Annotated in this window: 46 protein-coding genes and 1 other annotated feature (2 of these 47 running past the window's edge); of the genes, 9 read left to right on the top strand and 37 right to left on the bottom strand. The window is 37.5% G+C overall.

The window, feature by feature from the left end; translation table 11 throughout:
- The 3 genes in view from IGJ11_RS10270 to IGJ11_RS10280 are tightly spaced (at most 22 nt apart) and all read left to right on the top strand, a layout consistent with a single transcriptional unit that may run on beyond the window.
- Positions 1-506 carry the 3' portion of an SPFH domain-containing protein gene (locus tag IGJ11_RS10270; RefSeq protein ID WP_010718693.1) on the top strand. 742 nt of this gene lie to the left of the window's left edge, so 506 of the gene's 1,248 nt are visible here — the last part of the coding sequence; the start codon falls outside the window, past its left edge; its stop codon occupies positions 504-506.
- Between the two features lie 22 nt (positions 507-528).
- On the top strand, positions 529-1,740 hold the full coding sequence (locus tag IGJ11_RS10275) for a TFIIB-type zinc ribbon-containing protein (protein ID WP_207431729.1): 1,212 nt from the start codon (positions 529-531) through the stop codon (positions 1,738-1,740).
- Complete coding sequence (locus IGJ11_RS10280; RefSeq protein WP_010738043.1) at positions 1,737-2,534, top strand: TPM domain-containing protein; 798 nt, start codon at positions 1,737-1,739, stop codon at positions 2,532-2,534. The genes IGJ11_RS10275 and IGJ11_RS10280 overlap by 4 nt, the downstream gene beginning before the upstream one ends.
- 116 nt (positions 2,535-2,650) lie before the next feature.
- On the opposite strand, the gene IGJ11_RS10285 is transcribed toward IGJ11_RS10280, so the two are convergent.
- On the bottom strand, positions 2,651-3,307 hold the full coding sequence (locus IGJ11_RS10285) for a Crp/Fnr family transcriptional regulator (protein ID WP_010738044.1): 657 nt from the start codon (positions 3,305-3,307) through the stop codon (positions 2,651-2,653).
- Between the two features lie 193 nt (positions 3,308-3,500).
- Here IGJ11_RS10285 and IGJ11_RS10290 point away from each other — a divergent pair, with 193 nt between their 5' ends.
- Complete coding sequence (locus IGJ11_RS10290) at positions 3,501-3,779, top strand: hypothetical protein (protein WP_010718697.1); 279 nt, start codon at positions 3,501-3,503, stop codon at positions 3,777-3,779.
- Between the two features lie 18 nt (positions 3,780-3,797).
- Complete coding sequence (locus IGJ11_RS10295; protein WP_010718698.1) at positions 3,798-4,985, top strand: MFS transporter; 1,188 nt, start codon at positions 3,798-3,800, stop codon at positions 4,983-4,985.
- A gap of 177 nt (positions 4,986-5,162) precedes the next feature.
- Here IGJ11_RS10295 and IGJ11_RS10300 read toward each other — a convergent pair whose 3' ends face one another.
- The 18 genes from IGJ11_RS10300 to IGJ11_RS10385 form a co-directional block, all read right to left on the bottom strand.
- The gene (locus IGJ11_RS10300) at positions 5,163-7,913 is read right to left on the bottom strand and encodes an endo-beta-N-acetylglucosaminidase (RefSeq protein ID WP_207431731.1); all 2,751 of its coding nucleotides are present in this window, start codon (positions 7,911-7,913) and stop codon (positions 5,163-5,165) included.
- Between the two features lie 206 nt (positions 7,914-8,119).
- Positions 8,120-8,890: a DeoR/GlpR family DNA-binding transcription regulator gene (locus IGJ11_RS10305; protein ID WP_010718700.1), complete on the bottom strand. Its 771-nt coding sequence runs from the start codon at positions 8,888-8,890 to the stop codon at positions 8,120-8,122.
- 270 nt (positions 8,891-9,160) lie between these two features.
- A complete protein-coding gene (locus tag IGJ11_RS10310) occupies positions 9,161-10,024 on the bottom strand; it encodes a ketose-bisphosphate aldolase (protein ID WP_063627449.1) in 864 nt (287 codons plus the stop codon).
- The gene (locus IGJ11_RS10315) at positions 10,024-11,451 is read right to left on the bottom strand and encodes a PTS fructose transporter subunit IIC (RefSeq protein ID WP_010738049.1); all 1,428 of its coding nucleotides are present in this window, start codon (positions 11,449-11,451) and stop codon (positions 10,024-10,026) included. Before IGJ11_RS10315 ends, IGJ11_RS10310 begins: the two co-directional genes overlap by 1 nt.
- Before the next feature lie 71 nt (positions 11,452-11,522).
- The gene (locus tag IGJ11_RS10320) at positions 11,523-11,987 is read right to left on the bottom strand and encodes a PTS sugar transporter subunit IIA (protein ID WP_010718703.1); all 465 of its coding nucleotides are present in this window, start codon (positions 11,985-11,987) and stop codon (positions 11,523-11,525) included.
- 249 nt (positions 11,988-12,236) lie between these two features.
- Complete coding sequence (locus IGJ11_RS10325; RefSeq protein ID WP_010718704.1) at positions 12,237-13,763, bottom strand: M60 family metallopeptidase; 1,527 nt, start codon at positions 13,761-13,763, stop codon at positions 12,237-12,239.
- A gap of 232 nt (positions 13,764-13,995) precedes the next feature.
- Positions 13,996-14,259, bottom strand: coding sequence for a type B 50S ribosomal protein L31 (locus tag IGJ11_RS10330; protein ID WP_010718705.1), 264 nt, complete (start codon positions 14,257-14,259; stop codon positions 13,996-13,998).
- Positions 14,260-14,356: 97 nt separating this feature from the next.
- A complete protein-coding gene (gene rho / locus IGJ11_RS10335; protein WP_178285734.1) occupies positions 14,357-15,652 on the bottom strand; it encodes a transcription termination factor Rho in 1,296 nt (431 codons plus the stop codon).
- On the bottom strand, positions 15,649-16,920 hold the full coding sequence (locus IGJ11_RS10340) for a UDP-N-acetylglucosamine 1-carboxyvinyltransferase (protein WP_053765738.1): 1,272 nt from the start codon (positions 16,918-16,920) through the stop codon (positions 15,649-15,651). Before IGJ11_RS10340 ends, rho begins: the two co-directional genes overlap by 4 nt.
- 221 nt (positions 16,921-17,141) lie before the next feature.
- Positions 17,142-18,011 (bottom strand): class II fructose-bisphosphate aldolase, encoded by an 870-nt coding sequence (locus IGJ11_RS10345; protein WP_010718708.1) that lies wholly within the window; start codon positions 18,009-18,011, stop codon positions 17,142-17,144.
- 269 nt (positions 18,012-18,280) lie between these two features.
- Positions 18,281-19,891 (bottom strand): CTP synthase, encoded by a 1,611-nt coding sequence (locus IGJ11_RS10350; RefSeq protein ID WP_010718709.1) that lies wholly within the window; start codon positions 19,889-19,891, stop codon positions 18,281-18,283.
- A 327-nt stretch (positions 19,892-20,218) separates the two neighbouring features.
- A complete protein-coding gene (locus tag IGJ11_RS10355) occupies positions 20,219-21,736 on the bottom strand; it encodes a hypothetical protein (RefSeq protein ID WP_242697134.1) in 1,518 nt (505 codons plus the stop codon).
- An 811-nt stretch (positions 21,737-22,547) separates the two neighbouring features.
- Entirely contained in the window at positions 22,548-23,888 is a 1,341-nt protein-coding gene (gene glnA, locus IGJ11_RS10360) for a type I glutamate--ammonia ligase (RefSeq protein ID WP_010718711.1), read from the bottom strand.
- Between the two features lie 30 nt (positions 23,889-23,918).
- Positions 23,919-24,311: a MerR family transcriptional regulator gene (locus IGJ11_RS10365; protein ID WP_010718712.1), complete on the bottom strand. Its 393-nt coding sequence runs from the start codon at positions 24,309-24,311 to the stop codon at positions 23,919-23,921.
- 203 nt (positions 24,312-24,514) lie between these two features.
- On the bottom strand, positions 24,515-25,747 hold the full coding sequence (gene hflX / locus IGJ11_RS10370) for a GTPase HflX (RefSeq protein WP_207431742.1): 1,233 nt from the start codon (positions 25,745-25,747) through the stop codon (positions 24,515-24,517).
- Positions 25,737-26,663: a tRNA (adenosine(37)-N6)-dimethylallyltransferase MiaA gene (miaA, locus tag IGJ11_RS10375; protein ID WP_251849680.1), complete on the bottom strand. Its 927-nt coding sequence runs from the start codon at positions 26,661-26,663 to the stop codon at positions 25,737-25,739. The genes hflX and miaA overlap by 11 nt, the downstream gene beginning before the upstream one ends.
- Positions 26,664-26,670: 7 nt before the next feature.
- A complete protein-coding gene (locus IGJ11_RS10380) occupies positions 26,671-27,405 on the bottom strand; it encodes a glycerophosphodiester phosphodiesterase (RefSeq protein ID WP_010738061.1) in 735 nt (244 codons plus the stop codon).
- A gap of 359 nt (positions 27,406-27,764) precedes the next feature.
- Entirely contained in the window at positions 27,765-28,292 is a 528-nt protein-coding gene (locus IGJ11_RS10385; protein WP_010718716.1) for a hypothetical protein, read from the bottom strand.
- A 178-nt stretch (positions 28,293-28,470) separates the two neighbouring features.
- On the opposite strand from IGJ11_RS10385, the gene clpP reads away from it, so the two are divergent.
- Entirely contained in the window at positions 28,471-29,064 is a 594-nt protein-coding gene (gene clpP / locus IGJ11_RS10390; protein WP_010718717.1) for an ATP-dependent Clp endopeptidase proteolytic subunit ClpP, read from the top strand.
- 87 nt (positions 29,065-29,151) lie between these two features.
- Here clpP and IGJ11_RS10395 read toward each other — a convergent pair whose 3' ends face one another.
- From IGJ11_RS10395 to efrA, 4 genes are all read right to left on the bottom strand, one after another.
- Entirely contained in the window at positions 29,152-29,640 is a 489-nt protein-coding gene (locus IGJ11_RS10395; RefSeq protein ID WP_010718718.1) for a gamma carbonic anhydrase family protein, read from the bottom strand.
- A gap of 422 nt (positions 29,641-30,062) precedes the next feature.
- Positions 30,063-31,535 (bottom strand): lectin-like domain-containing protein, encoded by a 1,473-nt coding sequence (locus tag IGJ11_RS10400; RefSeq protein WP_034698948.1) that lies wholly within the window; start codon positions 31,533-31,535, stop codon positions 30,063-30,065.
- Between the two features lie 642 nt (positions 31,536-32,177).
- Complete coding sequence (gene efrB / locus IGJ11_RS10405) at positions 32,178-33,944, bottom strand: multidrug efflux ABC transporter subunit EfrB (RefSeq protein WP_010718720.1); 1,767 nt, start codon at positions 33,942-33,944, stop codon at positions 32,178-32,180.
- Positions 33,941-35,671: a multidrug efflux ABC transporter subunit EfrA gene (gene efrA / locus IGJ11_RS10410; protein WP_010738063.1), complete on the bottom strand. Its 1,731-nt coding sequence runs from the start codon at positions 35,669-35,671 to the stop codon at positions 33,941-33,943. The genes efrB and efrA overlap by 4 nt, the downstream gene beginning before the upstream one ends.
- A 388-nt stretch (positions 35,672-36,059) precedes the next feature.
- Between efrA and IGJ11_RS10415 the strand changes: the two genes are divergently transcribed.
- The gene (locus IGJ11_RS10415) at positions 36,060-36,272 is read left to right on the top strand and encodes a DNA-directed RNA polymerase subunit epsilon (protein ID WP_010718722.1); all 213 of its coding nucleotides are present in this window, start codon (positions 36,060-36,062) and stop codon (positions 36,270-36,272) included.
- A 1-nt stretch (position 36,273) separates the two neighbouring features.
- On the top strand, positions 36,274-37,956 hold the full coding sequence (rnjA, locus tag IGJ11_RS10420; protein WP_010718723.1) for a ribonuclease J1: 1,683 nt from the start codon (positions 36,274-36,276) through the stop codon (positions 37,954-37,956).
- 165 nt (positions 37,957-38,121) lie between these two features.
- Here rnjA and IGJ11_RS10425 read toward each other — a convergent pair whose 3' ends face one another.
- The 13 genes from IGJ11_RS10425 to IGJ11_RS10485 all read right to left on the bottom strand — a co-directional run bounded on the left by IGJ11_RS10425 (position 38,122) and on the right by IGJ11_RS10485 (position 55,916).
- Positions 38,122-38,322, bottom strand: coding sequence for a cold-shock protein (locus tag IGJ11_RS10425; RefSeq protein ID WP_010718724.1), 201 nt, complete (start codon positions 38,320-38,322; stop codon positions 38,122-38,124).
- A 163-nt stretch (positions 38,323-38,485) separates the two neighbouring features.
- Entirely contained in the window at positions 38,486-39,178 is a 693-nt protein-coding gene (gene radC / locus IGJ11_RS10430) for a RadC family protein (protein ID WP_251850084.1), read from the bottom strand.
- A gap of 57 nt (positions 39,179-39,235) precedes the next feature.
- Positions 39,236-39,892, bottom strand: a complete 657-nt coding sequence (locus IGJ11_RS10435) for an HAD family hydrolase (RefSeq protein ID WP_010718726.1) — start codon at positions 39,890-39,892, stop codon at positions 39,236-39,238.
- The gene (locus IGJ11_RS10440; RefSeq protein WP_010738066.1) at positions 39,882-41,195 is read right to left on the bottom strand and encodes a bifunctional folylpolyglutamate synthase/dihydrofolate synthase; all 1,314 of its coding nucleotides are present in this window, start codon (positions 41,193-41,195) and stop codon (positions 39,882-39,884) included. Before IGJ11_RS10440 ends, IGJ11_RS10435 begins: the two co-directional genes overlap by 11 nt.
- Positions 41,196-41,407: 212 nt before the next feature.
- Positions 41,408-44,053: a valine--tRNA ligase gene (locus tag IGJ11_RS10445; protein ID WP_010718728.1), complete on the bottom strand. Its 2,646-nt coding sequence runs from the start codon at positions 44,051-44,053 to the stop codon at positions 41,408-41,410.
- Between the two features lie 47 nt (positions 44,054-44,100).
- Positions 44,101-44,341, bottom strand: a binding site (T-box leader).
- A gap of 137 nt (positions 44,342-44,478) precedes the next feature.
- A complete protein-coding gene (locus tag IGJ11_RS10450) occupies positions 44,479-47,862 on the bottom strand; it encodes a hypothetical protein (RefSeq protein ID WP_207431745.1) in 3,384 nt (1,127 codons plus the stop codon).
- Between the two features lie 424 nt (positions 47,863-48,286).
- A complete protein-coding gene (locus IGJ11_RS10455) occupies positions 48,287-48,934 on the bottom strand; it encodes a redox-sensing transcriptional repressor Rex (RefSeq protein WP_010718730.1) in 648 nt (215 codons plus the stop codon).
- A 226-nt stretch (positions 48,935-49,160) separates the two neighbouring features.
- Entirely contained in the window at positions 49,161-50,372 is a 1,212-nt protein-coding gene (gene thiI / locus IGJ11_RS10460; protein WP_010718731.1) for a tRNA uracil 4-sulfurtransferase ThiI, read from the bottom strand.
- 18 nt (positions 50,373-50,390) lie between these two features.
- Positions 50,391-51,533, bottom strand: coding sequence for a cysteine desulfurase family protein (locus tag IGJ11_RS10465; RefSeq protein ID WP_010738070.1), 1,143 nt, complete (start codon positions 51,531-51,533; stop codon positions 50,391-50,393).
- A gap of 156 nt (positions 51,534-51,689) precedes the next feature.
- Positions 51,690-53,411, bottom strand: a complete 1,722-nt coding sequence (locus tag IGJ11_RS10470) for a septation ring formation regulator EzrA (protein ID WP_010718733.1) — start codon at positions 53,409-53,411, stop codon at positions 51,690-51,692.
- 222 nt (positions 53,412-53,633) lie between these two features.
- Positions 53,634-54,164 (bottom strand): haloacid dehalogenase, encoded by a 531-nt coding sequence (locus IGJ11_RS10475; RefSeq protein ID WP_034698938.1) that lies wholly within the window; start codon positions 54,162-54,164, stop codon positions 53,634-53,636.
- 64 nt (positions 54,165-54,228) lie between these two features.
- A complete protein-coding gene (locus IGJ11_RS10480; RefSeq protein ID WP_251850082.1) occupies positions 54,229-55,068 on the bottom strand; it encodes a Cof-type HAD-IIB family hydrolase in 840 nt (279 codons plus the stop codon).
- Positions 55,069-55,082: 14 nt separating this feature from the next.
- Entirely contained in the window at positions 55,083-55,916 is an 834-nt protein-coding gene (locus IGJ11_RS10485) for a DUF72 domain-containing protein (RefSeq protein ID WP_207431747.1), read from the bottom strand.
- 155 nt (positions 55,917-56,071) lie between these two features.
- On the opposite strand from IGJ11_RS10485, the gene IGJ11_RS10490 reads away from it, so the two are divergent.
- Positions 56,072-57,040: an asparaginase gene (locus IGJ11_RS10490; RefSeq protein WP_010718737.1), complete on the top strand. Its 969-nt coding sequence runs from the start codon at positions 56,072-56,074 to the stop codon at positions 57,038-57,040.
- Positions 57,041-57,535: 495 nt separating this feature from the next.
- Here the strand turns inward: IGJ11_RS10490 and IGJ11_RS10495 are convergent, their stop codons facing one another.
- Positions 57,536-57,671 carry the final stretch of an acyl-ACP thioesterase domain-containing protein gene (locus IGJ11_RS10495; protein ID WP_128427371.1) on the bottom strand. Its footprint extends 602 nt past the window's final position, so the window shows 136 of its 738 coding nt (coding positions 603-738); the start codon falls outside the window, past its right edge — the gene reads right to left on this strand; its stop codon occupies positions 57,536-57,538.

Genomic DNA, 57,671 nt, shown 5'->3' on the forward strand with positions numbered 1-57,671 from the left:
TCGTTTCTGTCGCAGTAGCAAGTATTTCTTACACAGATGATTCAGTGAAATTGATCAATATGCGTAATGAAGGTGCGATGTTGGGAGATCCAAGTGTCCGTGAAGGCTATGTTCAAGGTTCGATTGCTCGTGGGATGGAAGCAGCTGGTAAAAATGATGCCGGCGCGATGACTGGCTTTATGGGCATGGGAATGGGAATGAATGCTAATGGTTCTTACCTTTCACAAGCAGCACAAAATAACCAGGAACAAATCAAACAACAAGCTGAAAAACAAAACCAACAAACCGCTCAAGGGAGCAATGATACTTGGACATGTCCAGTCTGCGGAACTGAAAATACGGGAAAATTCTGTTCTAACTGTGGGGCAGCCAAGCCAGTTGCAAATGTCCAACCAAAGTTACAAATGAAATGTAGTGAATGTAACGAAGTGGTCGATCTTTCAAATGGTATCCCTAAGTTTTGTCCAAATTGTGGAAAACCATTCAAAGGAATCCCACTCGACTAAGTTTTAGAAAGGTGTGGATAGAATGGACGTTCTTACACATAAATGCCCAAACTGTGGGGGTCCTCTCACGTTTGATCCAAAAGATCAAAAATTCCACTGTGACTATTGTTTAAATGTTTACACTGAGGAAGAAGTCAGTCAGTACGAACAAGAACAAAAAGCAGCCCGAGGGATTCACTCAGAAGATCAACCACCTTCCCAACAAGATTCTGAAAAAGATTTTACTTTTACTGCAGATGAACAGTTGGAGCAGATGGATGAAGCAGAACGAAAAGCGTTTGAAGAAGCTGGTGGTTTTTCTGATCCTAGCGATCAAGCAACACCAGCTGAATCAGCGGAAGAAGAAACAGAAGCAACGATGGAACTATTTCTTTGTCCAAGCTGTGGAGCAGAGATCGTGACCGATGCAACAACGGCTGCTACTTACTGCTACTATTGTCACAATCCAGTTGTTTTATCCGGACGGTTAAGTGGAAAATTACTGCCAAATAAAGTCTTACCATTTGCAGTCGAAAAAGAAGAGGCGGTCGAAAAATTCTTAGCTTGGACAAAGAAAAAATGGTTTGTACCCAAAGAATTTTTCAACAAAGACCAAATCGACAAACTAACTGGCGTTTATTTTCCTTATTGGACAACGGATGCAACCGTTGACGGCTCTATGCAAGCGACCGGAACAGTGATTCGTATTTGGCGAGTGGGTGACATCGAGTATACAGAAACCAAACAGTTTGCTGTTCATCGAGAAGGCTCACTTTCCTTTAAAGAACTAGTAAAAAATGCATTGTCCAAGAATACCCAACAAAAAATGGTGGAAGCAGTCCAACCGTTTCCATTGAACAAGGCAATTGACTTCAAAAGTCAGTATCTGGCAGGGTTTCAAGCAGAAAAACGAGATATCGAATATGAAGCAATCAAATCACAAGTGCAAGATGAACTGCAAGATTACTCCGAGAAATTGTTACGTGACACCGCAAATGGTTATACCACATTGACCAATGTTCGGACTTCGACAGATATCACTAGTGAGAATAATGAATATGTTCTTTTACCGGTATGGTTAGTCACTTATCGCAGTAGTGATGCCAATAAGAAAGTCTATTATTACGCCATGAATGGTCAAACAGGTAAAGTCAGCGGTGTTTTACCCATCAGTCATAAAAAACTGGGCTTGACGGCTTTTGGAATCTTTGCTGTATTGGCGATCCTCTTTATGATTGGAGGATACTTGATATGAAAAAAAGAATTTTACTTTTCTTTCTAGTCCTATTCGGTTTCTTTTGGAGTTCTTCCGTTGACGCTGCTACACCCGCAGTGAACGATGAAGCTGGTTTGTTCACGCAAGAGCAGATCCAATCTTTAGAGCAACAAATCCAGCCTATCAATGAGAAGATCAAAGGACAAATCTTTATCGTAACGACGACTTCCAACTCAGAAGAACCTCGAACGTTTGCAGATGATTACTTAAGAAATGCGATCGGTAATGATCAAAATGGGGCTGTTCTGTTGTTAGATATGGGACAACGTGAGATTTACATTTCAACTTCTGGTAATATGATCGATTATCTTGATGATGCTCGGATCAATGACACGTTAGATGATGTCTACGACCAAATGACGAATTCGGCTTATTTTGCAGCAGCTCAAGCCTATTTGACTAAAACTTCAGAATATGTAGAAGCTGGAGTTCCTGGAGGACATTATCAAATTGATGAAGAGACTGGTAAGATCACGCGGTATAAAGTGTTGACGACGACTGAAATAGTGATTTCTATCATCTTAGCCCTGGCATTGAGCCTCGTATTCTACTTTGTAACAGTTTCGAGGTATCAGTTGAAATCAGGAACTTATAAATACCCATTTAGAGAAAAATCAAACGTAAAATTAACGGATAAAACAGATCGCTTAACCAACTCCTTTGTCACTACACGCAGGATTCCAAAAAGCCCACCTCCTGGTAGCGGCGGTGGCGGAAGTACGACTCATTCCAGCGGTGGCGGGACTTTCGGTGGTGGTGGTCGAAGCTTTTAAAGCACCACAATAGGAACAATCATCCATAAATTAAGATGCTTCCTTCATGCATTGTCGTCAGCTAAAGCTGATACAACTACATGAAGGAAGCATCTTATGTTTTCCACTGATCCTATTTAAAAGATAATATTGTCTTCTAATAAATCCATATTGGTGATAATGATCCGATGATCTTTAACGGTGATTATCCCATTTTCTTTCAGTTGTTTTAAGATCCTACTCACACTACTAGCGGTAGAGATTCCGCAAAACTTGGCGATTTCTTCATTAGTGATCACAAAATCGATCATCATGCCTTCCTCTGTCCGAACCCCAAATAAATCATATAACTCGTAAAGTTGCGTACATACAGCACCTAATTTCCCATTTAAAAGCATTTGTTGCATTTTTTTCATGGAATACAGCAAACGATACCGATAATACTCTTTTACATAGTGTTGCATCTTTGGATCTTCGTTGATATGTTCCCAAAATTTCACTCGATTGATTCGATAAAATTCTGCATATTCAGATTCAATCCGAATATTGTACGGCGAATCAATAAACTGCGAATATTCATCTTTTAAAAGTGAAACAATCTCTAGATCTTTAATATACCTCAAGTTGAACTCACGACCATCATTTGAGATGACACTTGCTTTGACCGTGCCTTCTTTTAAAATATACGTGTAACAATCCTCCACTCCTTCAAAAGTTAGATACTTATGATATCTTTTTCGTACAATTGGAAATTGATTTTTCTCTAAATATTCCTTTAGCACTCTGCTGTCCAATCATGCTCCCCCATCCAAACATTTATCTAAAAAAATAATACAAGATTTCTAAGTATTTTAAAGCCCAAAGGTATTTTACTAATGATATTAACATTTGTTAAGTACCATTTTAAATTATGTCTGTGATTTTTTTCTTCTTTTCGTTTCGTTATACTGCGAATGTAAAAAAAAATGAAAGAATTGAGGAAAAAATATGAACTACTGGATGAAAACAATTATTAATCGACTTGAAACAGCTTATCAAACAAGATTTGACATGAAAGCTTCTTTGGTTTTCTTAAATGATGCTTACCAAAATTCGATTGAATTGATCAAAGCAGTCGATGAAAAACCATCGAACGAATTAGAAGAATTTTTAGAATTATTTATGACGACTCGAGACTTGTTCATTCGTCAATTGGTCGATCGCTATCCATCAAATTACCACGATGTTGAAGTACAAATCCAAAAATTAAAAGCTTATTCAGATTAAGGGGTAAACACAAAGCAAATGGAAAAAAAATTATTCAATAAACATTTTATCGGAATCACTCTTATTAATTTCATTGTCTATTTAATTTATTATTTACTGATGGTCATTATTGCCGTTATTGCTCAAGATGATTTACATGCTAGTATGAGCCAAGCAGGTTTTGCTTCTGGTATCTACATCATAGGTACACTTTTGGCTCGTTTATTTATGGGTAAACAACTTGAATTATTTGGGCGCAAGTTTACTTTGCGTGGTGGAGCGATTTTTTATTTACTCTCTACTTTAGCCTATCTTTTCACCCCAACGATCGGCGTATTATATCTGGTACGTTTTTTAAATGGGTTTGGCTACGGGACCGTTTCGACAGCAACCAATGCGATCGTCACTGCCTATATTCCTGAATCAAAAAAAGGAGAAGGGATCAATTATTATGGTTTAAGTACTAGTTTAGCCGCTGCTATCGGACCCTTTTTAGGAATGATCTTGCTTAATCTGACTGATTTTCATTTTATTATTTGGTTTTCTATCGTTTTAGTTTTTCTTGTAACGATTGCCTGTCTGATGTTCCCAGTCAAAAACATTGATTTATCTGATACTCAAAGAAAATCACTACAATCTTGGAGTATCCATGGATTCATTGAGAAAAAAGCATTGTTCATTACAGGAATCGCCTTTTTGATGGGTCTTTCTTATTCAAGTGTTTTGTCCTTCTTGTCTTCTTATACGAAAGTCATTCATTTAGTCGCTGCAGGCTCCTTTTTCTTTGTGGTCTATGCGTTAGTTATCACCTTCACTCGCCCATTGACGGGACGTATTTTTGATGCTAAAGGCGAACAGTATGTCATGTATCCTAGCTATTTGTTCTTGACTGCTGGCTTGTTTCTACTAAGTGCGACAACAAACAGCATCACCTTACTTATTTCAGGCGCACTCGTTGGTTTAGGTTACGGGACTTTCATGTCAAACGGACAAGCAGTTTGTTTGAAAATCGTCAAAGAACACCGTATCAGTATCGCTCTTTCAACTTACTTCATCGGATTAGATCTAGGTCTAGGTGTTGGCCCCTACTTGATGGGAATATTGAAATCTTATACGTCATTTAGAGGATTATACATTGTTTCTGGTATCATTCCTTTGATCTGTACAGTTCTCTATATCATTTATAATAAAAAAAAGAGCCACTCAGCAAAACTTGAATGGAATTAGTGATGAACTGAAACTGATTCAAGAAACGAATAAAAGGTGTTGAAGTATTCACCTCTAGCAAAACATTGGCCGAAGAATCCAAAGATAGAAGAAACTATTTTTGGATTCTTCGGCTTATTTTCATGATTAGATACTTCTGTCAAAACTCCTTTTTGTTCAGAAACAATCACTCAACTTTTATTCTGCTAACCCATAAACTTCTAGTTCATAAAGACGGACAGCTGTATCTGCACCTTGAGTTGGTTGATCGATGATGACTCTCACAAATCGGGCAGTCGTTGCTGCAAAGGTATTTAGCGTTGAACCTTGCGTATTATTAGTTGTTCGCGAAACTTCTTGGAAATTTTCTCCGTCTGCACTCACTTCTATAGTATAAGCTTTGGTATTCATGCCTACACTTTCTCCTCCTGCAGAAGCGTGAGCCATGCGCACTTCACTGATCAATTTAGCTGTTCCTAAATCAACCGTGATGGTATGTGGCGCACTCCCTACAGCACACCATTTTGTTCCAAGATCACCATCGACAGCAAACTTTGGTGCCTCTGATTCATTCACATATGAAGAGGCTTCTGCTTTGGCACCTTTAGATAATAAACTCAGACCAGCTTGGGCATTCTTGGTAACCGTAACGATCCCTTTCATTTCAGTTGTCGTTTCTCCTGCTTCATTGATCGCTGTCAATTCTACATCGTAGCTTCCTTCTTTTGAATAAGTGACACGAGGCTGTTGCTCTGTACTTGACTCTACATCAGCACCTTTGAATGTCCACTTTAAACTTTGGGTATTTCGTGAAGAGGTGTTCGTAAAAGTGATCGGTTCTCCTGGCGCTACCAAAGTTTTTGAGACAGTAAAGGAAGCACGTGGTAACTGAACAGGTGGCCAGTCAAAACCGATTGGTCTGGAAGGTTCACCCTTGTTGCCATAGATATCAACTGGCACAACTTCGATAGCTGTAGCTGTTGCATTTTGACGTTCTAAGCCATTGATAAAATAATTCTCAGCAGGTGTGGCTCCGATAAAGACACGTGTTCCATCGTCTAAAACTCGGTAAATTTCATAGTGTTTGATGCGATCTGCTTGTAGACTAGTCCAAGATAGTCTGATCCCGGCAAACATTGCTTCTTCGTCAAATGACAAATCATCGAATGTAACATCATTGACTGCTGTTGGACTCAGCACTTTTTTAGGTGTCGCAGAAATTTGACCTAAGAATAACTCATAATTCTCACTTGCTTTTGCTGAGGCTACCTCATAGGCAATCGACGTTACTTCTTTTCCAGTTGCTTTATTCAAAGGATAAGAAACCGTTGTCCAGTCATTCCCTATTTTTTTATTGCCATTAAACGTTTCAAATGTACCATCAGCAAAACCTAACACTAGTTTCAACGTGGTTCGATCAGATGCTTTGGCTGTCGTCGTAAATGACATGTTTTTTTCGACTTTGACTTTTGTTTGATACAGTTTGATCTTACTTGTTACTTTTTCCGCAAGTTTTCCTTTAAAAGCCAAGGAACTCCCACCATTAAAAGCAGTAGTATAGTCCACACTACCAGCTAATTTATTGCCAGCTCCTTCTTCGATAATATAGCGGTAAGTCGGCATGATATCTTGGAGACTTCGATTATTCCATTCATTTGTTGAAACTTGTTGCCCATTGCTAAAATAGCTGTAACCATTTCCAACATTGAAATTGGTGATAAAAGGCCATTGCGTAATAGCGGTTTGTTCAACCGAAAAAGTAGAGATTCCAGGCCAACTTGTGTCGGTTGGTAGTGTACTTTTAGTAGGATCCCCTTGTTCATTGATCCAGAATTTTTCTTCTTTTTGTTGGTAGTCCATTGGGTCATTGGAAGAAGAATAGGTCCAACTTGGGACGTAAAGCCCTAGTGAAGTATAGGGTATTCCCTTCTTATCCGTAAACAAATCCCATCTGACCGGTGTATCGTACCCTTTTTCTTGGACATCGATTCCCGCAAATAAATCATAGGGATCAATGGCTAAACTTTCTGCTTTTTCTTTTGATTTACGCAATAGATCTTGGCCTGCTAAGCTAGAGGTATTCCACCAAAAATTCAAAAACATGCTATCTGCTACTGGATTCAAATCTGCATCCACTAAATAATCTTGGTTTTGATCAGTCAACGCATTCTGCCAATCCATTTTCCCATCACTTGTCATGGAATCGTACCACATAACCTCTAACGCTCCAGCTGATTTTTGTTTAAATTCCACAATCAGTTCTTTCATTAAATCAGCGTGCTTTTTCGTTAGATTGGTTTCTGTCTCTTGATTGATGAACCATCCATCAAACCCATATCTTTGTGCAACTTCGATCATCTTGTCCACGATTGGAAAATGACCTTGATCATCTTTTTCTAAAAAAGTATTCAACCATTCGATTTTTCCGCCATGGCCCCCTTGCGGAAAAAAGATCGTACCTAAAACAGGCACACCATTTTTATGCGCCGCATCGGTAACATCTGGGCTTGGCGGAACAATAATACCTTCGCCAGCTGAGCCTCCCCAATAAACCAATTGATCAATATATTGCCAATTCGAAAAAACATTTGCATCAAACTGATTGCTCCCTCTTGGTGCATTTCCACTAGTGCTATTATTCATGATCGAAAGTGCGACAACCTTCATCTTTTCGTTTTGGGTAGTATTCGATTTTAATAAGTGCGATTTTTCCACTCGTGTGGCTAAAGGCTCAACACTAACATTGTATTTCGCATCTGTATCCTGATCAAACGTCCATTTAAGCAATTCATCAGGGAACCAGTAAGAGGACTCCGGTTGATTATCCATCGAAACCCTTGCCTCGGGATTTGTGGTATCTACTTGTGCATAAACGACCGGTTCTTTCAGTGCAATTCCCATCATCACCGTTACCAATAATCCAGCTAAAGTACCTTCTAACTTCTTCATTACTTCCTCCTATGATTTGATCTTATCTAATCGCTTGCTGCAACTGTCCACTCGCTACTCCTTTCTTAATTATTATCTTCCACAATTTATGATAGCGCTTACTAAAAAAGGTGTACATGAACAAACTATAGCTTTCTTGATACAAATTATAGGTGTTATCAATGAATGAATTTTATGAGAACATCCACTTTTATTGGTCTTTCTGATTAATAAAAACACTCTGTGTGGTGTTCATGGATTTTTTTCAATTGTTCGTTCGTTAATTTCTGACTGGTCACTAAATAATCGATTTCATGACTAGCAATTGCTTGATGAATGAAGCGTTGTTCTAATTTATCTTGTGTAGCTAACACCATCAAATGATTGGCTTGTTTACGAAACGCTCTTTTTACTAACGCTTCTCCTTCATGCGTTTCCGTCACGCCTTGATTAAAATCAAATCCTCGACAGCTGATGATTGCAAGGTCAGCAGCATAAGTCAAAATATCATTATACGCTTTTGCTCCGTTGATCGTTGCTCGTTTTTGAACGATTTTACCACCGACGATCGATACTTTTGCTGAAGTAAATTCACTTAGCATCGCAGCAGTAATGACCCCATTCGTAATGATTTGCAGCCCTTCAAATCGACCTAAATTTCGTACTAAATGCAAACTAGTTGTACTAGAGTCTAAAAATAAAACCATATCATCTTTGATCAAATTAGCTGCAATATCCGCAATATAACGTTTTTCACTTTCTTCCTCTAAATGGGTGATTTTCATCATATATGGTACATCGATTTTCTGATTATCTACTAACATAGCCCCACCACGGACTCTTCGGATCAGACCACTTTGTTCTAAGACAACAAGATCTCGTTTCACTGTCGCTTCACTGTAATTGACTAAATCGATCAATTCAGTAATCCTGGCAAATTGGTTGATTTTCAAATGATTGACAATCGTTTGTTGTCGCTCTTCTACATCACTTAACATCTTCCCCACTCCTTTCTCTTTCGCTTTATTTTACCATAAACAAAGATGCCTCCACCTACATCCAAAAACAGAATCGAGTGGTTAGAATGAAAATGCTTCGCTATAGGACATCAGCCGAAACAACTAAAGTTAGCGATTCATTGGCTTATACCTAAAAATATTGAGCATTTTTTCATGACCACTCGATTTCGATTTCATTGGAGACTGAGCCAAAACTTGTCTCGGTCTCTTTTAGTATCTCTAAAACGAATAAACGATGAGAAATTCGTCTTATTTATAACACTTGGCTTGATCGATCGTGTTTAAGATCGTCATTTTATGTTTCACTACTTCCTGTACTTTTTGATTCGCATAAGGGTAGATCATATTCGGTTCATACATTTCCGGGTTTTCATTTAAGATTTCTCTTAAAGCATCGAAAAAGACACTTTTTAGATCCGAACTAAGGTTGACCTTAGCTACACCATATTTAACTGCTTCGCTTACTTCTTTATCCGGATTTCCTGAACCACCATGCAAAACAAACGGCAAATCGATGGTCTCATTCAATTCTTTCAATAACTCGATATTCAATTTTGGTGTTTTATCTTTAGGATATAAGCCATGTGCTGTTCCAATAGCGATAGCTAATGTATCAATATTCGTTTCTGCAACAAACTGTTTTGCTTGTTCAGGATCTGTGTAAATAATATTAGCTGCCCCACCTTCTGCTGACCCATTATTCCCAATCGTACCAATTTCTGCTTCGACTGACACATCTACCTCGTGAGCTAGAGCCACCACTTCTTTAGTTATCTTTATATTATCGTCAAAGGATTGCAAGGAGGCATCAATCATGACCGAGGTATAGCCATTGCGGATAGCCCGTAACACATCACTTACTTTACCGCCATGATCAAGATGGATCACTACAGGTACTTTACTTTTATGCGCATAAGCTCGAACAGCAGCAACAAATTCATCATTCAAGTAAGCAATCTCATCGGGATGGATCTCTAAAATCACTGGTGCATTTAACCGTTCTACTTCTTCCATGATTGCCTTTAACATATCATAACTACAAATATTAAAAGCAGGAACCGCAAATTGATTGTCTTTAGCTACTTTCAATAACTCTTTCATTGTATATAACATTACACTTCCACCTCATTTATTATTTTTTCTTGCTTCACTATTTTTTCTTCATTTCCGACTTGTTCTTCGCTTGATTTCTTTAATAATCCAAGTGAAAGAGCCGTAACTACTGTCCCAGCACCAATCGCTAGCAAATACATGGGTAGGTGATTGATCACGTTAGGTATCAGCATGACCCAAATCCCGCCATGCGGAGCAATGGATGTGACACCGGCAGCCATTGAGATGCCCGCTGCAGTAGCAGAGCCGAGAATCAAGCTCGGAATGACTCGAATCGGATCTGAAACTGCGAAGGGAATCGCTCCTTCTGTAATATAAGAAGCACCAAGCACCCAACAAGATTGACCAGAAGTCCGTTCTTCTTTCGTAAATTTTTTCTTGAACAACAGTGTGGCTAAAGCGATCCCCAGCGGTGGGGTCATTCCAGCTGCCATACATGCTGCGATCGGTGCATTGACTCCGGCAGACATCAAACCAATGGAAAAAGTTGAGATCGATTTATTGATCGGCCCTCCCATATCAGCTGCCATCATCACGCCGATGATCAAGCCAAACATTAATCCGGAAGTATTACCTAAACTATTCAACCAATTGGTTAATACTTCTAATAACCACGAAATGGGTTGTTCTATTACAAAAACCATTGCTAAACCAATGATCAAGATAGATATTAACGGAACGACGATCAATTGATACATCGCTAAGATACCTTTTTTTACAGGAATTTTATTTGCCAGAAAATCTGTCACATACCCTGCTAACAGCCCCCCGATCATTCCTCCAAGAAATCCAGAACCACCAGTAGATGCCAGTAGCCCTGCCACGATCCCAGGTGCAAAGCCAGCTTTCCCCGCAATAGAGGTCGCAATCCCTGCCCCTAAAGCTGGCACCATCATGGCAAAAGCGGTGTCTCCACCAATTCTAGAAAATGCGGCAGCTAGGACATTATAGTCAGCTGATTTAGGATCCGCTGCAGTGATCCCAAAAGCAAAACTTAATGCGATAATAATTCCGCCCGCAATAACAAACGGTAACATATAGTTCACACCACTCATAAAATGGTTATAAAGTGTAGCTTTTTGTTTCGTGGCTTTTGTTTGTTCAACTGATTGAGCAATTTCTAACGTATTGATCCCTTTTAATGCTTCATCAATTACCAATTCTGGTTCTTTAATTGCTCGACTCGTTGAAACTTTTTTGATTCTTTTACCCGTAAAACGTTGCATATCAATTTCTTTATCAACTGCTAGAATAATCGCATCTGCTTCAGCAATCTCTTTTGTAGTTAACCTATTTTCCGTTTTGATTCCTTGCGTTTCAAACTTTGCATCATGGCCTAGTTTTTTAGCAGTCCCTTCTAATTTCTCAGCGGACATATACGTATGCGCAATTCCCGTAGGACATGCGGTTACACCAATTATTTTCATCGTTATTCTCCCCTATCTGCTTATTCAATAACGGTCTCAGTTGATGCATGTGACATTATTCGATGATTCATTTAACGGATTGCTTTTTCTTCATTTTTTAAAACGGTCATAATTTCTGAGGCTGAATTTGCTTCTTTGATTTGTTTTCTAAAGTTTGGATCAATTAATCGCCTTGACAACGCACTGAGAATCTCAAGATGACTGTCAGCAGCGTTTGCAGGAACCACGATTGCAAAAGTATATGCAATTGGCTCCCCATCTAAGCCAAGATATTCTGTAATCTGGCTGCTACGAACAAAACAAATGGTTGGTGTAATGACAGCCTTGCTTTTAGCATGTGGGATACCAAATCCAGCTTCAATCCCTGTAGGCACTTCCTCTTCTCTTTTGAATAATGCTTTGATTATTTTTTTTGCACTTTTTACTCTATGTGTGGTTTCAAGTGTAGTACCGATACATTCAAATAATGATTTTTTTGATCGAATTGAGTCATCGAAAAGAATCAAATCTTCTGAAATCAGTTGACTAATCTCCACTCCACATAACCTCCTTTCTCTATTTGTTAACGCTTTCTAATAACTGTGGCAAGTATAGCATCCCTAATTCAGCCATTCAATGCTTTGAACGAATAACGAAAAATGGATCAAAATTTTAAAAAATCAGTCAAAAAAATGATCGATAGTGATCATCAAAATAAGAGGTTCATGTGTTTCAGACCTTACTTATATAAAAAAACACAACGTATTTTGACCGTTACAATCAAAATACGTTGTGTTTATTGATGATCAATCAATTCTTTCCCAGTCAATCGTTTCTCCAGGAACTTTATCGGTATTCCACCATTTTGCACGATATTTTACACCTTTATACATGACAATATCCCCAGCAACATACACTTTATCTTTATCCCAAGCTTCAATTGAAGGATCTTCCGTGTTGCCATTGTTATTATCATCATCGGTAATATTTCCTACATCACCTTTCATTTCATCACGATATTCCCATATTTTCTTCGTTAATTTTGGTAGTCTTGCTAATTCTTTTTTAGTATCAGCAGTAACTTCGATAGCCCATTTTTCAAAAAATGGCGTTAGATTTTTGTTACTGATCTTTGAAGCAGATAAGATAAAATGTTGTCGCTTGTCTTGTTCTGTCCATAGCTGTGGACTTTCTTCACGGTATAACTGATGTAGTTTAGGATAGAAGTCGCTGCCAAATGCTAATTCCAACTGCCAAAACATTCCTAGTCGAACAAATTCATCTTGTTTATCAAAATTTTTCGATTGACTTCGATTCAAATAATTGAAAATATCCGTATATACGCGATCTTCTTCTAAACGACTACGCTGTCCTAATGCTTTTTGTACCCGCATCGAAAAGATATTCACGGTCACTTCGGTCATATCCTCCCAACCCATATCATCAATTTGATAGGTATGACCTAATTCATGCCAAATCCCCCACTGTGAGGAACCGTCTGGATCTAACAAGACTCTCATTCCATCTGCATAATTAAAACCAGTATGTTGTTCATACGCGTACATATAATCTTCTCTGGCACTCGTTTCACGCATATGTTGAACTAAGCCAGTTGGTTGACGATGGATTGTAGCGCTATTATCTAGTCCGGCTGTTTGATCGTGAAGATCAATTACTTTTTCTTTCGTTGTTAAAATTTTAGTTGGGTCCTTCACATAATTAATTGTTTTGTCGGATCCTGTAACCAAAACTCGATCACTGACCAATTCATAAGCAGGTGCATTTGGATGATTTCTTACTTCATTCTGCCAATCTTTATTGGTCATTTTTCCTAGAATAAAACGTGGAATTGTAATACCACCACGTATTTCAATTCTCGTTTTTTGTTGCGTGATGCGAGTGGATTCATTTTGGATATGGATCACACCTTCTTGAGTACCGGAAATGACGTTTCTTCCTCTATTTAGTCGTTTCCCTTTCGTTGCCCCTTCGAGATAATCTTTCAGACTAGCCCTGGTAATCGTATACGTCGGTAGTTGTTGCGCCGTTTCATCTACATAAATTTCGATCGTATCATTTTTACGTTTATAGATCCCTGTAGATTGATTGCTACTAGGACCAAACCAATTACCGATTTCTTCCCGATAACTCTCAACATCCTCACTTTGATAAGCATTCAAAACCGTTGAAACGTTTTCATTACTTCGCTCTGAAAGAACGACTTCCGTCCCAATAGTCGGTTCATTTACTGTTGCCTCAACATTTAGGTCATTTGATAAAATAACCATACTGAACAGTAAAGACCCCAAAATCATTGCTTTCTTCTTACTCATATTAGCACCCCTTAATGTTATTTTTTCTTTATAATATAACATTAACATGCATTATTTTATAAATGTTGTCGTTTTTTTCCAACAGAAGGAAATAATGAAAATCAGACTTTTAAATAATATGGTATGATAAATTTTTAGTGACCATTTTTTGATTATCAGAAACAGAAAACACAAAAAAAACAGACTACCTTTATCAGATAGTCTGCTAAACATCGTATGAACAATGTTTTGATTATTCTGCAGCGTTTGCGTCTTTGAGACCGTATTTTTTGTTGAAACGGTCCACACGTCCGTCTGCTTGTGTGAATTTTTGACGTCCAGTATAGAATGGATGTGAGTCAGAAGTAACTTCGACACGGATGACTGGGTATGTATTACCGTCTTCCCATTCAACTGTTTCTTGTGAAGTTTTTGTTGAACCTGACAAGAATTTAAAGCCAGTTGTTGAATCCAAGAACACTACTGGATGGTAATCTGGATGGATGTTTTCTTTCATGCGTTTTCGCTCCTTTGCCCTGACCCATTTGCTGAACCAGAGTTGATTTGTCGATATACAACAGTAACATCTTAACATGTTTCTAACAACGTTGCAATTATCTTTTTAGATTTCTTGTCTGATTTTTTTTACCGAACGAGACATCTTGGAATTCTTTGAAAAATTGTTGATTGTTTTTGGTTTTTCTTAAAAAACGGATCAATTGTTCGGTGTATTCCAATGAATCGCCGACCATATTCTTTCGTAACTTCCAAATTTCTTCTAATTGATCTTCTGGCATTAGAAGTTCTTCTTTTCTCGTGCCAGATTTCTTGATATCAATGGCAGGGAAGATACGACGCTCAGATAGTTCACGAGACAGTTGAAGTTCTAAATTCCCTGTTCCTTTAAACTCTTCATAGATCACATCATCCATTCGGCTACCCGTATCGACTAAGGCAGTTGCTAAGATCGTCAAGCTTCCACCTTCTTCGATATTTCTAGCTGCTCCGAAGAATTTTTTTGGTTTATATAGTGCGGCTGGATCGATTCCCCCGCTCAATGTACGACCACTTGGCGGTACGACTAAATTGTAAGCTCTAGCTAATCGGGTAATACTGTCCATCAAGATCACGACATCTCGTTTATCTTCGACTAAACGCATCGCTCTTTCCAGAACCAACTCAGATACCCTTGTATGATTTTGTGGTTGTAAATCGAAAGTAGATGAAACGACATCTCCTTTGACACTGCGTTCCAAATCCGTGACTTCTTCTGGGCGTTCATCGATCAGAAGAACGATCAGTTCTACTTCTGGATGATTTTCAGTGATTCCATTGGCGATTTCCTTTAACACAGAAGTTTTTCCGGCTTTAGGAGGTGCTACGATCAAGCCACGTTGACCAAAACCTACCGGTGAGAAGATATCGATCATTCTTGTTGCTAGTCTTTGAGAGGTTGTTTCTAACCTAAGCTGATCTTGAGGATACAGAGGTGTCAAAGCTGGAAAATGCGGACGTTCTTTGGCTTCTTCTGGGTCTTTTCCATTTACACTTTCCACGTGCATCAACCCATAATAACGTTCTGACTCTTTAGGTGGGCGAGCCTTTCCTGCTACTTTATCTCCATTTCGCAAACTAAACCGTCTTATTTGTGAAGCAGAGATATAGATATCTTCTACACTTGGCCCATAATTGATTGGTCGTAAAAAACCATACCCATCTTGTCCAACGATATCTAAGATTCCTTCCATATAATAAAACCCTTGTTTTTCTGCTTGCGCCCGAATCACAGCTAAAGATAATTCTTTTTTATTCATTTTGCTATAATAAGGAATCTTAAATTCTTTTGCGTAACTGTAGACCTCTTTTAATGTCTTATTTTCCAGTTCCGCCATCGTCAAATAATCACTCATTCAGCTTCCACTTCCTCCACCATTTGGATTTCAGCACCTAATGCCGTCAATTTTTCAATAATATGATCATAACCACGTAAAATATATTCTACGTTATAAATAGTAGTTGTTCCTTCAGCCATGAGACCTGCAATAACTAAACAAGCACCTGCTCGAAGGTCAGAAGCGACTACCTCTGTTCCATGAAGTTTATTTGGTCCATTTGTAATGATCAAATTCCCTTCCACTGATATATCAGCACCCATACGTGCTAATTCAGGCACATGATTCACACGTTTAGCATAGATCGTATCTGTGATTTCAGCTGTTCCTTTGGTCATTAATAAGAGGGGAGTCAATGGTTGTTGTAAGTCTGTTGCAAACCCAGGATATGGATAAGTCATCACATTCACCGCTTTTAACTCTTTAGACGGAAACACTTCAATCTCATCTTCTCTAATTGTCATGTTTACGCCCATTTCTTGAAGTTTAGCAATAAAACTTTCTAAATGTTCGTAAATCACATTTTTGATCTTAACACCATTTCCTGCTGCTGCAGCAAGCGCTAGATAAGTTCCTGCTTCGATTCGATCAGGGATCATGAAATGGCGACAACCATGGAGTTTGTCTACACCTTCGATTCGGATTACATCCGTCCCTGCTCCTCGCACTTTGGCACCCATATTATTTAACAAAGTAGCAACATCGATAATCTCTGGTTCACGAGCGGCATTTTCGATTACTGTCTGACCTTTCGCTTTAATAGCCGCCAGCATCACATTAATCGTTGCACCGACTGAAACGACATCCATGAAAATCCGATTTCCCTGTAATCCCTCTTGGTCGGTCCGTAAATACATCGCACCATGTTCATTATTGACTGAAGCACCTAATGCTTCGAAACCCTTGACATGTAAATCAATTGGTCGCGGTCCTAAGTAGCAACCACCTGGCAAACCAACCACTGCCTCACCAAATTTTCCAAGCAGTGCCCCCATAAAATAATAGGAAGCACGTAGACTATTGATCTTACCACTTGGCATGGGCACGGAGACGATACCGCGGGGATCAATTTCTAAAATATTTTGTGAAAAATGGATTTTCGCTCCCATGATTTCTAAAATTTCGATTAGTGAATGAACATCCTGAATATCAGGTACGCCTTCTAAAATAACCGGAGAATCTGCTAAAATCGCTGCAGGAATCAAAGCCACTGCACTATTTTTAGCCCCACTGATTGTTACTTCACCAGTTAACGGACGATTTCCTTCAATTATGATTTTTTTCATTGATTTCCACCTTGTTATTGTTCAATTTTATTACACATGCTTGTATTTTATCATAGATGAAATAAAGAAACGAGTTCCCATTCTTTTTTATTTCCTCAAAAATCAAAGGTCTATTCTGAAAAAAGATGGACAAATGTTTATCAAAGTGAACGATTATCAATTTGCGAAAAAAAAACCGCAAAACAGGTTGAACCTGTTTCACGGCATTCTTAATCGATTAATTAAGCTTTGTTAGCTGAACCGAACCAATCAATGTGTTCTTCTGCATCTTTAATGATTGCAGCTTTACCTGGTGCTAACAATTTACGAGGGTCAAAACCTTTTCCTTCTTTATCTTTGCCAGCTTCGATATATTCACGAGTAGCTTTAGCAAATGATAATTGGAATTCAGTATTTACGTTTACTTTAGAAACACCCATTGAAATTGCTTTTTGGATTTGTTCTTGAGGAATACCTGATCCACCATGTAATACTAAAGGCATATCTGGACCTACAGCATCAGCGATTGCTTGTAAATGATCAAATGCTAAACCATTCCAGTTTTCTGGATATTGACCATGGATGTTACCGATACCACATGCTAGGTAGTCGATTCCTGTAGCAACCATTTGTTTGCATTCTTCGATATCTGCTAATTCACCGTTACCGATGATTCCATCTTCTTCTCCACCGATTGAACCAACTTCACATTCAACAGAAATTCCTTTAGCGTGAGCTTTTTCTACAACTTCTTTCGCTAATTTCAAGTTTTCTTCAAATGGTAAGTGAGAACCGTCAAACATAACTGAAGTATAGCCTACTTCGATACATTCCATAGCTGCATCATAGTCACCATGGTCTAAGTGGATGGCAACAGGAACAGTGATGTTCATTGATTCAACTAAGTCACAAATAATATCTTTAGCAACTTTGTAGCCGCCCATGTATTTAGCCGCACCCATTGAAGTTTGGATAAGTACTGGTGCTTGTTTTGCTTCAGCTGCTTCAAGGATTGCTTGAGTCCATTCTAAGTTATTTGTATTGAATCCGCCGACAGCGTAACCGCCTTTACGAGCAGCTTTTAAAAATTCAGCTCCTGATACTACTGGCATAATAAATTCCTCCTAAGTTTTGTAAAACTAAATTTGTTAAGACTATCCTTAACCAACGAACCTATTTTACCAAACATTTTCAGAGTTTTCTACTAAAATCAATGAAAATGAAAATTTTCAAGAACTTTTTTGCAAAAAATAAGGTTTTCAGTTGGCTGATTTAGTCAAAAATGGCTAGTTTATCGTTTTTTATTGTTCAAACAATAACAATTTATTTATAACTGTTTTCTCTAAATTCATCTGAAACATTAAAAGCGTATTTGTCCCGCTTATTTTCCTTCACGTTCAGACAAAGCAGCTCCGACAAATCCTTTGATCAATTTTTGTGGGCGATTTGGTCTTGAGATCAATTCTGGATGGAATTGACAACCAACAAAGAATTTTTTCTCTGTTAATTCCACGATTTCCACTAAACGATTATCAGGAGAAACACCTGAGAATACTAATCCTTTTTCTTCAAATAATTGACGGTATTTATTGTTGAATTCATAACGATGACGGTGACGTTCTTGTACTACATCGGCTCCGTCATAAGCTTCGGCTGTTTTCGTTCCTTTTTTAATTTTACATGGGTAAAGACCTAGACGTAACGTTCCACCTAAGTTTTCGATATTTTCTTGGTCTGCCATCAAATCAATGATATTGTTCGTTGTTTCTGGTGTAGTTTCTGCTGAAGCAGCATCTTCCAAACCAACCACATTACGAGCAAACTCAACACACGCCATTTGCATGCCTAAACAAATCCCTAAGAAAGGCACATCATTTTCACGAGCATAACGGATCGCTTCAATTTTTCCTTCGACCCCACGATCGCCAAAGCCACCAGGTACTAAGATACCATCTGCATCTTTCAAATATTCTGCAACATTTTCTTTGGTTAGATCTTGAGCCTTGATCCAGTCAAGTTCGATATCCGCATCAAAAGCAAAGCCTGAATGTTTCAACGCTTCAACAACTGAGATATAAGCATCTGGTAATTCTACATATTTACCTACTAAAGCAATTCGGACTTTTTTCTTCAGATTCAATACTTTTTCTTCTAATTGTTTCCATTCTTCCATATCAGCTTCTGGCGTTTCTAGTTTCAAATGTTCACAAACAATGCGATCCATTCCTTGTTTTTGTAAAAGTAACGGAATAGAGTAAAGTGTATCCACATCTGGTGACTCAATCACTGCTTCGGGTTCTACGTCACAAAATTGTGCTAATTTATTTTTCACATTTTGTGAAACAGGTTGCTCTGTTCGAACCACCAAGATATTAGGTTGGATTCCTAAACCACGTAATTCTTTTACACTATGTTGAGTTGGTTTAGTTTTCATTTCTCCCGCAGCTTTTAGATAAGGAATCAATGTTGTGTGGATATACATCACGTTATCAGCACCAACATCCGCCTTCATTTGGCGTAGTGCTTCTAGAAATGGTAAAGATTCGATATCGCCGACTGTTCCGCCAACTTCAGTGATGATCACGTCTGAATCAGTCATTTTTGCCGCACGCATGATTTTCTCTTTGATTTCATTAGTGATATGAGGGATAACTTGAACAGTTGCTCCTAAGTATTCCCCTTTTCGTTCTTTACGAAGTACTTCTGAATAAATTTTCCCTGTAGTAACATTGGAGTATTTGTTCAAATTGATATCGATAAAACGTTCATAATGGCCTAGATCCAAATCAGTTTCTGCTCCGTCGTCTGTTACAAAAACTTCTCCGTGTTGGTACGGACTCATTGTTCCCGGGTCTACGTTGATGTAGGGATCAAATTTTTGGATGGTTACTTTTAAGCCACGATTTTTCAACAAACGACCTAAAGAAGCTGCAACGATTCCTTTACCAATCGATGAAACTACGCCGCCCGTTACAAAAATGTATTTTGTCATAAGTTCAAAAACTCCTTCTTCTTTTATCTGCAGGAAAAGTCCCAGAAAATGAACAAAGCTCCCTATTCTAGTTAGAATAGGGAGCAAAATTTCTGTGAACTTCTGACCCTTTAAAAGGGTGCCCAATGAGTATACTACAAGCAAATTTGAAGAAAGTCAAGCCTCTAATTTAACGTTGCAGATGTCGTTAGTCATAAGAATAATCCAACGTCAATGATAAATGAAAACAGGCAGTTCACTCTCTAATAAAAAACTGCACGAAAAAAAGCACACTCATTCTTTTAGTAAGAACGATTAGCCATACGACTTCTTTACTCATTCACTAGACTATCTTTGATGATCTCTAGAAGATTTTTGTCCTTGTTTTTCAGATGTGTTTGTACTTCTCGTTCTTACAGCATTGAATTTTTCTGTCCTATTTTTTAACGGTGACAATTTTTCTACATCTAATTGTTTCCAGTTTTCTTGTCTTCTTTTCTTCAAATCCTCCACTTTTTTCATTACCTGTTCCTGTTGTTCAGGGGTCAAATTAGAAAATTCAGCTTGAAAATCTAATTTATCTTCAGCTTTAGTTCCCACCTTGCCTACACTTTCTTTAACCAACTCTCTAAATTCTCTTTTATATAATTCAAGGTTTGAAAGTTCCTGTGGATTGCCATGCACAAGATCTGTTTGTGGATACTGTAACATATTGAATTCAGCATAGTTAGTCAGTAGTTCTACAGCATGGCGGTTAAACTGCCAACGTTCATTTACGTTTTCCACGCTCAAACCAAGATTATGTATAATTTCCCTATATTCATTCTGCCTAAGAGGCAAAACACGTCTTGAAGTACCTTCTATTGTTGTACTATGTGGTATATCTAAATTCTCTTCTAATATAGATACAACCTCGTGTTGTGCAAGTGGAATAACTGGGTCATTCATTTGCTCACGAAGTACTGAAGTGATATCCTGTATCAGGGTAAAAGGACGGCGCATTCTCAACCTTTCTATTTTTATTGAAAGTTCAGTATCCCTTATTGCCTTCATCTCCTCAATTCTTTTCTTTTGTGATTCTTTAATTTTATTACGAGTATCAGGACTGAGGTCAAACAAGTCCACGAAAGAACCAATATCATTAGGTTTCATCTTAAAATTTTCTATTACAAATTCTATATCCTCACTTAAATCAGCCTCATTAACTTTGTAAGGTAACTCTGAATACATTTTTTTAAGACTCTCTGCAACCTCTGTGAACGTCCTTGATGTCATCGACTGTTGCACCATTTCGTTAATTTTTTGTATTCGTTCTTCTTTTAAAAACTTGATTTTACGTCGAGGTTCTTCTTCAATCTCCCTTTTTCTAATTGTTTCACGAAGATTTTCTTTATTTGCTAGTTCTAGCTTATCAATAGTAGAATTTATTTCATCTGGTGTAAAATAGTTTTTTTCAAAGAAGACGTCTAATGCCTCACTTATATCAATATCGTCTATTGGTTGAATAACATTAATTTCCGGATCATGAATCAATTGATTGATAGATGCAACAACTGTATCTATCATCTTTGAGCGATCAGAGAATGAATTGACTTCCTCACTTTGTTTGTTTAAATTTTTATGAACAGCTCTAAGTTTTTCGTCTCTTAATAAATTTTTTTTTCGCACTTGATGTTTTTTCATTGAATTAATTTGTGATGTTCTAACCTGTTCACGAGTATGATCATCCAGATTAAGACGATCTACTACGTAATTGATTTCATCTTTAGAATAAGTACGTAGGTTTAATAAAAATATTTCTTCTTCATCTTCCTCTAATCCTTCATTCATATCTTTGATTATTTGATCTAATTCAACTTTATTCATAAATTTATGCCTCCTTTATAATATAATAATAAGGCAATAACTTTAATTTGAGCATACCTAATTTTCCCCCCAGAAGAAATAGGTATGCTCAAATAAAAAAAATTCAATTATTTATCATCATATACAATCTTCAATGAACTCATTTTTTACTTGTGCGTATCAACCAGGAGTGCAATAATCACTGTAAAACAAGAATATTCTTAGAAAAATTCTACACACAAAAAAATGAAAAAAATTTTTTTATACTATAGAATAGGTGTGTTATTCATATTTTGCAAATAATTTTCTTTCCATTAAAATTTTAAAAAAAATTTCAATCAGAAATAGCTGTATACTACTCGTAGAGAATGATTTCATTACACAATCCAACCAGTTATTTGTGATTCAGAATAACTTAACATCATCCGTTTCTCATTCTCGTACTCCTGAAGTGTATTCTTCAGGAGTTTTTTGTTGTCCCACCACATAAGTTACTCACCAAACAATGCGCGAACAAAATAAGCCAAAATTTCCTAAAATAAGTCTTCAGCGACTAAGAAATCAGTTAAAACAAACTGTCTTTCTTTTCAGTCGTACTCATTTTTCGTAAAATTTTGGCTTATTGTCCTGTTTATCAAGCATAAGAAGGTTGTGAAAAGAGCGGTTTGCCCTGAGTATTAAGGATGAAAATCTCGAAACAGCTTTTCATGTTTTGAAAAATTCAGGCTTATTTCAAGGAGCTGATGCTAAAAACCCATTTACTCGTTTTTAGAATGAAGTGAGATTGATCTCTCCAACTCCAGTTATTCATATTCTAATGGGGTAGCGATAATCAATATAATTCCAAGTATTGTTCTCTTTCCCATTCTGAAACAGTTTGTCTAAAGGCTGCCCATTCTAAGCGTTTTGCTTCGACAAAGTTCGAAAAGATATGTTGTCCCAAAGCATCGATCATCACTTTGTCTTTTCTTAATTCTTTGATTGCATTATGGATCGTTGAAGGAAGATCTTGAATGTGGGCTTCTTCTCGTTCTTCTTCGTTCATCACATAAATATTTCGGTCCACCGCTGCTGGTGGTGTGATTTCATTACGGACACCATCTAATCCAGCTTGTAATAAAACAGCCATTGCTAAATATGGATTAGCAGATGGATCAACTGAACGCAATTCCAAACGTGTGGATAAGCCACGTGATTCTGGAACACGGACTAATGGTGAACGATTGCGACCGCTCCATGCCACATATACTGGTGCTTCATAGCCAGGAACTAAACGTTTATATGAGTTGACGGTCGGATTGCAAACCGCTGTATAGGCACGAGCATGTTTCAATAGCCCACCTAGGAAATGATACGCTGTTTGGCTAAGTTCTAAATCGCCATCTTTGTCATAAAAGACATTTCCTTCATCATTGAACAAGGACATATTACAGTGCATCCCCGAACCATTGATCCCGAATAATGGTTTAGGCATGAACGTTGCGTGTAACCCATGTTTACGAGCAATTGTTTTAACGACTAGTTTGAATGTTTGAATATTGTCACAAGCATCCACAACGTCTGCATATTTAAAATCAATCTCATGTTGCCCAGGAGCTACTTCGTGGTGAGAAGCTTCTACTTCAAACCCAAGGCTTTCTAATTCTAAAACAATATCACGACGACAGTTCTCACCTAAATCTGTTGGTGCAAAATCAAAATATCCACCTTTATCGTTTAACGTGGTCGTGATTCCACCATCTTCATCTAACTTAAATAAGAAGAATTCTGGTTCTGGACCTAAGTTGAAAGAGGTAAATCCAAGGTTGCGCATATCTTTTAATGCACGTTTCAAATTCCCGCGTGGATCACCTGCAAAAGGTGTGCCATCTGGGTTATAGATATCACAAATCAAACGAGCTACTTTGCCATGATCACTTTCCCAAGGGAAGATCATCCATGTTGAAAGATCAGGATACAAATACATATCGCTTTCTTCAATCCGAACAAAACCTTCGATCGAAGAACCATCAAACATCATTTTGTTTTCAAGTACTTTATCGATTTGACTAACGGGTACTTCGACATTTTTGATCGTTCCTAAGATATCTGTGAACATTAATCTTAAAAATCGAACGTTCTCTTCTTCAATGATTCGTTTAATTTCATCACCAGTTATTTGTTTCTTTACCATGGTATCCCTCTTTCTTTTTCTTTATATTATTCAGTCAAAGAATTGTCGTTGCATTCCTTGCGACTGATAATGCCCAGTTTTACTTAGCCCACCTTGCGCCAATATCTCATCACGAAAAATTTGTCGAACGTCATGATCAGTTAGCGGTTTTTTGCTTTTTTCTTCCTGTTTTTTGGCTTGAGCCATTTCGTAAACTCGTTTGATACCAGCCATATTTAATCCATCAGAAAGATAATCTTTGATCTCTAACAACAAGTCAATATCGTTTAATGAATACATTCGACGATTTCCTTCGCTTCTTTCAGGATGAACAAAATCTTGTTCTTCATAATAACGAATTTGTCGTGCGGATAAATCAGTCAGTTTCATTACTGTACCAATTGGAAATACAGACATTGAACGGCGCAATTCCTTTTCTCCCATCAGACGTCCCCTTTCGTTTAACAAGTTGGGTAAAGTATACCAATCAAAAAAACTACTGTCAACCGCTTATGTTAGGTTTTCTAACATGAGTGATGATTTTTTTTACAAAAAAACTTGAGCAACGATTCATTGCTCAAGTTTTCTAACTTTTAAAAAAAGAGAAAATACATAGGTCACTCTGATAAGAAAGAGACAACGACCATTTAACTATTCAGCCATTTAGAAGTTGACTTTGCAAATCCTTTTACTTCATATCCATTTTTTTCTTCTACAAAATGCTCTTTCAAAACGAGGGTTTGTCTTCGTAAAGCACTTAATGTTTGTCCATTCTGGCTTGGCACAAAGAGTGTGTATGGCGTCATCAATTCCAACAACTGCTGTTTGATCGCTTGTACTAGCTTTTCTTTCCCATCGGTACTTTGCGCCGATATCAATACATTTGGAAAGAGTGAGGGAGTAAATAAGGCTGGATCAATTTGATCCGCTTTGTTATAGACTGTTAATACAGGCATCTCTTCCATCTTTAGTTCCGTCATCAACTGTAATACAGTCTGCTCCTGCAAAATACGATCTGGCGAACTTGCATCAACTACATGTAACAATAGATCCATTGATTGACTTTCTTCCAATGTTGAATGGAACGCATCAATTAATTGTGTCGGAAGATCTTGAATAAATCCAACCGTATCAGTAACAGTAATCTCAAATCCTTCTGCAAATCGCCATTTCTTTGTTAAGGGATCCAAAGTAGCAAATAACTGATCTTTAGAATACGTATCCGCTTGCGTAAGCAAATTAAGAATGGTTGACTTCCCCGCATTGGTATACCCAATCAAACCAATTTGAAAGATTTCACTAGACTGTCTTTTCTGGCGGTTTCTCGCTCGATGCGCTTCTACAGCCTTCAACTCACGTTTTACCCCTAATATTTTATTACGGATATGACGTCGATCCGTTTCCAATTTGGTTTCCCCAGGTCCTCTCGTTCCAATTCCACCACCTAATCGAGACAATGACTTTCCTTGTCCAGCTAAGCGTGGTAAAAGGTATTCTAATTGAGCTAGCTCTACTTGCAGCTTTCCTTCTTTCGAACGGGCTCTCATGGCAAAAATATCTAAAATCAACTGGACTCGGTCAATGATAGGGATTCCTACTGCTTCTGAGACTAGCTGACTCTGCCGAGGGGTCATTTCATGGTTAAAGATAATCAGATCCGCTTCATGAGCATCCGCTTGTTGGATCAATTCTTGTAATTTACCTTTACCGATAATGGTTTGACGATCGACTTGCGGTCGTTTCTGCGTCAATGTAAATACAACTTCCCCAGAAGCTGTATCGGTCAGCTTGCTCAATTCTGCCATCGACTCTGTGAAGTATCGTTGATTCTGTTCTGTCTCAACACCTACGATGATCACTTTTTCTTTTTTATTCGTCATCTTTATCCTCCAACCACGTTCTGATCAATTGATCAATTTGCTCCATACTACTGGACTCTGCTAATAAATCAAACCAATGTGCATCAAGACGATTACGAAACCATGTTAATTGTCGCTTTGCATACCGTCTCGAGTTCATCTTCAACTGCTCCACAACGTTTTCTAAAGATTCTTCTCCCTTAAAATACGGATAGAATTCTTTGTATCCAATGCCCTGACTCGCTTGGACTTCACCAAGTTCATACACAAAACGTGCTTCTTCTAATAAGCCTTCCTCTAACATACTATCTACACGTTGATTGATGCGCTGGTATAACAAGGCTCTCTCGGTATTAAGACCAATCATACAATAATCATAAAGACGTGCGGGTTCCTCTTGCGGTGTTGTGATACTGTAGCCAGTCACTTCAAATACTTCTAAAGCTCGAATCACTTTTCGCTGGTTATTCCAATGGATTTTTTCCGCTGCTAGCGGATCTTTTGTTTTCAAATACTCCCAAAGTTCTTTTTTACTGAGTGTTTCAGCTAATTCTTCATATTTTTTTCGTACTGCTGTGACGCTTTCCTCTTTTGCACCCAATTGAAAATCATAAAGTAAAGATTGAATATACAACCCTGTTCCGCCAACGATCATCGGCAAACGACCACGTTCTGTGATTTCTGTGATCAATTTTCGTCCAGCTTTTTGAAAATCTGCTACGGAATAAGTTTCATTCGGTTCGATGACATCAATCAAATGATGGGGAATACCTTCCATTTCTGACGTGTTTATTTTAGCCGTCCCGATATCTAATTTTTTGTACACTTGCAGTGAATCCCCACTAATAATTTCACCGTTAAATTTTTTAGCCAATTCCACGCTAAGCGCTGTTTTCCCTACCGCTGTAGGTCCAACGATTACTAATACTTTTTCCATTATCATCCTACTTTTTCATTGTTTGTTTTATCCAAAATGCTTTTTGGGGAAAGTCTGTGATTATTGCATCTAGTTGTTGATCGAAACATCGTGCCATCTGCTGGTCGTCGTTGATGGTCCAGCATCTGATCGATTTGGGGAATGTCTCCATGGATGGCAAATGCTCCAAGTACCAGTCACCTCTAGGATGAATCCCTTCTATCCAAGGAGTATCTTCAGCTAACTGTACTTTCTTTTGTGACGTACTTAAAAGAAGATCCAGCTGTGCCTGAGGATCAATTTTTACTACTCGTTCCAATGTATGAAAGTTAAAACTGCAGTACGCATGTCGAAAAGGCCATTCCACTGCTTTTAATTGTTGAACTACTTTTTCTTCGATGCCAGCATACTCATATTTATCTGTTTTAATCTCGATCATTACCGTTCCACGATAATTCATTTCCCAAAAAAGATGCAAGACCTCTTTCAAAGTTGGCACTTTTGTTGCCTGAAACTCTGTATTGAACCACTTTCCTGCATTCAACTTTTTTATCTCTGCTAATGTTTTTTCCCGTACCAATCCTTTGCCATCCGTCGTCCGATCCACTTCCTCATCATGAATCACCACTATCTGCTCATCTTTCGTCAAATGAATATCTAGTTCAATCCCATCTGCACCTATTCGAACCGCTTCGGCAAACGCAGGCAATGTATTCTCTGGATGGGTACCACTACTTCCACGATGCGCAAAAATCTGAACCATTTCATCACCACTTTCAGTCTCTTTGATTGTACCATAGGAAAAAGGCTGTGAAAAAGTCGTAATACTTCGAATGTCTAAGAATGAGGTTGACTTGTCATTCTAAAAAATGAGTAAACGGTATTCAATAAAGAACTCCTCAGCAATAAGCGATGATTTTCTAAAATATGAAAAGCTATAAAAAAGTCCTCTCTCATTTATAGTGTTCCCTCTATCGAAAATAAGCCGAAAAAACCAAAAATATAAGGAACTACTTTTGGATTCTTCGGCTTATTTCTAAAAGCTAGACAATTCTGTCACAACCTTGACTTTACAAATTATAAAAGTTTTTTGATCCTCTTCAATCTCAACTCAAAAAACAATTAGCTCCACACATTATCATTTGAGAAAAAGCCAATAGGTTGTCGCGTGACACTTTTTAATTGCGCTTTTTTTTCATTGATCATTTCCGTCAGATTATCCGTGAAGTTTTCTAAGATCACACGTCCACCTTTATAAGCATAACCGCCTATTTTCATCGTTTCGTCAGGAGAAAGAACGACTTTACGGTGCGCAATGTTTTTAAACAACTCCTCTAAGATGTAATTTGGAAGATAAAAATTATTTTGTGCAGCAAATGACTGTAAATAAGCAAAATCATCAATAGTGATATAACAATCATCAAATGCATCAAAGCTGACATATTCATCTAACAGTGTTGCTCTTTTTTGCAAGATTTCATTGATTTTTTTATTTAGTTGATTCAAAGTCTCAATCTCTTTGACTTTTAATTCTAACTCCCGTCTTCGTTGCTCTTTGTTTTCAAGATGGCGCATCTGAACAACCATCCCGATATATACTAAAATAGCTCCTAATAAAACGCCAATTAAGCCTACGATGCCAACTACCAATTAGTGTTCCTCCTTGCTGTATTCTTCTATTTCATCATAACATAAACGTGCAAGCACAGACTATTTTCTAAAATTTTTTTATTTGACCTTTATTGACCAAGAATGTATACTACTTTTTAGGTAGAAGAAATGAATTTGTGTTACACTATTTGTAAAGAACTTAAGGAGGAACCAAATTATGAATTTAATCCCTACAGTTATTGAGCAATCCTCTCGTGGCGAACGAGCTTATGATATTTATTCACGCTTATTAAAAGACCGCATTATCATGTTAAGTGGTCAAGTGACTGATGATCTTGCAAACTCGATCATTGCCCAATTGCTTTTCCTAGATGCACAAGATTCTGAAAAAGACATTTATCTTTATATCAACTCTCCTGGCGGTTCGGTTACTGCTGGAATGGCGATTTATGATACGATGAATTTTGTTAAAGCAGATGTCCAAACCATTGTGATGGGTATGGCTGCTTCTATGGGTAGTTTCTTACTGACAGCAGGTAAAAAAGGCAAACGTTTTGCTTTACCAAATGCTGAAATCATGATCCATCAACCACTTGGCGGCGCACAAGGTCAAGCGACAGAAATCGAAATCGCAGCTCGTCACATTTTACAAACACGAGAACGCTTGAACAAAATTTTAGCAGAACGTACTGGTCAACCTCTTGAAGTGATCGAAAAAGATACCGACCGTGATAATTACATGACTGCTGAACAAGCGAAAGCATATGGTTTGATCGATGAAGTGATGGAAAACAGTGCTGGATTAAACTAATTTCATTTATACAAACTAAAAGACGATGGGTCTGCTCTACTGAGCGGCTCATCGTCCTTTTTTCAGTTGGAACGAAAGCTCGGTTTTTCAATGCTGTTCTTTAAACTTTCCTTCGTTATATTGTTCTCCAAGTTCAACGTAATGTTGAATATTTTGGCGATTCTTTTCAATCTCTTCTTCCGTTAAAGGACGAATGACTTTAGCTGGCCGACCAAACGCTAATACGTTGGGCGGAATGACCTTGCCTTCGGTCACTAAAGAACCAGCACCAATCAAACTATTTTCACCGATCACTGCATGGTTCAAAATAGTTGATCCCATACCAATCAACGCGCCCTTTTCGATGGTGCAACCATGAAGCATACATTGATGTCCTACCGTTACATTTTCAGCAATTTCAACTGGTGCATCATGGTCCACATGAATAACAGTACCATCTTGAATATTCGTTCTTGCTCCAACTTTAACCGTATTGCTATCCCCACGAATCACCGCTTGATACCAAACTGTGACCGATTCTGCGAGCTCTACATCGCCAACAACAGTTGCATTCGGTGCAATAAATTTTTGACTCATTTTTACACATCTCCTTTTTTGGCTTATTTCCAATTATAGCAGAAGATGGATTTCTCCTTCAAAAAGACTGGCAGCTATTATTTCATAGTCCCTTCAAGCACGCCTACTCTCTAGGGACTGAGACAAAAGTTGTCTCAGTCTCTTCTAGTATCTCTAAAAACGAATAAACGTGTTCAAACATCAGCTCCTTGAAATAAGCCGAAATTTACCAAAAATTTGAGAAGCACCAAGTAGGTAACAATCAACATCAAAAACTAGTTTTTGTGTTTCTTGTCAATTTTCGGAAATTCCTTCTTATTTCTTGATGCTGAACACTTTTGTCTCAACCTCTCGTTTTTACACAACTAAAGAGCTCAGAACAATCTTTCGTGTTCCAAGCTCTTTCCTTTTATCTATATGCTATCTAAACTGGTAGCTAAATTTTATCCATTTACTTTAGAAATATTGATTGAGCCGATATAGCCAGCTTTATAGTTTTCCACATTGATTAGTGGGCTTGTTTCTCCTTTATTTACTTTAAAAGTAGTTGTAAGTCGATAGTATCCTTTTTCTTCTAAAACCCCATCTCTCATCAATGTGGTGTTAAGGAGTTCACGACTATCTTTAGACGAAGTATCTTCCTTCAATGCCACTTTTACATAATGGTCACTCAACATATCGACCACTGGTTTCACATAAACGGTTACTCGATAAGTTGCATTTTCTTCTAAAGCTTCACTACCGTTAAAGATTTTATATACACTAGCATGCTGATCAGCAAAGAAAGTATAGTCACCAACTAAAGCATTCACAGGGTCTTTCACTAGTTCAATGTCATCTCCTGAGAACATTTTCCATCCAGCAGTTTGTCCGTCAGGCCAAGTATCATTGATTTTCACCGTTACATTAATCGTTTTTCTAGCCACTTCATTTACACTATTTTTCACTTCATAAGTGACTTGGTATTTTCCAGGAATAGAGGAATCAACGTTGTTTTCTACCACTTTGATTTTGTCTGTGATGTCTCCGTCAACACGATCATAAGCACTTAGATTGATTCGTTTGTCATATGGATCAAATAACTCATCGTGCAAAATTTCAATATCATTTGCATGTAACTCTGGTTTTTCAAAAACAGCTGCAAATTGATTGATTCTGACAGTATGCGTATTGAAGTGTTCTCCTGTTGCAGCTCCAATCGTAAAAGTATATTTCTTTGATTTATCGATGTTTGGATTTTTCAATTCCCAATGTTGCCCATCATAATCTGCAGTAATAAGTTGTTGCTTGCTATTCCATTTTAACGTTAATTTTTTAAAAGTATTTGGCGTGAATTTAATTTGTTGCATAGGAGCTAAAGCGGTTAAAAATCCGCTGTTGGCATCTGTTGAAACAAAGCCTCCATGAGCACCAACCATTTGAGCATGGTTGAAAGAAGTATCCGCATCATCTCTATCTGGCGCTTTAGAATAGGTATCCAATTCAAATCCAATTCCCTTTTTCAGGCCTCTGATACCTAGACCACCACCATTAGCTCCAATGTCGCCAATTGCTCCTTGGTGGAAAGCCACACCTACCCCATCAGCACCATTTACATTATCACCTAAATTGACATCCATATCCAACAAGAAATCATAGTTCATATCAAGGGAGACGATTCCAGATATTGTTCCTTTTTGAAATTGTTTCGATTGAGTAAGACGAGCTGTATGGGAATCAAGTTGGACGGCACTTCCATTAAATGCGACGATGTCTTTCAAATCAAAATTATTTTGATCCACATTTTGGGAGATAGCAATATTTTTATTGACTAAAACATTACTAGTTTCTGCATTTACTGACAATCCAACAACACTTACCCCAATTAATCCAATAGTTCCTGCACATACTTTTTTATAAAAGGTCTTTTTGTTCATAATAAATAACACTCCCATTCATATAGTTATTTTTTATACACTATCCTTTTCCGTTTTATCTGCATTTCACCATCTCTTTTCATTCTTTTAGTAAACAATTACGCGTAAAATTCATTTACTAGCAAGCATCCAGTAGTAGAAGCATTTTTGAATGCTATTTCGCCTCCCTTGATCTTTTTTCTACTACAAAATTATCGTAACGCTCAGATCCTATTATTTTTATTTTGTATAGTAGTCCAACAAATAAAAAAAGAGGTGAGACAAAAATGTTTAGCTTTAATAAATAAGAAGGGATTTCTGAAAATTAACAAGAATCATAAACACTCGTTTTTTGCTGTTGATCGTTACCTACTTGGTGCTTCTTATTTCTTGATGCTACTTTTATCTCACTGTCTATTCGATTTTTAGAGATACTAAAAGAGACTGAGGAAAGTTTTTCCTCAGTCTCTCTATTCTAAAATTCTTTCTTATTTGCTCGGAGCTGTTCGCTTCTTTCACGACCTCTTGGTTTAAACGGTGTTCAAAGAGCTGACCTTCGGCGATAAGTCAAAAAATCTCAAAACATGGAGAGCTGTTTCGAGATTTTCATCCTTAACGCTCAGGTCAAAACGCTCTTTTCACAACCTCTTGGTTTAATCGGTATCAAGCATCAGCAACATCTTCAGCAAATTGGCTATTGTACAGTTTTTCATAAAATCCGCCTTGAGCTAACAGCCCTTCATGCGTTCCTTTTTCGATAATTTGTCCTTGATCCATCACTAAGATCAAATCCGCATCACGAATTGTTGAAAGGCGATGAGCAATAACAAAACTTGTTCGTCCTTCCATTACACGATCCATTGCTTTTTGGATCAATGCTTCTAAACGAGTATCGACAGAACTAGTAGCTTCATCAAGTATCAAGATTTTAGGATCAGAAACAACGGCTCTGGCAATAGTCAATAATTGCTTTTGCCCTAACGAAACATTGTCACCTTCAGCGTTGATTTCCATTTCGTACCCATCAGGCATTGTCCGAATAAAATGATCAACGTTAGCTGTTTTTGCTGCATCAACGACTTCATAATCCGTCGCATCTAATTTACCAAAACGAATATTATCAGCGATTGTCCCTTCATAGAGCCAAGCATCTTGAAGAACCATCCCAAATAATGAGCGGACATCACTACGACTCATCGTTTTAGTATCAATACCATCGATTTTTATTGCCCCATGACTCACATCATAAAAACGCATCAATAAATTAATCAGAGTGGTTTTCCCTGCACCGGTTGGTCCGACTACCGCAACTGTTTGACCAGCTTTTACTTCAAAGTTCAAATCTTGAATCAACGGTTTTTTAGGGTCATAAGCAAAATCAACATGTTCAAATGAAACATTTCCTGCTACTGTTTCTGGTAAAGTGACATCCACTTTATTTTCTTTTTCTTCTGGTTCATCTAAAATCTCAAAGACACGTCTGGTAGCCGCAGAAGCGCTTTGTAATACAGAAGATAACTGTGTGATATTCCCCATTGGCTGGCTGATTTGCCAAATATATTGGATAAATGCTTGTAATTGCCCCACAACGATGACACCCGTAATGACGTAAAAACTTCCCAATACAGCCATACCGATATAAGTAGCATATGCGGTCAACTGAACTAAGGGCATCATCAATCCAGATATAAAGGCTGCTCTAAATCCATAATGTTTCAATCGATGATTGACTTGTTTGAATCCTTCAAACGTTTTTTGCTCACGTCCATAAACTTTTAACACACTAAAACCAGTCATATTTTCTTGGACATAACCATTTAAATCCCCTAACGAATTTTGCATTTCTTGGAAATATTTTTGCGAAGCATTGATCACACGTTTTGAAATCCAGATAGATGCAGGAATCATGATCATCGAGATCAACGCCATCAATGGCTGGATATAAAACATCATCGCTGCTGCCAGTGTGATCCCTAAAATAGCATTCACCACACCGATAAACGCTTGCTGTAACGCTCCACTGACTGCGTCTACGTCATTCGTCACCCGAGATAAGATATTTCCTTGTTGATTTTTATCAAAATAAGAAACAGGCAATCGATTGATTTTTTCTTCAATATCTCTTCGCAAATCTTGCATTGCACTTTGCACGACATTCGTCATCAAAACACCTGAAAGTAATTGCGAAACACAATAACCAACGCCCACGATCGTGATCCAAATCAAACAATTGAAAATATAAGAAAAATTAATCGCTTCGTTGTTTGCAATATTGTGACTGATCTCAGTAGTTGGCAATCCGACAACGTAGGGTAAAGCAACGTTGAAAATCACCGTCAAAACAGTAAACAACAGCACAAAGAAAAATGTTAACTGATAAGGTTTGATGTATCGAGCTAATCGTTTTAAGGAAGATAATGTTTGTTTCATGCTAATTCCTCCTTCGATAATTGCGAAGCTGCGATATCATAATAGATTGGACAGTTTTCTAATAATTCACGGTGTGTCCCGATACCTACGACTTCTCCCTCATTCAAGACGATGATTTTATCAGCATGCATGATCGTACCCACTCGCTGCGCCACGATTAACACCGTTGATTCGGTCGTTTCTTTTTTCAAGCGAGCCCGAAGTTTTGCATCCGTTTGATAATCAAGTGCCGAGAAGCTGTCATCAAAAATATAGATTTCCGGACGTCGAATAATAGCTCTGGCAATCGCTAAACGCTGCTTTTGTCCTCCAGAGAAATTAGCTCCACCTTCGGAAAGAAGTTCATCATACCCATCCGTTTTCTTCGAAATGAAGTCCGTTGCTTGTGCGATTTCAGCTGCTCGCTCCATCTCCTCTTGCGTAGCATCTTCTTTTCCATATCTTAAATTATCTGCGATCGTCCCAGTAAATAACAATGCTTTTTGAGGAATAAAGCCAATTTTATCTCTTAATTTACTCAAGCGATAGTCCCTGACATCTACGCCATCAATAAGGATTTCCCCATCACTTACATCGTAAAATCGAGGAATCAATTGAATCAACGTTGACTTCCCGCTACCTGTACTACCGATGAATGCGACTGTCTCTCCTGGCGAAGCAGTAAAACTCACATTACGGATCACGGGTTCTTGTGAATGTCCAGGGTAAGCAAATGTCACATTCTTAAACTCAATATATCCTTTGGTTTTTGTTTCAGATACACCATTTGGATCTTCTTTGATCGACGGTGAGGCATCTAATGCTTCTTGGATACGCCCTGCTGAAACAGCTGCCCGTGGATACATCATAAAGACACTTGCAAACAGCATGAAGGAGAATAATGCATGGAAAATATATTCAATAAACGCAATCAGATCCCCCACTTGAAGAGAACCAGCATCGATTTGAACCGCTCCGCTCCAAATAATCAAGACCATTACAATGTTAAACAGGAAGTAGAATCCAGGCTGTGCAACAGCCATTAAACGAAACAAGCTTTTCGAGCTTTTTGTATAGTTATCATTAACTTTCGCAAATCGTTTTTCTTCAAATTTTTCATTAACGAATGCCCGGATAACACGTAATCCTGAAAGATTTTCACGTAAAATACTATTGATCTTATCCAAATTTTTCTGTTGTTTTTTTGATAACGGTTCAGAAAATTTCGCAATCGCAACCACTGAAAGTAGTAAAAACGGTAGCGCTCCGATCACATAATAACTCAATGAAACACTGGTCCGCATAACCATATAAAGACTGACAACAAACATCATCGGTGTCATAAATCCGATCCGTAAGATATTTTGTAAGAACAGCATAATTTGATAAGCGTCGTTCGTCGTACGCGTGATCAACGAAGCAACCCCTAATGTTTCATATTCTTGGTGAGAATAACTCTGGATTTTCTTGAATAGATCGTCACGAATATCCGCAACGATGTTCGTCGTGATCCGTGAACCAAAATAGCCTAATAGAATATTCATAATGATCCCAACCACAGTAATCACGACCATCAAGATCCCTTGTTGTTTTACATAACCAAAATCGTTGTTACGAATCCCGACATCAATCATACGAGCTAAAATCGTTGGTAAGCCTAACTCAATTAAAATAAAACCAAATACGCAGATGAAATTTAATAACAAATATTTCTTATAGCGCATGGTATAGTGCCACATCAACTTCAAACTCTCATCTCCTTTTAATTAGAATAAATTTAGCTATTAATAAAAATAATAGCACACTCCTATAGTATATAGAACACCTCTCTCATCAAAAATTTTTTTTATTACATTTAAATGATAAAAAACATTTTTCCTTTCCACCTTGTTGATTTCTATACTTATCCACTTTTTTATGCTAAAATAGCAATTAACTATTGTATGAATTCATACAGAAGGTACGGTTGAAAAAATTTCCGAACAGAGAAGCAAAACGAGGCTTGTCTCTTTGATTAGAATCGCTCATTTTAATCAAAGCATATCAAAAAACAGGTGGCTTGACCCCTCGTTTTGTGTTGTCTAAAAAAATCAACTAGCTAAATTACTGCGACATGCAGATAAAGGAGACATAAACATGATTTACAAAGTATATTATCAAGAATCAAAAATCCGTAATCCTAAACGGGAAGAAACAAAATCACTTTACATTGAAGCAAATAGTGATGTTGACGCACGTCAACAAGTGGAAGAAAATACCCCATACAACATTGAATTCGTTCAACTTCTAGAAGGCAGTCATCTAGAATACGAAAAAGAAAATGCTGAATTCACATTAGTGGAGTTTTAAAATGAAACTTTCCATCAAAAATAATGAGACAGGCGTCTTTGCTATTGGTGGATTAGGTGAAATCGGGAAAAACACGTATGGGGTACAATTCCAAGATGAGATTATCATCATTGATGCTGGAATCAAGTTTCCAGAAGATGATCTGCTTGGGATTGACTACGTAATTCCTGACTACAACTATATCGTTCAAAATATACACAAAGTGAAAGCACTGGTGATCACGCATGGACACGAAGACCATATCGGCGGCATTCCTTATTTGTTGAAACAAGCGAATATCCCTATTTATGCTGGGCCATTAGCGCTTGCACTGATTACCAATAAGTTGGATGAACATGGCTTGCTTAGAGATGCACAATTGCATGAAATCAATGAAGATACCGTGATTCGTTTCAGAAAAACATCGGTCAGCTTTTTTAGAACAACCCATAGTATCCCTGATGCGTTGGGTGTCGTTGTAAAAACACCTTCTGGTAATATCGTTGCAACAGGTGACTTTAAATTTGATTTCACCCCAGTCGGTGAACCTGCTAACCTGCACAAAATGGCACGGATCGGTGAAGAAGGCGTACTCTGCTTGCTATCAGACAGTACAAATGCTGAGATCCCAACATTTACAAAATCAGAAAAAACGATTGGTCTTTCGATCCTAAAGATTTTTGAGAAAATCGAAGGTCGGATCATTTTTGCCAGCTTCGCTTCAAACATTTTCCGTCTACAACAAGCAGCAGATGCAGCGGTTGCTACCGGCAGAAAAATTGCTGTTTTTGGACGCAGTATGGAAAATGCGATCGTTAACGGCCAACGTTTAGGCTATATCAAAGTCCCAGAAGGAACCTTCGTTGATGCACATGAAATCAATCGATTACCTGCGAATGAAACGATGATCTTATGTACTGGTTCTCAAGGTGAACCGATGGCTGCTTTAAGTCGTATTGCTAATGGTACCCATCGCCAAATCCAGATTCAACCAGATGATACCGTCATTTTCTCAAGCTCACCAATTCCTGGGAATACTACCAGCGTCAACCATTTGATCAATTTATTATCTGAAGCTGGTGCAGAAGTCATTCATGGGAAAATCAACAATATCCATACTTCTGGACACGGTGGTCAAGAAGAACAAAAGCTGATGCTTCGTTTGATGAAGCCTAAATACTTTGTCCCAGTCCACGGAGAATTCAGAATGTTGAAGATCCATGCTTCCCTTGCTCAAGATACTGGTGTACCTGCTGAAAATTGCTTTATTATGGAAAATGGAGATGTGTTGGCTTTGACTAGCGAAACCGCTCGTCCAGCCGGACATTTTATTGCCGGTGACGTCTATATCGACGGTAGCGGGATCGGTGACATTGGAAATGTTGTTTTGAGAGACCGTCATTTGTTATCTGAAGAAGGACTAGTTCTGGCAGTTGCTACTGTCGACATCAAAAAGAAAGAAATTTTAGCGGGACCTGATATTTTATCACGTGGCTTTGTTTATATGCGTGAATCAGGTGAGATGATCAATGAGGCGCAACGCATCCTTTTCCATGCATTGCGTGAAGTGTTAAATGCTCCTGATTGCTCTGAACATAAACTGAAAGAAGCCATGACAGGCGCTTTACAACCTTTCTTATTTGAACGAACAGAAAGACATCCAATGATCCTTCCAATGGTGATGACACCTGATGAAGAAAAATAAATGAAAAACTTATAATGGCTACATGCGCCGACTACCTACATAGATGGGTAAAGTTCGGCGCAGTTGTCCATTATAAGTTTTTTTGTAACAAAAAAGAGCGTAATCACTTACGCTCTTAACATGTTTAAATAGGTGAACAACACTTATTTAGTTTACTCGCTCTACTTAAGCTTTTTCAACATTAGCAGCTTGTGGGCCACGATCTGATTCTTCAACATCAAAAGTCACTGCTTGACCTTCTTCTAAAGTTTTGAATCCGTCACCTTGGATAGCTGAAAAGTGAACAAAAACATCGCTTCCGTCTTCACGTGAAATAAAACCAAATCCTTTTTCAGCGTTGAACCATTTAACTGTTCCGTTTTCCATTAATAATACCCTCCTCGTGCCTAAGCACTTAATTGATTGTAACATTGCTCGCGTACGATAGAGGTGCAACAGATGTTTCAACTTCTATTCCCAAACAAAATTACAATATAATTGTACACTTGGTTCTTTTTTTTTGCAAGAAAGCTACTTCCACTTATTCAATTTATTCCTCTTCCATCAATCCCTCCTCTCTCAGACTAAAATACTGTTTGCATCCAATAATCAAATGATCTAAGACATCGATTCCCATCATCTCCCCACATTTTTGAACTCTTTTAGTAAAAAGCAAGTCTTGTTTAGATGGAAGAACATTCCCCGAGGGATGATTATGAACTAAAATAATTCTCGCTGCAGAATATCGAACAGCATAATGGAACACTTCTCTTGGATGTGCGATCGTTTGATTCAGGGAACCAATAAATAGCGTTTTTTTCAACAATACTTGATTCTTAGTATCCAAATAAATACAAATCAAATGTTCTTGTTTGTGATCCTTTAATTCTATGATTAATTGATGCGCTAATTCATAGCTGGCATGGATCGTGGGTTGTACCGCTACATGCTGTGTTTGGATTCTTTTTCCTAGTTCGATCAGTGCTTTGATTTCAAGAGCCTTAACCTGACCAATTCCTCGTATTTTTTCCAGCTCAGACAGCGTTGCCTGTCTTAACAGTGCAAGTCCACCAAATGTTTTCAACAAATTACCTGCTAGTTCCAAGACATTATAGGGATGCTGTCCCGTGCGTAATAAAATAGCAAGTAATTCTTGATCAGAGAGTGCTTTCTCTCCGTAAAGCAACATCCGCTCCCTTGGAAGTGAGGTTGCTGACACAGCATCCAGCAAATTTTTTTCCATAAAATCCCCCCTTTCTTCTTCTCACTAATAAGATACGAAAAAAGGGGGGAGCTATTTTTATTTTTTTAGATATCCTGGTACTTCGTGTAGAGAAGATAAAACTGCTAACGTTTTTTGTTGCAAGTCTTCTGAAGGAGCCAACAAATCTGGAATCATAATCACTGGGATCTCCGCACTTGCTGCTGCAAGTATCCCGTTTTTAGAATCTTCCAGAACCAATGTTTCTTGTTTTTTCGTTCCTAGATATTCATGGGCAAGCAAAAAGATTTCTGGATCAGGTTTAGCACGTTTGACATTTTCTGCTGAAACAATCGTTTCAAAATAGTTTGTCAGTTGGTTCTTTTCCAATAATAGCTCAATAATATGACGTTGGTTACTAGAAGCAACAACTTTAGGTATTCGGTGTTCTTCTAAAAAGTCCAGTAATTCGATTACTCCTGGTTTTAATTGCACTGCACCTAAGGAAAACCGTCTAATCGTTTCTTCATAAGCATCATTAATGAATTTTTGGACATTATTTTTCCCAAAACTTGCAAAGATCTGATGATAATTTGCCCAAACCTCTTCATCTGATACACCTAGATATTTCAAATACAATTCTTTGTCGTAAGGAAAGCCCATTTGATCAGCAACCATTTGCGAGGCTTCATAGTAGACGATTTCTGTGTCAAAGAGTAACCCATCCATGTCAAAAATGACAGCTTTATAATTCATTTTTTCCTCCTAACTGTAACAATAGTGTTCGTACTTCAGAAATAAAGTAAAGAGAACCTGTAACCACTAAGACATCTTCATTGGTCATTTTTTCTAATATTTCAGCTAAACCAAATTGCCATAATGAAACAATTGAAACTGTTTCGTCTACAAGATCAGTCACGGTGCTTAAATCCAATGCTTTCGGGTGTTCAAACGTCGTTAAATACAAATGCGCATTAGGAACTGCTTTTAATTGGGTTAGCATTGCTTCTACATCTTTTGTACTTAGTGCAGAAAATAAAATATTGATCCGATAATCTTTGAACTCTTTCTTCAAATTTTGAACCAAACGGCTGACTGCATGTGTATTATGAGCGCCATCTAAAATAACAAAAGGTTCTTCACTTAATTTTTCCATTCGTCCAGGCCAGTGCGCTTTTTTCAGCCCTTTGCGAATTTCTTTTTCACTAAATGGTATTCCTGTCATCTTGCAGTAAACTTGGTATAGTTCAATTGCCATACCAGCATTTTCTGTCTGATGTTGTCCAATCATGCCAATCGTAAGCGAGGTCATTTTTCCATGCTCATTATGAAATGAAAATACTTCTCCCCATTGCTCAGCTGGATGTTGATAAGTAACTTGATAGTTTTCGCCAAAAATATGAAGGGGGGCATTTCTTAGTCTAGCCTGTTTTTTGATTACTTCTAAAGCTCTTTCTTCGATATTTCCCGTAACGACAGGCACCCCTTGCTTGATTATTCCTGCTTTTTGGGCAGCGATTTCTTCAATTGTTTCTCCTAAAATATCCGTATGATCCAAGCCAATCGTGGTGATTCCTGTAAGTAATGGTACGGCAACATTTGTTGAGTCTAGTAAACCGCCTAACCCAACTTCAATAATAGCAACGTCGACTTTTTGACACAAAAAATAATCAAATGCCATTGCTGTCAGCGTTTCAAACTCAGTGATTCCGGCAACTGCTTCAAATCGATCCAAATGTTCAACAAGTGGTCGGTATTTTTGTACAAGCTTGATTAAGTCTTGATCTGGAATTTCTTGTCCATTGATCGAGATTCGTTCATTAAAAGATTCAATATACGGCGAAGTAAATGTCCCCACTGTCAGTCCTGCTTCTTCTAGTAGACATCTCAGATACGTAACCGTTGAACCTTTTCCGTTGGTTCCTGCGATATGGATCGTTTTTACCTGTTTTTCAGGATGCCCGACTATCTCTAATAATGCCTCCACTCGATCTAGTCCCGGACGAGAGCCAAATGGCAAGCGGCTATGGATCCATGCGATTGCTTCTTCTATTTTCATCAACGTTTCCCCCATTCCATATTTATTATAGCAAAAAGCAAGCGGAATCACAGAAAAAGACGTAGTATATGTAAAAGAAGAAATACTGAATAGCCCATTCTGATTCTACTTATTTGTGCTGACGTCTTGCTTTTTACTTAAAAAAAGAGCGGAAATGTTTTTCAACCACTTTCCGCTCTCTTTTGCATTTGTACGATTGTTCGAATGTCAGATTACTGGATGGTTCTTAAGCTGCGGATTCTTTCTGTAACTGCTGCTTGTTTGTCCAAATAATCTTTTTCTTTTGCCCGCTCTGCTTCAACCACTTCTGCTGGCGCATTGGCAACAAAGCGTTCATTGCCTAATTTTCCTTGTACTCGTTTCACTTCATCTGTCCATTTCGCTAGTTCTTTTTCTAACCGTTTGATTTCTTCTTCGATATTGATCAAACCTGCTAATGGTAAGAAAATTTCTGCCCCTGTCAATACAGCTGACATTGCTAGATCAGGCGCAACGATTTCACTTGAGATCGTTAGCTCTTCTGGATTACAGAAACGCTCGATATAGCTGGTATTTTCTGTTAAGAATTGACCGATTTTCGGATCATTGATCTTAATCATTAATGTAATTGGTTTTGATAATGGTGTATTCACTTCAGAACGAATATTACGTACGGAACGAATTAGTTCTTTGAGTACTTCCATCCCTTTTGAAGCTGTTTCATCATTAAATTCCGGATGAACCACTGGATAATCAGCAACTACTAAAGAAGTACCTTGATGTGGGATGTGTTGCCAAATTTCTTCAGTAACAAATGGCATAATTGGATGCAATAGACGCAAAATTTGATCTAACGTATGCACCAAAATACTTTGTGTTGTTTGTTTTGAGACAGCATCATCACCATACAAGACTTCTTTACTCATCTCGATATACCAGTCACAAAAATCATCCCAAATAAAGTTATACAACTGACGCCCAGCTTCCCCAAATTCAAAATGATCAAAGAGTTCAGTAACCTTAGCGATCGTTTCATTTAGACGTGTCAAGATCCAGCGGTCTGCCACAGTTTTCTCGCCAGTTAGCGTAATATCTTCAACTGTCATGCCTTCACTGTTCATAATAACAAAACGTGAAGCATTCCAAATTTTATTAATGAAATTCCAAGCTGCATCCATTTTTTCATAGCTGAAACGGACATCTTGACCAGGTGCTGAACCGTTTGATAAGAACCAACGTAAGGCATCAGCGCCATATTTTTCAATCACTTCCATTGGATCAATGCCGTTTCCAAGAGATTTACTCATCTTACGTCCTTGTTCGTCCCGAATCAACCCATGAATCAAAACATTTTCAAACGGACGACGATCTGTAAATTCTAAGCTTTGGAAAATCATTCGACTAACCCAGAAGAAGATAATGTCGTAGCCAGTTACTAATGTGCTTGTTGGGAAATAGCGTTGATAATCAGCACTATTTTCATCTGGCCATCCCATCGTTGAAAAAGGCCATAATGCTGAACTAAACCAAGTATCTAATACATCTGGATCTTGTACCCACTCTTCACTATTTTCTGGAGCTTCCATCCCTACATACATTTCACCCGTTTCTTTATGGTACCAAGCCGGGATTTGGTGTCCCCACCACAATTGACGAGAGATAACCCAATCGTGAACATTTTCCATCCAACGTAAAAATGTTTGATTAAAACGTGGTGGGAAAAATTCAACTGCATCATCAGTCTCTTGATTTTTCATTGCTTTCTCAGCTAATGGAGCCATTTTAACAAACCATTGTGTGGACAAGCGTGGTTCAATGACTACTCCCGTACGTTCTGAATGCCCAACATTATGGATCATTTTTTCAATTTTGATCAATCGTCCGATTTCCTTCAAATCAGAGACAATCGCTTTACGTGCTTCGAAACGATCCATACCTGCATATTTTCCAGCTAAGTCATTCATCGTTCCATTTTCGTTCATCACATTTACACGCGGCAGATCATGACGGTTACCTACCTCAAAGTCATTTGGATCATGCGCAGGTGTAATTTTCACTACGCCTGTTCCAAATTCCATATCAACATACGTATCTGCAATAATCGGAATTTCTTTATTTACTAATGGTAAAATTACTTTTTTGCCGATCAACGCTTGATAACGCTCGTCTTCTGGGTGTACAGCAATCGCTGTGTCACCTAGCATAGTTTCTGGACGAGTCGTTGCAATTTCCACTACACCCGAACCATCAGCCAGTTCATAGCTCATGTGGTAGAAAGCACCTTCAATCTCTTTGTGGATCACTTCGATATCCGATAAAGCAGTGCGTGCTTGTGGGTCCCAGTTAATGATGTATTCACCACGGTAAATCAAGCCTTTTTCATAAAGTGTCACGAATACTTTACGAACAGCTTCTGACAAGCCATCGTCTAGTGTAAAACGTTCACGACTATAATCGAGAGATAAGCCCATTTTTGCCCATTGTTCACGGATATGGCTTGCATACTCTTCTTTCCATTCCCATACTTGATCCACAAATTTTTCACGTCCTAAGTCATAACGCGAAATTCCTTGTTGACGAAGCTTTTCTTCTACTTTTGCCTGTGTAGCGATCCCTGCATGGTCCATCCCAGGTAACCACAAGGTATCAAAGCCTTGCATCCGTTTTTGACGAATCAGCATGTCTTGTAAAGTCGTATCCCAGGCATGTCCTAAGTGAAGTTTTCCTGTAACATTTGGTGGGGGGATTACGATTGAATAGGGTTTTGCTTTCTGATCGCCACTTGGTTTGAACAAATCTTGTTCCAACCATTTTTCATAACGGCCAGCTTCAACTTCTTGCGGATTGTATTTTGTTGATAGATTTTTTTCTTCCGTCATACTGATGTCCTCCTTAAAAATAAAAAAAGTCCTAAAATACTTTCGTATTTTAGGACGTATTGATTTACGCGGTACCACCTAATTTGTAGCAGTTTCCTACTACCTCTCATGTGAGTTAACGATCACGACTCGTTTATCTCTAGGTTTTATCGGTTTGCTGTACACGATAAAGGGTTCAAGATAAAAACTCCCAAGCTACCTTCACTAGTCTCTCCTAAGAACGTCTCACCATCTCGTTCTCTCTCTAAAAGGCTGTAACTAGTTACTCCTCTTGATCAACGTCATGCCTCATTTTACAATGGTTCAATTTTAAAGTCAATAAAAGACGGTAAGAATCGTATTTCCCTAAATAGTACCTCTTCAGGCTTATGATTCGCCTATTATAAATAATTAACTAAACAATAAGCAGTAGTGACAATGTTTGCTTATTCAGAACGTGACTGTTCAAAGAAATTTTTTAAATTTCTTACAGAAGGCTGATTTTTTCCTGCTTCCTTCATTTCATTTAGATTATTAGCCTTATTTGTAGACTGATTCATTCGCTCCTCTAGTGTTTGAATTTTTATTACAGGGTGACTATTAGCCGTTTGAGGTGATTTACTTGTTAGAGATTGATCCCTGATTTCCTTGGGAATTGGTGTTGGTTGAATACCAGCGGACTTCTCTTGATTTAGACTATCAGCCACATTTGTAGACTGATTCATTTGCTCCTCGAATGTTTGATTTTTTATTACAAGGGGCGTTTTGGTTTGTTTATCTGTTAGAGAGTGATTACTGATTCCGAGAGGTGTTAATGTTGGTTCAATACCTTCAGACTTTTCTTTAGGTTGCTCCTTTTTTCTCTCTGGTTCCTTTACTGAATTACTTATTAGAGATTGATTACTTGTTCCCTGGGGCATTGGAGTTGCTTCAACATCTATATTCAGTTCTTTAAGTTGCTTCATTTCCTGTCTATGTGAGTGTAATTCCTCGAAACTCTCAACTAATCTTTTAATTTTCCCTCGATTCTGTTGGTGTTCTGAGTCTTTATTAAGATACCCTGCCGTGTATTTAGGATTTAAATTTTTAGATACACCAGATGAATATACCAAGAAAGACAAAACAACCTGAGAACAACAATGCTCATCCTTGATTAGTAATTCTTCAATCTGTCGATTCACATCAGACACTAATAGGTTTTTCGGACTTACGTAAGTATTTATAAACTGCTTAATCTTATCGATTTCCTGTTGCCACCACTCCCTTTCGAATGGAGTCAGCACCTTATTAAGATTGTTAAAATATTTATTATTGTTACTCTCAACTTCTTTAGTCGTTACCATCTTAAGATCAACAGAAACTAAAGGAATTTGTTTGCTACACTCGTCAATGACACTTTTTAATTTGGGATATGTATGTATAAAATGTTGTATCTCTTTTTTTTGATTAAGGATATTTGAAAATTGCTCCTCTATACTAAGTCGATCATCTCTAAATTCGTACACCTCAATCACACTATATTTTATTTGTTTTTTAATTTCTTCTTTTTTATTATTTAAATCTTTTTGAAACGTCTCAATTACTTTATTGACTCTCACTTGTTTTGTATTTTTTTTATTTTTTATCTTCAATAAACTATTTTTAATCTTATTTATTACAACTTGGGATTCCCTTTGCCGCTTTTTTTCATCCATTGATAAACATTTTTCCGTCCAATTGATGACATCCGATTCAGTAAAATTAATATTTCGTGAACGAAGTGCTTCTTTAATTGATTGAAGGAGAGACTCAGCTTGTGAAAGGTCCTTGGTTTCCTTTAATAGTCCTTCTCCGTCATCCCCAAACCTTTTTTTTAAATCAGTTACATCACTTGAATTTCCCCATTCTCTACTCATTACAGAATAAATGACTGTTGATAAAGTCTCTCCCTCCTTTTTTTGCTGGAGTGCTTCTTCGATTTTTGGAAGTAGTTCTTTTTTTGTCTGATAATCTTGTAATAGATTTAATGCTTTTTCCCTATCCGAACGATTCGAACAATCAATTCCTTCTTCACTTAGTGTATGATTAATCGTTTCCAGTATTATAGGAAAAAGGTAATCTACTTTTTGTTTTTTTAAATCTTTTCTTACTTCCCCCACTATATCAAGACCTTTTATTTTATCAGTAGGGGCAAGTATTATAGTTTGTGCTTTTTCTCCCATTTCCATGCTTATTGCGGATATTCTTAAGATCACTTCTTTTTCATTCAAAATTTTGTTTGTTTGAATCTTATCCTCTTCATTTAAATAAGTGCTTAATTGATTATTGACTTGTTCAAAGTTTTTTTCCGTCCAGTTTGGGTAATTAACTTTTAACTGAAGCATAATCGTTGCGATCTGCTCGGGTTTTAATTGTTTGAGATAGTCATTGTTCTCCAGTTTATTATCAATTGATCGAAGTCCATTCATGTGTCGCTGATTTTCGATTTCACTCAGATCTTTTTTCATCATTTCCGATAAGGAACTATTTTTTTTTGCTTCTGTCTCCTTTAATTCTTCTTTAAATGCCTGAACTGTTTCAAATTTGTGCCATTGATTTTCACCAAAAACAAGTCTCCCTAAATAGGATAACTGTTTTTTCGACTCTGGAGAATTCAATAATCTATAGGATCTATCAAATCGGTCTATTTTTGCCCCACCATTCAATAAATCTTCTAATTTATCCCCTAAATCTGATCGATTTTCTTTTTTTAGTTTTTCGATGATACTTTTTTTATAAAATTCTAAACGGTCCGTTTCTTTGAAGGAAGTATTGACATGTTGTCTAACAGACTCTTTTACTAATGTGGACTGAGCCTCAACATAAATTTGTGTCATCAACTCAACTGTTCCTTGTTCTTCTCCTCTTAATATTTCATCATACTTTACAGCCAACTCTGGGGTTACTTCTTTAGCAATCAAATAAACGAGCTCTTGATCAAGAAGTCTTTTTTTTGTGATTATGGTACTTTCTTTTATATTTATTTTTTTAAAATATGGAATGCTATTACCAATAAACGGCGAATCACTATGATTTGTAGCTATAGAAATATATGTTTTTTTTTCAGCTTCTGATAAATTCTTTCTTTGGAGAAGTTTAGAAATTATTTTATCTTCTCTCAAAAAGTCAAAAAACCATTTATACTCATTATTCTTAGGAGATCTATTCATCGTTTCAAAAAATCCATCAATTACGATTTCTCTACATCCTTCTTCATAATCTAGCTCCATATTGACTAATTGTTGATATTTTACACTGCCCTCGTTTAATAGTTCAAATGTACGAGCTAAAATATCCTCTTTGACTTTAGCTGAGTCCATGCCATATTGTAATTCTATACATATCTCTTTAATTTGTTTCTCGATTACATCTGTCAATAATTCCATTTTATTAATCCTAATCAAAACTTTATGATGAAAAAATTTCTCACCATCCATAGATAAACTATTAGTTAAAGATTTTAATAAGTTTAGCTGTTCTGTCAGATTTCTAGTTGGAACCATTAGAAGATCAAAAAGATGAATCTGATTTATTACATTATCAGAATTTTGTTGAAAATAGAGACAAGATTCCACGATCTCTCTCGTTATTACTCTCTCTTGTTGCAGCATTATTATCAGCTCATCAAGAGTGTCAAATCTGTTAATTACCGTCCCCCCCCTTAATGTATCCAGTAATTGCTGATAGTCTGCAGTTATTTTGTAAGGGAATTTATTCAGCACTGCTTTCATTTGGTGGTATCCTTCACTTGTTTTGTCCGAAAACCGTTCCATTTCCATAAGAATTGTATTTTTTACCTTCTCTTGATTCATTTTTACCATCCTTTACATTTTTTTCGTTATGGCATCCGTGGCTTGTCTGTTTTGCTAGACATTCATATCTAGCCTAAATCATAAGAATTAAGGATTGTTACTTTTATGTACATTCAATCAAATCTTAAACTTCATTAGTATTTTTTACTCCAACTTGTTTCATAACCGCCTCCTTCAGGTTAACTTTTTTCTTACAACAGTGATTCTATCCATTGCATTCATCTTTATTACTGTCATTCACTACTAAAAAAAGGTTTCTTCTTTCAAAAAAAACAGTTATTTTATAACCCCTGCACACGATGATACAATGAACTGAAAGCTATTATATCAGTATTATGATTGTAAACAAACAAAAATATATATAAACATGCGTTATAAAAAAACGCTTAGAAACATTGGCTCTAAGCGCTAAAACTATGGATTGTCATAAAAAAACTTCTGAATATTTCTCGTTAAAAAATATAAGCGTTTGCAATTCTGTCGTCAAATCAATGTATTGAATATTCACATGCTTGGGTACGATCACTCGGTCAGGAGCAAAGTTTAAGATCGCTGATACGCCACCTTTCACGATTTCATCGATTGCTGACTGGGAGTGTTTACTTGGAACCGTTGAAATCGCAACTGTTACTTTTTCTTTTTTGACGATTTCGCCAAACTGTTCGATTGGATAAATGAATTGACCATCGATTTCTTGGTTGACGATTTTAGGGTCATTGTCAAATACACAGACGATATTCAAATTCTCATTTCTTCTAAAATTATTGTGCTTTAAAGCTTTCCCTAGATTTCCATACCCAACTAAGGCAATTCGTTTTTCCTCTTCCGTCTTTAAGATCCGATCAAATACTTCGATCAGATAAGGCACTTCATAACCATAGCCACTGCGCCCCAACTCCCCTAAATATGAAAAATCTCTACGGATCGACGCAGAAGGTACTTGGGTGATTTGACTAAATTCATTTGATTTAATCCGCTTCACACCTGAATCATTGAGCATTTTTAAATAACGTAAATATAAAGGTAGTCTTTTAGCTGTTGCTTTTGGTAAAACCGCTATTTTTTCTCCCATCTTCAAACTCCTTTGTTAATTTCTTCACATAGTCAGTTTATCATTTATCCTCTCCTAGAGCAACAGTAGGGAACATAAAAAAGAGTCTGGGATTGACCCCAGACTCTTAAATAAGTGTAAGAACAAATAAAAAGTAATGTTTTTAAAGTCTGTTTTATTAAACATAAAAAAACGGTTCAATCTACTTTCTTATTCTTGTCAAAGCTCCACGATAATTTCAAGACTCTTATAACAAATCAGCAAATTCTTCTACTTGTTCAGCTTCGGTAGCTGTATGGATCGTTTCCATTTTTAAACCAGAAAGAGCTCGTTCGATCATTTCTTCGATTGGTAAACGTTCTTCGTATTGATGAACTTTATCAAGGCGTGGTCGAGTCTTTGGTTGAGGTGGGGCAAAAATCGTACAGCAATCTTCAAATGGTTGGACTGAAAGCTCAAAGGTATCGATTTGTTCAGCTACTTCAATGATTTCTAATTTATCCATCGTAGCAACTGGACGAATGATAGGCGTATTCGTTACTTCATTGATAGCAACCATGCTTTGTAAGGTCTGGGAAGCTACTTGTCCTAAAGACTCCCCGTTAAGGATAATCAACCCATGGCGTAATCGGCGGATCTCATCCGTTAATCGCAGCATCATCCGTCGAGTAATCGTCATCCAGTACCCTTGCGGAATGTTTTTCTTGATTTCTTCTTGGATCTCAGTAAACGGTACCTCGATAAACTCAATTTTACCGACATAAGGAGTCAATTTTGCTGTTAAATCTTTTGCTTTTTGCAATGCCTGCTCACTCGTGTAAGGTGGACTAGCAAAGTGGACCGCTTCAATTTCGACACCACGCTTCATGGCAAAGTAACCAGCCACAGGTGAGTCGATTCCACCAGACAACATCAACATGCCTTTACCACTCGTTCCCACTGGCAATCCGCCTGCTCCTTTAATCGTTTCATAGGATAGGTAAGCAGCATCTCGACGGATTTCTACCCGTAGTGGAATATCTGGTTTACGCATTTGTGCTTCTATATCAGGGAAGATATCTACCACCGCATTTCCTAACGTTTGATTTAATTCATTACTTGTTAATTCAAAGTCGTGGTCACTACGTTTCGCAATAATTTTAAAGGTTTCTTTTCCTGTATAGACTTCTTTCATGATAGCTTGAACTGCATCTTTTAACTTTTGAACATCTTTTTCGATTCGAATACTTGGTGAGAAATTTTGGATACCGAAAATTTTAGCCAATTTAGGTATAACTAATGCACTATCAGCACCATTTAACAGTAGGTGCATCCGGTCACGATCAGCATGGATCTTGATTTCGGGAAAATCACTCAATGCTTGACGAACATTTTGAGCAAGTTGCATAATAAAACTTTTACGGTTTTTTCCTTTTGTTGACAGTTCACCATAGCGGACCATGATTTCACTATATTTCACAAAAACACTCCTTATTGATTAATTGATGGTTGAAAATTTCTTATATAATTGTTTAAAAATGATCATAAATTGTTCTACTTCTGCCATAGAATTACTTTCATCTAAACTAATGCGAACAGCTGACGTAGCTAAATCATCAGGCACATGCATGGCATGCAACGTGCTACTTGCAAGGTGTTTACGAGAAGAACAAGCACTAGTTGTAGAAATAAATATTTGTTTTTCTTCTAACGCATGAACAAGGACTTCTCCTCGAATCCCTTTGAGTGAAAAACATAAGATATGTGGTGCATAATCTTCTCCCTCTGAAAAAATAGTCACTTTTTCATAGGCTTTCAAAGCGTTGATCAATGCCTCTTTTAAATGTTTGGTGTGATCTGGCTTTTGAAGTTTTCGATCCAGTGCAATTCGTAAGGCTTTCGCCATTGCGACAATCGCAGGAACATTTTCTGTTCCACTTCGTTGATTTTTTTCTTGGCCACCGCCATTAAGAAGCGGTGCTAAACGTCGTCCCTTCTTCCAATAAATAAAACCTATACCACGTGGTCCATGAAATTTATGAGCTGAAAACGTCGCAAAATCAACTCTTTCGGTCAGCCATTCAGATAAAGAAACTTTTCCGATTGCTTGCACAGCATCCACATGAAAATGGATTTTAGGGTATTCTTTTAGCAACTCACTGATTTCTAAAATTGGTTGGATTGATCCAATTTCGTTATTGACTGCCATGATTGAAACCAATACCGTGTCTTTACGAATTAGTTTCTTCAATTCATCAACAATGACAAATCCTTGATTATTTACTGGCGCTATACTAACTTCTACCCCTAGAGATTTAAGTTGTTCAGCTGTTTCACTTACAGCAGGATGTTCTATCCCAGAGATGATCATGTGGTTTCCATATTCACGTTTTTCAATCATCGTCCCTTTAAGTACCCAATTATCGCCTTCTGTCCCACCAGAAGTAAAATAAATTTCATCTGGAGTAACAGTGATCAGCTCAGCAATTTGTTTTCTAGCTTGTTGTAACAAACGGTTTGCTTGATTGCCTAAATCATGCAAACTTGACGGATTCCCAATAATCCGCTGACTTGTCTTTATATAGGCATCTAAACTTTGCGGAAAGATTGGGGTTGTCGCACTATTATCAAAATATATCATAAGAAACCCCTCTTTTTTGAAATTCTTTACTATTATAACGGTTGTCCCAATTGCTTTCAAGAGGAGGTTGTTTTTTCAGAAAGTTTCGTGCAATTGAACACGAAAAAAAGACAACACTTGGTGGATTGACCAGTGTTGCCTTTTTAGTTAGTTTTATTAAACTAAATCAGGATTCTTAAAATAAAAATCTTCAATTCGCTTGAAAGCACCAGGTTCAACACGTTCGAGTGCTGTACCGATCTCGTCCAAAGCTTCTTGATAATGATGTTCCTTATTGAATAAGTAATAACTTTTATCAATTGCTTCTCTGATTTCTTCATGTGTGTGGCGATAACGATTTGCATACTGTAGCATTTGTTCTGTCAGTGCTGCAGCATCCACTAAATCATGCGTTTTCTTATCAAGTAAGTCTAAATCTTCTTCACATAACGTAACTAAGCGATTGACTTCTTCCATATTGACTCTGATTTTATTTAGCACGATACTTAGCTCTTCAATCCGATCAGTTGCCACAAAGAAAAATTCTAAATAATCATTTGGTAGACCAGGCAAACGTTGTTGTTCCACAAAACGTTTCAAATTACGCAATTTAAATTCGAAAGTATCGATTTTTTCTTGCGCTTCTTTTTCACCTTTTCTTAACTCGTGTAGTGAGTCATCGATTTCAACTTGTTGGTTTTCGATATCTTCTAAAACTTTGAATACTTTTTTATAGAAAGTCCGTACTTCAGAATATGGTAGCAAGTGTTGCTGGATTTGTGGTTTCATCTGTTCGTTTTGACGTTCGATTTCTTCCACTTCTGTTTGGAATCCGCGTACTCGACCAATTTCATTATGATTCAACGCATAACTTTGAGCAGTATGATCTAACTCAATCAATAATTGACGATTGTTTTTCGTGGCATGTTTGATGTATTGTTCAATGGTTGCTTGATTGGTTGTGACATAATTTTGGGCTTCCATTTCCCGCTCTAGAATGTCGTAGAGCGAATCAATCATACTAGCAGTTTCACGATTCTCAAATTCAACCGTTTCAACTTCTGTTTTTTCAAGATTTGCTAATGAACTTTCAATACGATGGCTTACTTTTTCAATCTCACCAACAAGATCTTCTTCTGGGAAAACATATTGTTCCTGCATCAATTTTTCATAAGTTTGCTGGATTTCTTCCAGTTGTTCTGGGAAAGTAGTGTTCAAATCTTCAAATAGCGGCGGAACTTTTTTCATCAAAGCTTCAACTTCATACGTATGTTTTTCTGCTTTATCCAAAACTTCTCGAGCTTCAACAGGATCACCTGAAGTATTCAATGCAACAAATTGCGTGAATTCATTTTCGATCATCTTGACTTGCTTTTGTAATTCAGGAAACGCAGGACCGTATTCTTGCTCATCTTCTCTGATTGTTTCTTTCAGTTCTTCATAGACATCCAAAGCTTGCTGAACCGCTAGTGAATTACGTTCTTCTGTTTCACGTAACTCTTTTAGTCCATCACGAATCTCAGAAACTTTCTTTTCCATTTGGTCCATGGTTTTTTCTGCTTCGATCACAGCTTTTTTACCTTTTAAAAATCGGAAACTCTCATTAAGATTTTCTACTTCAAAAATTTGACTTTCTAACTCAGCAAACGAGGAAGTGGATATGTCATTCCATTTTTGACTCCATTCACGAAAGGTATTTTGGCTTTGCCCCACCAGATGCATTTTTTTAACATCATCGACTTCTTCAATCACAGGCAAGTCGAATAATTCTTCCTTGCGCTTTTCCAAGGCGTCCAATCGATCTTGGTTTTTTTTCTTCATATAGTAACTAACCAAAAAGACGACTAGGGCGACTATAATGATTGCTATGACGATTCCGATGATAACATTATTTCCCATTTAAGGTACCTCCGTTTTCAATATGCATCTATTTTTTATGCTTAGTTAAATAATTTGTGTGCATAAAACAATAAATACGTCTTCCGTGCAAAAGACATCTATTGTAAATTATAACACACAATTTTTAAGCATTCACTAACTTCATCGAAAATCTTTTATTCCTACCTAGAAAATAGCATAACCAGTATGAAACGCCGGTTTATTTTGGTTTGTTTCGTCTATTCAAGACTGTTTCTTTCGAGTCGCTTGGGCGATTTGCCGTTGAATTTCTTTGGCGATCTTAGGTTCAGGGGCACACTGCTCTTCCCAGTTATCAGGTTTTAATACCTTATTCGTGACCGGATGATAATGTGGTTTACCATCTGGGAATAATTTCCCCATGTTTGCTTGGTGAACGATCTCAAATATCTTCGTAGGATCAACACCCAATAATGAAAAAGAACCATAAGTAAAATATAAAAGATCGGTTAAAGCATCGACTTGCTCGATCAAAGGTGCTTGTCCCCATTCTTTTTTAGTCAACATTTTTTGTTCTGCTTTCTCTAATGCTTCGTGAAGAGCTGTTACTCCTTCGTGTAATTGTTCCTGATCTCCCTGACAATTGGCCGCAATCAATTCGACTAATTCTTCGATTTTAAATTCTGCACGATAAATGGCTGCTTGTTTCGAAAATGCAGTCGGTACATCAGGTGAACGAGGGTCAAAAATTTTATGAAACTCCTCTACTTGTTGAAAGGGTGTTTTCTCAGACATCTTTTTCTACCTTCTTTTCTTACTTCTCTTAACATTTTTACTGAAGTCTAGTCTATCAACTATTTTAGTAAATCAAACCATAATGCTTCAGTCCTTGATAAATTCCGTCTTTTTCATTGTTATCCGTCACATAATCAGCAGCTTGCTTAACTTCTTTTTGAGCATTCCCCATAGCAACCCCGATTCCGACACCTTCCAACATCTCGATGTCGTTATAATGATCACCAAATGCCATGATCTCGGTCATTTCGATCCCCATGTCTTTGGCAAAGGCTGCAATTCCTGAAAGCTTTGAGCCACCTTTTGGAATGATATCAACGGTATACGCATTGGACCGTTGAAAGCTGCACTCCGGGAACCGCTCTTCTAATTTTTCTTGTTCTGATTCCTGACTCAATAAAATACATTGGTAAATTGGCTCATCAAGAATCTCCAGTGCTTCATATCGCTTTTTCTGCCGATGTGGGCTAAAAATTTGCAGTCCTTTTTTCATCAATCGAACGGGAAATTTTTTTGGTAATAAACTAACTAAACGTTTGATCAAAATCGACTGTCCTAATAGCATCGTGGTCGAACCAGCTAGTTGATCTCGTCCACCAAAAATGATCTGGCGATGGTTCTTATCAGCATATTCCACGATCTTACTTAAAACGACTTGATCAAATGGTTGATCTACAATCGTTCGTTCGGCAGTAAATACCAATTGTCCATTATAGACAACATACATATCTAATTCCAATTCATCAATCACTTCTTTGATTTTAACTGGACTCCGCCCAGTTGCTACACCACACAATATCCCATTTTTTCTAGCATAGCTAATCGCACGTTTAGTCGAAGCAAGTGCTTTTGAACGGTCGTTGACTAATGTGCCATCAATATCAAAAAAAATTGCTTTGATCATTCAACGCTCCCTCTCTAAAATAAATCCATTTGTTGTGGGTTTAAGCCTTCCGGTTTTATTTTTAATATTTTTTGTAAAGCTAACGCATTTTCTGCAGCATCTCCACCAGAATTGTTGTTAAAGATAATTCCGATTTCTTTCGTTTTTGAGCTAACAGAGTCAATAGCAGTTGCTAGTTCTCTCAGTTCCTGCTCAGAATAGCGATAAAGAGTTCTTTTTTTACGCCAATCTTTATCATTGGCCTGCCAACCTTGATCATTTCTTCCGTGAAACCTGAAAAGAGCAAAGTCTGGATTCGTGATGAATGGGTCAAAAGGAACTGTTGTGTTTAACAACTGTGGTTCATCAATTACTGCCAAAGAAAATTCTGCTCGAGTCATGAAGCTTCTCGTGCGCTCAACGAATTCCTCACTGTACCATGAAAAGTCCCGAAGTTCGATTGCTACCGGATAGCCAGCAAACCATTTTCGAAGCTTACGTAAGTATTGTACACTTTCCTTGGTGCATTTAAAGGAAGCTGGAAATTGGACTAAAAAACAAAAAAGCTTGTTCGCATCACTCATTGGTTTCATTACTTCCAGAAATTTAGCAATCATTTCTTCTTCTGTTTGATAATATTTTTCCCAGTCTCCTTGACCACTAATCCCTTGATACGCCTTAACAACAAAACGAAAATCATTTGGAACCTCTTGCACCCATTTTTCTACCGAAGTTCGTCTTGGGATTCCATAGTAAGCTGTATCAAGCTCCACTAATGGCAAATATCTAGCATACTCATAAAGTGTGTTATTCTTTTTTCCAGTCAATTTATCATGTTCTTTAAATGAGGTTAATCCGATTCGTATCATTTCAAGCCACCTTTGCTTTTCCATCCAAAAATCAACTATGTATAGTGAGATTTACTACTCATTGCTCAATGCCACGGATAGCAAAACTCTTTCATATAGTATACAATAAGCGTTAAAGCCTATGCAAAATTATATGTAAGGAAGTCCGAAAAAAAATGAAAAAAATTCTAATTTTACACACTGGCGGAACGATTGCCATGAGAGAAAATCTTTTAACTGGTGGAGTGAGTCCTGATGTTGTGAATCCTTTGCTAGATGCTGAAATTGAAATTCCAGAAGATGTTGATTTAGTAATAGAAGATATCTTTAATCTTCCTTCACCTCATATCATGCCTAAACATATGTTAATTTTAAAAAATCGGATTAATGAAGCCTATCATTTGGGGTTTGACGGTGTTGTAATCACTCATGGAACAGATACGTTAGAAGAAACCGCCTTTTTCTTAGACACGACGATTGGAGATAAACTGCCGATCGTACTAACTGGCGCTATGCGATCCAGCAACGAATTAGGGAGCGATGGGCTGTACAATTTCGAGAGTGCTATTCGAGTGGCTAGTTGTAAGGAAGCAAATGGAAAAGGTGTATTGGTCGTAATGAACGATGAGATCCACTCCGCGCGTTACGTGACCAAAACCCACACGACAAATGTTGCCACTTTTCGTACACCCACATTAGGTCCAATTGGTCTAGTAACAAAACATCGGATCTTATTTATGCAAGAATTACTAGAAACTACACGCTTAGATATCACTTCAGTCAATGGTACGATCCCAATCGTTAAGGCTTATGCAGGGATGCAAGGTGACCTATTAGAAGCTATCGCCCATACCAAAGTAGATGGCCTAGTAATCGAAGCTTTAGGAGCTGGCAATTTACCACCCCAAGCTGTAACAGCTTTGAAAAAATTATTAGTACAAAAAATCCCAGTGGTCTTAGTTTCCCGGTGTTTTAATGGGATAGCAGAACCTGTTTATGACTACGAGGGTGGCGGAAAAGAATTAGCAAACATGGGGATTATTTTTTGTAATAGCATCAATAGCCAAAAAGCTCGCATCAAACTACTGATTGCCTTGAACCACGGGTTAAAAGATCAATCATTGATTTCGTTTATTACTCAATAAGTTATAGCTAAATCACATACGAAAATTCCTGACATTAAAATTCCGTTCTAAAAAAATCCAGAGTTCGTTTAGCAATTGAACCAATTTTGCGCATTCTTTTTTCAATCATGGAAGGTTATCGATCCTTACCTATTACTGGATATCCAAAAGTCTTATTTCCATGTTAGAATGTCCAAAAGTATGAACACCTAAAGAATTCTTTATTATTCAGCACTTCGGCAATCAATCAAAAAAGAGGTTGAGACAAAAGTGTTCAGCATCAAGAAATAAGAAGGAATTTCCGAAAATTGCTTCTCAAATTTTTGGTAAATTTCGGCTTATTTCCGAAGATGCTACTTTTGTCTCACCGTTTATTCGTTTTTAGAGATACTAGAAGAGACTGAGACAACTTTTGTCTCAGTCCCTTTTTTCCCTTGTTGTTCCTGCTTATTTCCCAGAGCTAGACACTTCTGCGACAACCTCTTTCCGATTGGAACATCGTTTGCTATTAGCAGTTTATTTATTTTTCCAAGTGATATTTGCTTCACAATAGAGTTGTTCTTGCATTCTGATTTCATGTCTTGTTTTCACACCATGTTCCATCTCTACTTGTTCATAATGACTTTCAATTTCATTTCCATATTCCACTTCT

It is taken from the genome of Enterococcus sp. DIV0691 (assembly GCF_051711145.1).
In the GTDB taxonomy this organism is placed as follows: domain Bacteria; phylum Bacillota; class Bacilli; order Lactobacillales; family Enterococcaceae; genus Enterococcus_B; species Enterococcus_B hirae.

What these genes read in the sequence shown, in the direction of transcription:
- IGJ11_RS10275 (WP_207431729.1), top strand. Translation starts at nt 529, where the DNA reads ATGGACGTTCTTACACATAAATGCCCAAACTGTGGGGGTCCTCTCACG.
- IGJ11_RS10280 (WP_010738043.1), top strand. Translation starts at nt 1,737, where the DNA reads ATGAAAAAAAGAATTTTACTTTTCTTTCTAGTCCTATTCGGTTTCTTT.
- IGJ11_RS10290 (WP_010718697.1), top strand. Translation starts at nt 3,501, where the DNA reads ATGAACTACTGGATGAAAACAATTATTAATCGACTTGAAACAGCTTAT.
- IGJ11_RS10295 (WP_010718698.1), top strand. Translation starts at nt 3,798, where the DNA reads ATGGAAAAAAAATTATTCAATAAACATTTTATCGGAATCACTCTTATT.
- IGJ11_RS10300 (WP_207431731.1), bottom strand. Translation starts at nt 7,913, where the DNA reads ATGAAGAAGTTAGAAGGTACTTTAGCTGGATTATTGGTAACGGTGATG.
- IGJ11_RS10305 (WP_010718700.1), bottom strand. Translation starts at nt 8,890, where the DNA reads ATGTTAAGTGATGTAGAAGAGCGACAACAAACGATTGTCAATCATTTG.
- IGJ11_RS10310 (WP_063627449.1), bottom strand. Translation starts at nt 10,024, where the DNA reads ATGTTATATACAATGAAAGAGTTATTGAAAGTAGCTAAAGACAATCAA.
- IGJ11_RS10315 (WP_010738049.1), bottom strand. Translation starts at nt 11,451, where the DNA reads ATGAAAATAATTGGTGTAACCGCATGTCCTACGGGAATTGCGCATACG.
- IGJ11_RS10325 (WP_010718704.1), bottom strand. Translation starts at nt 13,763, where the DNA reads ATGAGTAAGAAGAAAGCAATGATTTTGGGGTCTTTACTGTTCAGTATG.
- IGJ11_RS10330 (WP_010718705.1), bottom strand. Translation starts at nt 14,259, where the DNA reads ATGAAAGAAAACATCCATCCAGATTACCATCCAGTAGTGTTCTTGGAT.
- rho (WP_178285734.1), bottom strand. Translation starts at nt 15,652, where the DNA reads ATGAGTGATTATTTGACGATGGCGGAACTGGAAAATAAGACATTAAAA.
- IGJ11_RS10340 (WP_053765738.1), bottom strand. Translation starts at nt 16,920, where the DNA reads ATGAAAAAAATCATAATTGAAGGAAATCGTCCGTTAACTGGTGAAGTA.
- IGJ11_RS10345 (WP_010718708.1), bottom strand. Translation starts at nt 18,011, where the DNA reads ATGCCAGTAGTATCAGGAGCTGAATTTTTAAAAGCTGCTCGTAAAGGC.
- IGJ11_RS10350 (WP_010718709.1), bottom strand. Translation starts at nt 19,891, where the DNA reads ATGACAAAATACATTTTTGTAACGGGCGGCGTAGTTTCATCGATTGGT.
- IGJ11_RS10355 (WP_242697134.1), bottom strand. Translation starts at nt 21,736, where the DNA reads ATGAATAAAGTTGAATTAGATCAAATAATCAAAGATATGAATGAAGGA.
- glnA (WP_010718711.1), bottom strand. Translation starts at nt 23,888, where the DNA reads ATGGTAAAGAAACAAATAACTGGTGATGAAATTAAACGAATCATTGAA.
- IGJ11_RS10365 (WP_010718712.1), bottom strand. Translation starts at nt 24,311, where the DNA reads ATGGGAGAAAAGGAATTGCGCCGTTCAATGTCTGTATTTCCAATTGGT.
- hflX (WP_207431742.1), bottom strand. Translation starts at nt 25,747, where the DNA reads ATGACGAATAAAAAAGAAAAAGTGATCATCGTAGGTGTTGAGACAGAA.
- miaA (WP_251849680.1), bottom strand. Translation starts at nt 26,663, where the DNA reads ATGGAAAAAGTATTAGTAATCGTTGGACCTACAGCGGTAGGGAAAACA.
- IGJ11_RS10380 (WP_010738061.1), bottom strand. Translation starts at nt 27,405, where the DNA reads ATGGTTCAGATTTTTGCGCATCGTGGAAGTAGTGGTACCCATCCAGAG.
- clpP (WP_010718717.1), top strand. Translation starts at nt 28,471, where the DNA reads ATGAATTTAATCCCTACAGTTATTGAGCAATCCTCTCGTGGCGAACGA.
- IGJ11_RS10395 (WP_010718718.1), bottom strand. Translation starts at nt 29,640, where the DNA reads ATGAGTCAAAAATTTATTGCACCGAATGCAACTGTTGTTGGCGATGTA.
- IGJ11_RS10400 (WP_034698948.1), bottom strand. Translation starts at nt 31,535, where the DNA reads ATGAACAAAAAGACCTTTTATAAAAAAGTATGTGCAGGAACTATTGGA.
- efrB (WP_010718720.1), bottom strand. Translation starts at nt 33,944, where the DNA reads ATGAAACAAACATTATCTTCCTTAAAACGATTAGCTCGATACATCAAA.
- IGJ11_RS10415 (WP_010718722.1), top strand. Translation starts at nt 36,060, where the DNA reads ATGATTTACAAAGTATATTATCAAGAATCAAAAATCCGTAATCCTAAA.
- rnjA (WP_010718723.1), top strand. Translation starts at nt 36,274, where the DNA reads ATGAAACTTTCCATCAAAAATAATGAGACAGGCGTCTTTGCTATTGGT.
- IGJ11_RS10425 (WP_010718724.1), bottom strand. Translation starts at nt 38,322, where the DNA reads ATGGAAAACGGAACAGTTAAATGGTTCAACGCTGAAAAAGGATTTGGT.
- radC (WP_251850084.1), bottom strand. Translation starts at nt 39,178, where the DNA reads ATGGAAAAAAATTTGCTGGATGCTGTGTCAGCAACCTCACTTCCAAGG.
- IGJ11_RS10435 (WP_010718726.1), bottom strand. Translation starts at nt 39,892, where the DNA reads ATGAATTATAAAGCTGTCATTTTTGACATGGATGGGTTACTCTTTGAC.
- IGJ11_RS10440 (WP_010738066.1), bottom strand. Translation starts at nt 41,195, where the DNA reads ATGAAAATAGAAGAAGCAATCGCATGGATCCATAGCCGCTTGCCATTT.
- IGJ11_RS10445 (WP_010718728.1), bottom strand. Translation starts at nt 44,053, where the DNA reads ATGACGGAAGAAAAAAATCTATCAACAAAATACAATCCGCAAGAAGTT.
- IGJ11_RS10450 (WP_207431745.1), bottom strand. Translation starts at nt 47,862, where the DNA reads ATGAATCAAGAGAAGGTAAAAAATACAATTCTTATGGAAATGGAACGG.
- IGJ11_RS10455 (WP_010718730.1), bottom strand. Translation starts at nt 48,934, where the DNA reads ATGGGAGAAAAAATAGCGGTTTTACCAAAAGCAACAGCTAAAAGACTA.
- IGJ11_RS10465 (WP_010738070.1), bottom strand. Translation starts at nt 51,533, where the DNA reads ATGATATATTTTGATAATAGTGCGACAACCCCAATCTTTCCGCAAAGT.
- IGJ11_RS10470 (WP_010718733.1), bottom strand. Translation starts at nt 53,411, where the DNA reads ATGGGAAATAATGTTATCATCGGAATCGTCATAGCAATCATTATAGTC.
- IGJ11_RS10475 (WP_034698938.1), bottom strand. Translation starts at nt 54,164, where the DNA reads ATGTCTGAGAAAACACCCTTTCAACAAGTAGAGGAGTTTCATAAAATT.
- IGJ11_RS10480 (WP_251850082.1), bottom strand. Translation starts at nt 55,068, where the DNA reads ATGATCAAAGCAATTTTTTTTGATATTGATGGCACATTAGTCAACGAC.
- IGJ11_RS10485 (WP_207431747.1), bottom strand. Translation starts at nt 55,916, where the DNA reads ATGATACGAATCGGATTAACCTCATTTAAAGAACATGATAAATTGACT.
- IGJ11_RS10490 (WP_010718737.1), top strand. Translation starts at nt 56,072, where the DNA reads ATGAAAAAAATTCTAATTTTACACACTGGCGGAACGATTGCCATGAGA.